We start from the raw sequence: 57,671 nt of genomic DNA, 5'->3' as shown, positions 1-57,671 counted from the left end.
GCCCGGATCTTGCCGCGCTCGCTGATGTAGGTCCGCAGCAGCGCGGTGTCCTTGTAATCGATGTTCTGGTCCTTCTTGGCGCAGAAGACGCACTTGCGCGACTTGACCGGCTTCTCCGGAGCCGGGCGCCGCTTGCTGGACTTGGCCATGAGTGTCTTTTCTTTCCGTTCTTACTGGTCTTGAAGTGTGAAATCAGAAGGGCGGTTCGTCGTCGCCGCCGCCGAAGGAGCCCGACGCCGGGGCGCTGCCCCAGGGGTCGTCACCGGATCCGCCGCTCGGCTGCGCAGCCGGGGCCTGACGGGATCCGCCGCCGCCACCGAAGCCACCGCCTCCGCCCCCAGCGCCGCTGCGGCTGGCCTTGTTCACCTTGGCCGTCGCATACCGAAGCGAGGGTCCGATCTCGTCGACCTCTACCTCGACCACAGTGCGCTTCTCGCCCTCACGGGTTTCGAAGGAACGCTGCTTGAGCCGGCCGGTTACGATCACCCGCGCTCCACGGGTGAGGCTCTCAGCCACGTTCTCGGCGGCCTCGCGCCAGATGTTGCAGCGCAGGAACAACGCCTCGCCGTCTTTCCACTCCCCGCTTTGGCGGTCGTAGATCCGGGGCGTCGAGGCCACGGTGAAATTCGCGACGGCCGCACCCGAGGGAGTGAACCTCAGTTCGGGATCCGCGGTCAGGTTTCCGACGACGGTAATAGTGGTGTCACCAGCCACAAGTTCCTCCTGGGTCCGCCTGATAAAGGATTAGGGATTATCTCCGGCGAGCCTACGCAGCAGCGCCGACAGCGGACAGTCAGTGCTTGTCGGTGCGCATCACCTTGGTGCGCAACACCGACTCGTTCAGGCTCAGCTGGCGGTCGAGCTCGGACACTGTCGCCGGCTCGGCCTTCAGGTCGACGACGACGTAGATGCCTTCGGCGTGCTTGGCGATCTCGTAAGCCAGCCGGCGCTTACCCCAGATGTCGACCTTCTCGACCTTTCCGCCGTCCTTGCGGACGACGTTGAGAAACGTCTCCAACGACGGGGCGACGGTGCGTTCGTCAAGGGTGGGGTCAAGGATGACCATGATTTCGTATGGACGCATAGGGACCTCATCACCTCCTCTGGTCTGTGCGGCCACGGTCTTTCCGTGGCAGGAGGGTCGCCTGCGTCGGCAACCGCCCCAGGCTACCGGACGTGGCCTGGCCAGGGAAATCCGGGGAAACCGGGCAATGTGCAGGGTGCACTAATTCGACTGTTATCTGCCCAAAGTGCACAGTGCCATGCGCATTTTCTTTCGGTTACCGTCCCATGTCGAACAGCCGTAAGAGACGGGTGTCACTACCTAAAGGAATTGCAGCATGACTATCTTGCTCGAGAAGCCGCAAACCGATGTCGGCAACGTGATTGCCGAGGCGTTTGGATCAGCTAGCCCCGCGTCCATCATCTCTGCTTTCGCCGAAGGCCGAGAGACGCTTCCTGGCAATCACCTTCGTTCAGGTGCGGTAAAGCCGGCATCCTTCTTCCTACTCTCATCCGATCTCGAGTTGTCTCGATAACCAAGTCGATCTTTGGAGGGTGCCGACGGAGTGCTGCTGCGATGCAATGGGTAATGAAGACTACAAAGCTGTGCAATCTGCGCTGTAAATATTGCTATGAGTGGGAGCACCTGTCGGACCCGACAAGGATGTCGGAGGCCGTATGGCGACACGCGTTGGTCGCCATACGCGACTACGCCGAACTCGCGAGCCGGCGCAGCGGATACGACCTGCCCGTGGACGTCATTTGGCACGGTGGTGAGCCGACGCTGTTGCCCCGTGCGTACTTCGAGGCCGTGTTCGCACTCCAACGGGAGATCTTTCCCGGCGAATGGATTGAAGGCCGCAGAGTGCGCAATTACCTGCAAACAAATCTTTACTCAGTGCGCGATGAGCATCTCGATGTCTTCGGAGAGCACGGAATCACTCTTGGCGTCTCGGTCGACTTCGCCGCGGGCGTGCGATTGACCGCAGGAGGCCGCGCGACGGAGTCGGCGGTTCTGGCGAATATAAGCCGGCTACAGGACAGGGGTGTGCCGTTCAGCATCATCTCGGTGCTGGCCGGGCACACGGTGAGCCAGATCCAGCAGCTATTCGACGAGATCACTCGAATCGACAAGCCGGCGCGGTTGCTTCCGTTGTTCGGCGGTCCGCCGACGCGTTCGATGGAAGGCGTCACCGTTGGCCTGGCAGACATTCTCGATGCGATCATGGTGTTCTTCCAGTTGTGGCTCTCCGCCGGCATGCGGCCGCGGGTCGATCCACTCAATCAGTGCATGCAAACGGTAATCCTCAAGCGATTGAACTTAGAACGCCCCCGGCAAGACCGGGCGCTACTGGGCAACGACGTCCTTGTTATCGACCGTGACGGCACGCTGGCCTGCGACACGTATCGCGAGCACGGGATCCTTGGAAATATCACCGAGACACCCATCGAGGACATCGTCGACGGCCTCACCTACCGCAACTTGATCGTCGAAGAGACCCGCCTCAAGGAGTCGATCTGCACCCAGTGCCCATTCCTGGGCGCCTGCGACACCAGCCCCATCGCCCGCCACTTCGATAGCCACGTCCTGCAAGACTGCCCTCTGGAGAGGTATCTGCTGCCTCGGATCGAGGCCCACCTCGAAAATAGGGGCTTCTTCGACGACGAATTCGACAGCAAAGCCCGTGAAATCGCCGCGGCGCATCTGGCGGAGTCACTAGAAGCGACGGCTTCGTATGGATCGTGAGGTCGCGTCTCTCCGCGACACATAAACGTCGTACACGACTCGCCGAAAAGCGTGTACGCACGTTATATCTCGCGGCAACCAGAGCCCGTCCGCAGATCGGCAGCCTTACTTTCGGGCCTGCAGGAATTCGTGTGCCCTGGCCTTCGTCGCCTCGTCGGCCTTGGTCAGCGAACCAGAGTCGAACGGCGGCTGCGGGTCGTATTCGATGAGCAACTGGGCGGCCTGCGCGGCCTCGCGATCGACCAGCAACTCAACCAGCCGCAAGGCCATATCGATCCCGCTGGAAACCCCGGCGGCGGTGATGATTCGCTGCGGCAGATGCTCGACGACACGATCGGGTACGTACCGTGCACCCAGTCGGTTCAGCTCTTCGGCGGCGCGCCAATGCGTCGTCGCAGTAAGGCCATCCAGCAGACCCGCTGCGCCGAGCAACAGCGCACCGGTACACACCGACGTGGTGAACTTGGTACCCGGATGCACCGCTTGCAGCCAGTCGCTGATGACTTCGTCGCCAACCAGCACCCGAGTCCCGATACCGCCGGGGAATACCACCACATCCGGTGCGCCGATTTCGTCGAAGGTGGCGTCGCAGTTGACGCCAAGCATGCCGTTCTCCGTGCGCAGTTCACCGCGCCGATGCCCGACGAACACCACGTCGATCGACGGAATGCGTTGCAGCACTTCGTAAGGCCCGACGGCGTCCAGCGCGGTGAATCGCGGGAACAGCGGAATGGCGACCTGCATCATGCCTCCTGACCGGCCACGGCGATTCGCTGACGCCGCGGGACGGGACGCAGCCAGGCCGGCAGCCAACCCGGCGGCGCGTCCGGGGCACGGTCATAGACTCCGCCCGCCGGGTCGTCGACCCGCCCCTGCCAGCGCACCAGATCTTCATTGGGACAGTAGATCTGCCGAATCACCAATGCGCACAACGCCATAACGGCAATGTCGCGCAGCAGCACGGTCGCGGTGAACCACTGTTCCGGCAGCGAACGATTCGGGTTGCCGTAGAGGTAATACATCCGCGGCACCCACACCAGCGCGTCAATCGTCATCCAAGCCAATAGAATCCGCCGGTGCGGAAGGGCGAGCACGGCCAGTGGTACCAGCCATAGCGAAAACTGCGGGCTCCATACCTTGTTGGTCAGCAAGAACCCCGCCACCACCAGGAAGGCCAGCTGCGCCAGCCGTGGTCGCTGCGGCGCCGTCAGCGCGATGTAAGCGATTGCTGCACAAGCCAATACGAACAGCACCAGGACAACGGTGTTCAGCACCACCGGTGGCTCCCAGAAGCCCAATTTCGGATCGAAGCCGCGCCAGCCGGTGAACGATTTCACCACGTTGTACAGCGAGTCCATATCGTCGCCGCGGCGGGTGTTGAGCCGGAAGAACTCCGACCAGCCCCGCGGATAGAAGACCAGCACCGGCAAATTGACCGACAACCAGGTGAGCACCGTAGCCAGCGTGGTACGGCCGAAATCACGCAACCGGCCCGCGCGGAGTCCCAGTACCAGCAGCGGACCCAGAAACAACAGTGGATACAGCTTGGCCGCGGCGCCAAGCCCGATCAGCACGCCGGCCAGCACCGGTCTTCGCCGTGCCCACGCCAGCAGACTGCCCATCGCGAAAGCCGTTGCCAGGGCATCGAAGTTGGTGAATATCTGAAAGATCACCAATGGCGACGCGGCAACCAGCGCGGCATCCCACACGCGGCGCCCGGCCAGGCCCGCGGTAGCCCAGACGGTAGCCAGCCAAGCCAGTGCCAACCCGAAGGCGGCGACATCGAAGAACATCACCACCTCGGCGACCACCGGGAAAAGGCGCAGCTTGCTCAGTGCGGTGTAGGTCTTGGCCACTGCCATCGAGACGTACTGGTAGACGCCGGTCAGCACCGGATACTCCATGTAACGCACCGCGGGCTGGCCGTCGTAGCGGATCTGCGGTGTGCCGTTGCCGTCGGTCTCGATCCAGCTCGACTTGTACGGAAACTTGCCCTGGCTCAACAACTCCGCGCCGTAGAGCGGCACGGTGTCGGAGTAACACAGCTCGTAGTAGGCGCGCTGGTTGTCCCAGTTGGCCACCCGCTGATCGCCCGGCCCGGTCCCGGTGCTCTGCAAACAGGCGGCCTTCGTCGACCAGCCCAGCGCCAGGAACACCAATCCGATCACGAACATCACCCGCAGTGGGGTGAAGAACCGGGTGCGGCCGATCAGCGCGTGGCGGCCCACCGGCCCACCCACCACCTCGGCCAGAGCAGCGCCCAGCACATCGTTACGGCTGGGGCAATCACGGTTGTCTGCGCTACGGCGATCGGCGGCCAACGGCATGGGTGAGGTGCTGGCGCGCTGCTTCTGTGCGCCCGTCACGGTGGCGGCGTGGGGTTCTCAGGAGGTGGAGGCGCCGAAGGCCCCCCGGGCGGTACGGCGGGTCCGAGGGTGATGGTGGTGGGCGGACCGACCGGCACGGTGATGCCGGGTGCGATCTCCACCGTCGGCTGAATCACGGTCTCCGAGGGTGGCGCCGGTGGTGGTGGGGGCGGCGCGGGCACACCCGCATAGCCACCGATCTCGGTCGGTTTTGGGAAGGTCTCGTTCTGGGTGCCCTTGAGGGCGCCATCCATAGTCGATTTCCAGATGTCCGACGGCAGGCCCGAGCCGTAAACCGCTCCGCCCGAGGCCGTTACCAGTGGCTGATCGCCCTTGACGGTGCCCACCCAGACCGCGGTGGACAGCGACGGCGTATAGCCCACCATCCAGGCGTCCTTGTTGGAAGTGGTGTCACCCAACTGCGTGGTGCCCGTCTTGGCCGCCGACTGCCGCCCGCCGGCCAGGTTGTGCCCACGCGAATAGCCGGCGATCGGCTGCATCGCGGCGGTGACGTTATCGGCTACGGCCTTGGGGATCCGCTGCTCGCCGCTAGTGTCGGCAGTACTCGCGTCGAACAGGACCTGCCCTTCCGCGTTGACCACTTTCTGCACGAAATGCGGACGGTGGTAGATTCCGGAGTCGGCAAGTGTGGCGTAGGCCGTTGCCATATCGATCACCCGGGTTTGGTACTGCCCCAACACGATTCCGTTGTTGGGCGGACCACCTTTGCCGTCCTCGGAAAGCGTGTGCGAGACGCCGGGGAAACTTTCGGCGATGCCGGCTTGGTGCGCGGCGTCGGCGACGGCCTGCGGCCCGCCCTTGAGCTTGAGCATCAGCCGGTAATAAGAAGTGTTCAGCGACATCTTGAGCGCTTCGGCCAGGTTGCAGGTGCCACAACTTTCGCCTTCGACGTTGGTGATCTTGATGCCGTCGACGGTCAACGGGGAACTGTCCACCTGGTAGCCCAGACCGATGCCCTGCTCCAGCGCGGCAACGAGGGCGAACACCTTGAACGATGAACCGGTCTGCAATCCCGCTTGGGCGAAATCGAAGCCTTGAGCATTGGATCCGCCGTAGTAGGCGCGCACCGCCCCGTTGTGCGGATCGATCGACACCACCGCCGCTCGCATGTCCGGGTCTTGGCCGTCAAGGTATTTCGACACCGCTTTTTCCGCGGCGGCCTGCGCCTGCGGATCGATCGTGGTGGTGACCTGTAGACCCTGGGTGTTCAGCGTCTGCTCGTCGATGTTGAACAGCTCGAGCAGTTCCTTGGTCACCTGCCGCTCGATCAGGCCGTTGGGTCCGCTGGTCTGGTTCTGTGCGCGCGCCTGATCCGGCGGCACGGTCTTGGGAAACACCTGCGCGGCACGGTCATTGGCGGACAGCGCCTTGGTCTCCACCATCCCGTCCAGCACCCAGTTCCACCGCGCCAGCGCACCATCGGGATCGACCGCGGGGTCCAACGTGGAGGGCCGCCTGATCAGCGCGGCCAGCAGTGCGCCTTCGGCGACGGTGAGCTGCTCGACGGGCTTGTCGAAGTAGGCCTTGGCGGCCGCCGAGATCCCGTAGGCGCCGCGACCGAAGTAGATGATGTTCAGATAAGCCTGCAGCACATCGTCTTTGGACCACTCCCCCGACATCTTGGTCGCGATCACCAACTCCTTGGCCTTGCGCAGCAATCCACTCCACCCGTGCTGCGCTGAGCCGACCAATGCGTTCTTGACGTACTGCTGGGTGATCGTCGAGCCGCCCTGCAGGTCACCGCCGAAGAGATTGTTCTTCACCGCGCGCGCGAAGCCGCTGAAGGAAAAGCCCGGATTGGAATAGAAATTGCGGTCCTCAGCGGCGATGACCGCCTGGCGTACGTGTACCGGCACTTGGTTGAGATTGACGTCGACCCGATTACCCTCGGGCGGAACGATTTTGGCGATCTCGGAGCCGTCGCTGGCCAGGATGGTAGAGACCTGGTTGGTGCGAATGTCGCCCGGCTTGGGGACGTCGACGATGAAGTAGGCCATCGTGAAGGTGACGATCGGCAGCAACACCATTGCCACCACCGTGATGATCAGCGAGCGCTTTACCCATTTCCAGTTGATCTGCTGTAGCCAACTCACGTCCACCTTCGGCCGTGAGCCCCGGCCACCGGGGCGCCCGGGCGGACCCGGCGGCCCTCCCGGCGGCCCGCCCGGTGGACCTCCTCCTGGGGGGGTGCCGCCGCCGCGGCGATGGCGCCGCAAGGGTGGCGCATCGAGGGCGGCCTTGACCTGATCCAGCGGTGCGGCCTGCACCTGGTCGAACGGGTCGCGCTGCTGTGCCGCCGACCCGGGGCTGTCCAGCGCGGCCTTGACCTCCTCGATGGGGTCGGCGTGCCGGGCTGCCCGATCGTCGGTCACGGCGGGGATGATCGCGGTCAATCTGTCGTCGGGCGGAACCTGACGGCGCTGGCCGGGCGCCGGGCGCGGATCGCCCTCGTCGCCGCCGGACTGCTGACCCACGCCTTCACTCGCCGACCCGCCTGGTGCGTTACTGGACGACTGGTGATGGCGCCCTTCGTTATTCACTGGCCGTGCGGGCGCCGTTGCGCGCCGTCCGCCTGCCAGATCCCTTAGGCGGACGCGCCGCACCCAGGACGTAGGACTTGACCAGGTGGTTCCAGCTGCAGGTGCGGCAGACCTCCACCACGTGCACGGCGAACTCCGAGAACCGGGTTGCCAGCAGCACCAGCTCCTCGGCGGTGCGCGCCGAACCCGACACCGCACCCAGATGCTCGCCGAACACCCACGACACCAGCGTGAGTTGCTCCTTGCGGCAGATCGGGCACATCACCTGGCTTTGTTTCCCGTGAAACTTCGCGGCGCGCAGCAGATAGGGATTTGCATCGCACACCTCGGTCACGCCGGTGCGCCCCGAGTACACCTCGGCCAGCAGTGAGCGCCGCCGAAGCGCGTAGTCGACTACCTGTCGCTGCAATCGCACGCTGACCAGAGTACGTGGCCTCGCCCACCACCGATATGCAACCGACGGTGTTGTCGCGCGTGTGCTGGGGGTATCGCGTGGTCACTCCGCAGCGGACTTCTACCATCGTCCCCGTGGCGAAATGGTCGGGACCGACGTCAACGCGTGCAAAGGACAGCGACCGGCAAGAAGCGTGCCGGATTCTCGACAACGCCCTCAACGACGGCGAGATCTCGTCAGAGGAGCATCGCGAACGCGTCAGCTCGGCCACCAAGGCCGTGACGCTCGGCGAGCTGCAGCACCTGCTTACCGACCTGCAATCCGAGGGCGCCCACCAGCAGACCCCGGCGGTCAAGATACGTCCCAGACCAAATGGGCTCGGTATCACGATCGCCGTCTTCGTGGTGACGGTGCTGCTGGGCATCGGCATCGGGTGGGGTCTCTACGGCAACACCAGTTCGCCGCTGGACTTCACCTCCGACCCCGGAGCCAAGCCCGACGGCGTCGCGGCCGTGGTGCTGACGCCGCCTAAGCAGCTGCAATCCCTGGGCGGGCTGACCGGGCTGATCGAACAGACCCGCAAACGGTTCGGCGACACCATGGGCTACCGGCTGGTGGTCTATCCCACCTACGCGTCGCTTGATCGCCAGGACCCGAAAGACGAGCGCCGCGTGCTGAACTACACCTACCGCGGCGGCTGGGGAGATCCGAGCAGCTCCGCCAAGTCCAGCGTCGACGCCACCGTGGTTGACCTGAGCAAATTCGACGTGAAGACGGCGGTGGGCATCCTGCGCGGCGCCCCGGAAACCGTCGGCATCAAGGGGTCCGACGTCAAGTCCACCTATTTGATCGTCGAGCCCGCCACCGACCCGACCGCCCCCGGTGCACTATCGCTCACGGTGTACGTCTCCAGCGATTACGGCAGTGGCTACATCGAGTTCGCCGGCGACGGCACCGTCAAGCAGGTGAACTACCCGTCCTGATCGCGGTGCCTTAAAGGTGTAGATCCGCTGACGCCGGTCAACCCTGTTCGGAATGTGTGACGAACAGCGCACTAACATCTGGTGGTGTTGTCGCTAATATATCGGAGCGATAGGATGACACGAGGTGTTGGACGGTCGTAACCGGTCGCTGTAATCAGTCAACGTAACAGCCAGCGTAACGACGCCGCTTAACCAGCCAGGCCAGAGGGAGGTGACTCGATGCTGGAGCTCGCTATTTTGGGCCTCCTGATCGAGTCGCCGATGCACGGCTATGAGCTGCGCAAACGCTTGACCGGCTTGCTCGGCGCGTTTCGGGCGTTTTCCTACGGCTCGCTGTATCCCGCGCTGCGCCGCATGCAGGCCGAGGGATTGATCGCCGAGAACGCCGCCCCCGCCGGCACTCCGGTGCGGCGGGCCCGCCGGGTTTACCAGCTGACCGACGAGGGACGGCGGCGCTTTGGCGAGCTGGTCGCCGACACCGGGCCGCACAACTACACCGACGACGGCTTTGGCGTGCACCTCGCGTTTTTCAACCGCACGCCGGCTGAAGCGCGGATGCGCATCCTGGAAGGCCGTCGCCGTCAGGTCGAAGAGCGGCGGGAAGGGCTGCGCGAGGCGATCGCACGGGCCAGCAATTCGCTGGACCGCTACACGCGCCAACTGCATCAGCTTGGGCTGGAGTCCAGTGAACGCGAGGTCAAGTGGCTCAACGAGCTCATCGCCGCCGAACGGGCCGCGCCGCACGCGGAACAGACGTAAAACCCCTGCACGAGACGGAATACCGGGACACCCCAGAAGTTATGAGGTTAGGAGAACGCCCTAATGAGTAAGTACAACGAGCCGCAGGCATCGACCGAGGTACGTGTCGCCATCGTCGGCGTCGGTAACTGCGCGTCCTCGCTGGTCCAGGGCGTCGAGTACTACTACAACGCCGACGACACCTCGAACGTGCCAGGCCTTATGCACGTGCGGTTCGGGCCGTACCACGTCCGCGACGTCAAGTTCGTCGCCGCGTTCGACGTGGACGCCAAGAAGGTCGGCTTCGACCTCTCCGACGCGATTTACGCCTCGGAGAACAACACCATCAAGATCGCCGACGTGCCGCCGACCAACGTGGTGGTGCAGCGCGGCCCGACGCTCGATGGCATCGGGAAGTACTACGCCGACACCATTGAGTTGTCCGACGACGAGCCGGTCGACGTTGTGCAGGTCCTCAAGGACAACAAGGTCGACGTGCTGGTGTCCTACCTTCCCGTGGGTTCGGAAGAGGCCGATAAGTTCTACGCCCAGTGCGCCATCGACGCCGGGGTCGCGTTCGTGAACGCGCTGCCGGTGTTCATCGCATCCGACCCGGTATGGGCCAAGAAGTTCAAGGACGCCGGCGTGCCGATCATCGGCGACGACATCAAGAGCCAGGTTGGCGCGACCATCACCCACCGGGTGATGGCCAAGCTGTTCGAGGACCGCGGTGTCACGCTGGACCGCACCTACCAGCTGAACGTCGGCGGCAACATGGACTTCAAGAACATGCTGGAGCGCGAGCGGCTGGAGTCCAAGAAGGTCTCCAAGACCCAGGCCGTGACGTCCAACCTCACCGGCTCGCTCGCCGGCAAGATCGAGGACAAGAACGTCCACATCGGCCCGTCCGACCACGTCGCGTGGCTTGACGACCGCAAGTGGGCCTACGTACGCCTGGAAGGTCGCGCCTTCGGTGACGTGCCACTGAACCTGGAGTACAAGCTCGAGGTGTGGGACTCGCCGAACTCCGCCGGCATCATCATCGACGCGGTGCGCGCGGCCAAGATCGCCAAGGACCGCGGCATCGGTGGTCCGGTGCTCCCGGCGTCGGCCTACTTGATGAAGAGCCCGCCCGAGCAGCTGCCCGACGACGTTGCGCGCGCCCAGCTCGAGGAGTTCATCATCGGGGCCGACTAGAGTCGCCCAACCCTTGTTCGTAGTGTCGGAGTGGTGACGGAAATCTCCGACGACGAACTAACCGGTCTCGACGAGTTCGCCCTGTTGGCTGAAAATGCCGAGCAGGCCGGGGTTGCTGGTCCATTGCCCGAGGTCGAGCGGCTGCACGCAGGTGGCATCAGCGCGCTGCGCTGGGGCGGCGCGGAGCCGCGGGTGATCTTTCTGCACGGTGGCGGACAGAACGCGCACACCTGGGACACCGTCATCGTTGGACTCGGTGAGCCCGCGCTGGCGGTGGACCTACCGGGCCACGGTCATTCCACCTGGCGCGAGGACGGCGACTATTCACCACAGCACAATGCCGACGCCTTGGCGCCGGTGTTGCGTGAGCTGGCGCCGCGCGCCGAATTCGTCGTCGGGATGTCGCTGGGCGGGCTGACCGCGATACGCCTGGGTGCGACGGCACCCGACCTGGTCGACGAACTCGTCCTCATCGACGTCACCCCGTCGGCGCTGCAGCGGCACTCCGAAATGACCAAAGAGCAGCACGGCACCGTCGCGCTGATGCACGGTGAACGGGAATTCCCGAGCTTCCAGGCCATGCTGGACCTGACGATCGCGGCCGCACCGCATCGTGAGGTAAAAGCGTTGCTACGCGGTGTTTTTCACAATTCCCGCAAGCTCGACAACGGCAACTGGACGTGGCGATACGATGCCATTCGCAAGTTCCCCGACTTCGCGACTCTGTGGGACGACGTCGACGCCCTGGCTGCCCCTGTCACCCTGGTGCGCGGCGGCACGTCGGGCTTCGTCAACGACGATGACGTAGCCGAATTGAGCCGTCGGGCAAAGCATTTCCGCGCCGCTCATGTCGTCGAGAATTCGGGTCACTCAGTCCAAAGCGACCAGCCGCGAGCGTTGATCGAGCTGGTACGCGGAGTTGTCGGCGCGCGCTGAGGGTGAATTGCGGATGACCGCTGACGATGGCCCCGGCCGGCCAGCCGGGCGACCGCGCGACGCATCGATTGACGAACGGGTGTTATCGGTGACGCGCGAGCTGCTGATGGAGGTGGGCTGGGACGAGCTGAGTCTGCGCCTGGTCGCGGCGCGGGCCGGGGTCGGACGGGCCAGCCTGAGCCGGCGCTGGTCCTCGAAGGCGGAGTTGGTGTTGCACGCCATATTGGGTGAAACCCCGGATCTGGCACCGTTTTCCGGCACCGATCTGACCGGCTGGATTGACTGGGTGGTGCGGGGCAGTCACGAGCTCTATCGCAGGCCCGACGTGCAGGCAGCGGTGCCGGGGCTGTTGCTGGCGTTGCGCGAAAACGACGAACTGCGCCGCGCGCTGTGGTCAGGGTTCAGCGGCCCCGCTGTGGAGTTGTTCGCAGAGCGAGTCAATGCCGGCACGGATGCCGAACGCCGGCGTGCCGATCTCGACGCGCGGGCAACGCTGGCGATGGCGGCCGGCGCCGCGTTGTTCGTTACCACGATCGCGCTCGAAGACGACACCGACGCCCTGCGCAGCCGGATCGCGCAGTTGCTGACCACGGCTATCGGCAAAGCCCACTGAGTTCGGAAGGCATACCCATGGGTACTTACGCAGTCACCGGCTCGGCGTCGGGAATGGGCGCCGCGACTGCGCGGCGGCTGCGCGCCGACGGCCACACCGTCATCGGGGTCGACATCCGGGAAGCCGAAGTCGTCGCGGACTTGTCGACGCGGGCGGGCCGCGCGCAGGCGGCAACCGACGTCCTCGCCGCGGCTGAGGGCCGTCTCGACGGCGCCGTGCTGGCGGCGGGCCTCGGCCCCGGCCCGGGCGCCCAGCGACTGCGTCGCATCGCCGAAGTGAACTATCTGGGAGTGGTCGAGCTCCTCGATCGGTGGCGACCGGGCCTGGCCGCCACGGACGGAGCGAAAGTCGTTGTGTTGTCCAGCAATTCGACGACCACCACTCCCCTGGTCCCTCGCCGGGTGGTGCGGGCGCTGATCGCCGGTGATGTCGACAAGGCACTGCGCGGCATCCGGGTGTTCGGGCCCGCGCGACCTGCGATCATCTATGCAGCCTCCAAGATCGCGGTCAGTAGATGGGTACGGCGACATGCCGTGCGACCGGAGTGGGCCGGCGCCGGGATCCGGCTCAATGCCCTGGCTCCGGGTGCGGTGCGCACGCCCTTGCTCGAGGAGCAGCTGGCCAGCCCCCGGCAGGGTAAAGCGGTGCGTCGCTTCCCCGTTCCGGTCGGCGGCTTCGGAGACGCCGACCAACTCGCCCAATGGGTGTGCTTCATGTTGTCTGATGCAGCCGATTTCCTTTGCGGCAGTGTAATTTTCGTCGACGGCGGCACCGACGCCCACTTCCGCACCGACGACTGGCCCCGCCCGGTACCGGCTCGCCGGCTGGTGGGCTACTTGCGGAAGTTTCTAGCTACGCAGTGACTCGACGATGGCCGCCTTGGGACACCGCCACGTCATGCCCAGGTCTTGCAGCGTCCTGCTGTCGTCGGTGGGCGTCGCGGCGGTGAGCAACATTGCCGCCTCGTAAGTAAGGCCGTCGCCCAACGCAACGTAGCGGCCGGCGATATCCCCCAGACGGCCCGCGGCACACAACAACCGCGGCGATACGGCCACCCGCCGCACCCGGCGCCCCAATCCCTGTTCGACCGCGTCGATCATTTCGTCGAACGTCAGCAGCTGTCCACCGCAAACGTAGCGGCGTGGGCCGCGACCGGCTTGCATGATGCGCGCGTGCACGTCGGCGACGTCGCGCACGTCGATCATCTGCATGCCGCCGCGCACCCGCGGGGCCACCGCCCAGCGCACAATCGGCGCCCATCCCCGCTCGGTGACTCCCGCAGCGGTGCCGAATGCCGGCCCGACCACACTCGACGGATAGGTCACCACGACCGGCGCGCCGGCGTCCTGCAGCCGCCGGGCGACCCGGTCCGCGTAGCCCTTGGTCTTGGCATATGCGCTACGGCCGGCGGATGTCGGCGAATCCGGCGAGATGATGCCGTCTGGCGGCGGGAAGAGCGCGCTATAACTACTCACCGACACCACCGGATCAAGCCCCAGCTCAACCGCACGAGTCAGGATCGCCTCTGTCGCATAGGCGTTGACCTCCCACATCAGCCGGGCCCGGCGTTCGTCGGTGCCCACGATGCCGGCGGCATGCAACACGGCGTCAGCTCCGGTCAGGAGTTCCTCAATGGTCGCGGTTGCGCGCACGTCACCGATCCGCACGGTCAATGACCCGAGCTCCCGGAAGCGCTCGATAACCGGGGCGGAATCGGTCGGTGCCACCAGCAGCGTCACGTGATGACCGGCCTGCAGCAAGGCGCGCACCACATGCGCGCCCAGGTAGCCGGTTCCCCCCGTCACTGCAATGCGCATCGACTGCCTCCTCGCCAGTGGCACCGAGAAACTGTTATATTACGGTACCAATGGCACCGAAACTCGCTTTTACTCCACTGCAGCTGGGTCCGCTGTCGTTGAAGAACCGATTCATCAAGGCCGCAACGTTCGAGGGCGTGATGCCGCGCGGTCAGGTCAGCGACGCGCTCATCGACTTCCACACCGAGGTGGCCCGCGGCGGAGCCGCCATGACGACGGTGGCCTACTGCGCTGTCTCCCCCGGCGGACGCGTGCATCGCGACACGATCGTGCTCGACAGCGACCGCGCGACACAGTTGGGCCGCCTGACCGAGGCGGTGCATGCCGAGGGTGCCCTGGTCTGTGCGCAGATCGGGCATGCCGGGTTGGTGGCCAACACCCGGTCGAACCGGACTCCCACGCTCGCGCCCTCCACGCGGCTCAGCGCACCGGCGATGGGATTGGTCAAGGCCGCCACCGCCGAGCAACTCGATGCGGTGATCGACGACTTCGGCACGGCCGCCGCCAACGCGGTCGAAGCCGGGTTCGATGCGATCGAAATCCACATGGGCCACGGCTACCTGCTCAGCTCGTTCTTCAGCCCGAAGTTGAACAAGCGGTCCGACAGCTTCGGCGGCGACACCGTGCGCCGCGCGGAACTGGCCCGCCGGGTCGCCGAACGCGTGCGTCTGACCGTCGGTCAATCAGTTGCCGTCACCGCGAAGTTCAACATGGACGACGGCGTGCCCGGCGGCTTCTGGCTGACCGACAGCCTGCCCACCGCGCGACTACTGCAGTCCGACGGGCACCTCGACGCGTTGCAATTGACCGGCGGCAGCTCGCTGCAGAACCCGATGTACTACTTCCGCGGCGATGTCCCGCTCGCGGAGTTCATCGCGTCCCAGCCCCGGGCGGTCGGGTTGGGGCTGCGCGTTATCGGGCGACGGTTGTTCCGCAGCTATCCATTTGAAGAGGCCTTCTTCTTGCCTCTGGCCCGTCAATTCCGGTCGGCCCTGTCGATGCCACTGATGCTGCTCGGCGGCATCAACCGCCTCGATACCGCCGAGAACGCACTGGCCGAAGGCTTCGAATTGGTGGCCATGGGCCGCGCGCTGCTGCGAGATCCCAACCTGGTCAACCACTTTCGCGAGGAAACCGCGACCGAAGGCTTGTGCATCCACTGCATGAAATGCATGCCGACGGTCTACAGCGGGACGCACTGTGTGCTTCGGCCTACGGTGGTCTAATGACCTCTGACCTTGCCGTTCGAATCGGCGTCCAATTACAGCCACAGCACGCCCCGCAGTACGGCCAGATGCGCGACGCCGTGCGCCGCTGCGAAGACATCGGCGTCGACATCGTCTTCAACTGGGACCACTTCTTTCCGCTCTACGGCGATCCCGACGGCGCGCATTTCGAATGCTGGACCATGCTCGGGGCCTGGGCGGAGCAGACCTCGCGGATCCAGATCGGCGCCCTGGTGACCTGCAACTCCTACCGCAATCCGGAGCTGCTGGCCGACATGGCACGCACCGTCGACCACATTTGCGACGGCCGGCTGATCCTGGGCATCGGTTCGGGCTGGAAACGAAAGGACTACGACGAGTACGGCTACGAGTTCGGCACCGCGGGCAGCCGCCTCGACGACCTGGCCGGCGCACTCCCCCGGATCAAGTCGCGGCTGGGCAAACTCAACCCGGCACCCACCCGCGACATCCCGGTGCTGATCGGCGGTGGCGGCGAACGCAAAACCCTGCGGCTGGTCGCCGAATACGCCGACATCTGGCACAGCTTCACCAGCATCGACGAGTACCCGGCGAAATCCGCCGTGCTCGAGCGGCACTGCGCCGACGTTGGCAGGGATCCGACGGGCATCCAGCACTCGGCCGCCGTCGAAAGCGCGGGCGGTCTGACCGCCAACGCGGACGCTCTGGTCGGCCTCGGTGTCACGTTGCTGACGGTCGGTTGCGACGGCCCGGACTACGACCTGAGCGCCGCCGAAGCGCTCTGTAAGTGGCGTGACGGGCGTTAGCTCACTTCTGCGAAACATCTGACCGTATGGCGTCAGTCATGAGAAACTTGCGCACGCCAATTGCCGCTCGGGAGGCTGAAAGAGGCTCAACACGCCGATGCCGAAAAAATATGGGATCAAGGAAAAGGATCAGGTTGTCTCGCACATCCTGAACCTGGTCTTGACGGGCAAGCTACGCAGCGGCGACCGCGTCGACCGCAACGAAATCGCGCAGGGTCTGGGCGTCAGCCGGGTCCCCATCCAAGAAGCGCTGGTTCAGCTCGAACATGACGGCATCGTGTCCACCCGCTATCACCGCGGCGCGTTCGTGGAACGCTTCGACGAATCCACGGTCCTCGAGCACCACGAACTCGACGGCCTGCTCAACGGGATCGCGTCGGCGCGGGCAGCGGCCAATCCCACGCCGCGCATCCTGGGGCAACTCGATGCGCTGATGCGCTCGCTGCGGGCGTGCAAGGATCCGCGAAGTTTCGCCGAGATCGCGTGCGAATACCGCCGCACGGTCAACGAGGAATATGCCGGCCCGCGGTTGCACGCCACCATCCGGGCCTCGGACAACCTCATTCCCCGCGCTTTCTGGATGGTCTGCCAGAGCAGTCGCGACGAGCTGCTGCCGTACTACGAAGAAGAAACGTCGGCGATTCACCGGCGCGACCCCGAGGCCGCCAGGGCCGCGTGCGTCAGCCGCGCCGATCTGATGGCGCAGCGGATGCTGACCGAATTGGTTCGGCGCCGAGTGTTCATCCCGGCCGATGGGCCCTGTTTGGACCCGCTTCCGCTGCACGCCACGGCCGACGCGGGAGCTTCGTTCGCTTTCTAGCGCTCTGAACGGCGCGGGGTGCAGGTCTGCGGTTACGGTGACGGTGATGAGTTGCTGGGGCCGGCGGGCTAGGCGTGGCGCAAAGGTGCTCGGATTGGCCGCGACAATCCTGATCGTCGGCGGTTTGGCGGTGGCCCCGACCGCTGCGGCTGACCGCAATCAATGCGCGCCCGCCGGGGTGGAAAGTGCCACCGCACTGCCGACGGGCCTGACCGGCACCCCGAATGCGGGCCAGGATGACACCGACACCACCGCCGGTGTCGAGCCGCTGACCTCGGTGAACGGGGCCGCGCTGGGTCTCGGTACGCCGGGCGTGCTGACCGTCGGCACGCTCTCGGATGCCCCGCCGAACGCCTGCATCAACTCCACCGGCCGATTCACCGGTTTCGACAACCAGTTGCTGCGTGCGATCGCCGACAAGCTGGGCCTCAAGGTGCGCTTCGTCGGCACCGATTTCTCCGGGCTGCTCGCCCAGGTGGCATCGCGGCGATTCGATGTCGGCTCGGCCGCGGTGAAGGCCACCGACGCGCGGCGCCATACGGTGGCGTTCACCAACGGCTACGACTTCGGCTACGACACGCTCGTCGTGCCACCTGGTTCGCCGATCAAGGGATTCGCGGATCTCGAGGCCGGACAGCGGATCGGCGTCGTGCAGGGGACGGTGCAAGAGGCCTATGTCGTTGAGACGTTAGGGCTGCAGCCGGTGGAGTTTCCCGACTTCAACACGGTGTATGCCAGCCTGAAAACCCGCCAGATCGACGCCTGGGTAGCGCCGATCAACCTCGCCTCGGCGGTGATGCGGTCAGGTGACCCGGCCGTCGCGGTGGCGACCACCTTCAGCCTCGGCGACTTCGTGGCCTATGCCGTCGCCCGGGAGAACCGGCCGCTGATCGATGCGCTCAACTCCGGGCTGGACGCCGTCATCGCCGACGGGACGTGGTCGCGGTTGTACAGCGACTGGGTGCCGCGCGCACTGCCGCCGGGCTGGAAACCGGGATCCAAGGCCGCACCCAGCCCGCACCTGCCGGACTTCGCCGCCATTGCGGCTCGCCACCAGCGGTCCCAGACCGCACCCGTTGCCCCTAAGTCCACCCTCACCCAGCTGCGCGAATCCCTGCTGGACTGGGACCTGTACCGCCAGGCCATCCCCGCGCTGCTCACCACCGGGCTGCCCAACACCCTGATCCTGACCGGCAGCGCCAGCGTCGTGGGCCTGACGCTCGGCATGGGGCTGGCGGTCGCGGGAATGTCGAGTAAACGCTGGCTGCGCTGGCCGGCGCGGGTGTACACCGACGTCTTCCGAGGGCTGCCCGAGGTGGTGATCATTCTGATCATCGGGCTGGGTGTGGGTCCGCTGGTTGGCGGCCTGACCAACAACAACCCGTACCCCCTCGGCATTGCCGCGTTGGGGTTGATGGCCGCCGCCTACGTCGGCGAGATCCTGCGCTCGGGAATACAGAGCGTCGACCCCGGACAGCTGGAGGCCTCGCGTGCGCTGGGCTTCAGCTATCCGGCCGCGATGCGGTTGGTGGTAGTGCCGCAGGGCATCCGGCGGGTATTGCCGGCTTTGGTCAATCAGTTCATCGCGCTGCTGAAAGCGTCTGCGCTGGTGTACTTCCTCGGGCTGGTTGCCAAGCAGCGCGAGCTGTTTCAGGTCGGTCGTGACCTCAACGCGCAGACCGGCAACTTGTCGCCGCTGGTGGCCGCGGGGATCTTCTACCTGATATTGACTGTGCCGTTAACGCATCTGGTGAACTACATCGACAATCGGCTGCGCCGCGGCCGGGCCAAACTCGAACCCGAGGACCCTCCGGATGTGGTCTCCTCCACCCTCGGCCAGGAGATGGTATGACGACCGGTGACGTGCGACGCGAGCCAGTCTCATTGGTAGCCAAAGGCATTCACCAGATGCTTGGCGGCGTTGCGGTATTGCGCGGCGTGGACATCGACGTGCCAGCGGGCAGTACCACCGCGGTGATCGGCCCGTCCGGCTCGGGCAAATCGACATTGCTTCGTACCCTGAATCGGTTGCACGAGCCCGATAGTGGGGACATCTTGCTGGACGGCCGATCGGTGTTGCGCGACGACCCCAACGAATTACGGCAGCGCATCGGCATGGTGTTCCAGCATTTCAATCTGTTCCCGCACCGCAGCGTGCTGGATAACGTCGCGCTGGCGCCGCGCAAACTGCGCCGATTGCCCGCCGACGCGGCCCGTGAACTCGCGCTGAGCCAGCTGGGCCGAGTTGGCCTGAAACACAAGGCCGGTGCCCGTCCGGACACCCTGTCCGGAGGCCAACAGCAACGCGTCGCGATCGCGCGCGCGCTGGCCATGTCCCCACAGGTGATGTTCTTCGACGAAGCGACCTCGGCGCTGGATCCCGAAATGGTCAAAGGCATCCTGAAACTGATTGCAGACCTTGGTGCCGGCGGGATGACCATGGTGGTCGTCACCCACGAAATGGGCTTCGCCCGCTCGGCATCGGATGCCGTCGCATTCATGGATCATGGCAAAGTGGTGGAATCCGGCCCTCCGGAGCAGATTTTCGAGGCAGCAGAGACCGAACGACTGCAACGGTTCCTCTCCCAGGTGCTTTAGGTCGGACGCATGTTCTATTCCGGGTCTCCCGTCGCGGTTGTGTCGGGTTAGACTGCCGACTTATGGCGGACAGCGAACCCACAGCCCCGGAGGTGACGGAGCTGGCGGAGGGGCTGCATCGGGCGCTGTCCAAGCTGTTCTCGATACTGCGCCGAGGCGATCCCAACGGCGTGGTCGCAGGTGAATTGACGCTTGCGCAGCTGTCAATTTTGGTCACCTTGCTCGACCGTGGCCCCATCCGGATGACCGACCTGGCCGCGCATGAACGGGTACGTACGCCCACCACCACCGTGGCCATTCGCCGGCTGGAGAAGATCGGACTGGTGAAACGCTCGCGTGATCCGTCGGATCTGCGGGCCGTCCTGGTCGACATCACCCCCCAGGGCCGGGCAGTTCATGCCGAATCGCTGGCCAACCGGCACGCCGCGCTGGCCGCGATGCTCAGCCAACTTCCCCCATCAGACCTGGAGACCCTGCTGAAGGCACTGGCCCCGCTGGACCGGCTGGCAGCGGGTGAGCCGGCTGGCAGCTCGGACTGCCCTAATCGCTCGCAGGCCTGAAAGTGTTTGACTGCCAAGGTCATTGGTAACCGGTCAAGTCATGCCCACTGCACTGATCACCGGCGCCGGCGGCGGCATCGGCGCGGCCATCGCCACGGCGTTGGCGCCCACCCATACCCTGCTGCTGGCCGGCCGGCCATCGGCGCGGCTCGACGCCGTCGCGAATCGGCTCGGCGCCACCACCTTTCTGTTGGACCTCACCGACACCGATTCGATCGAAGCCAGCTGCGAAGTCATCGACGAATTGGATGTGCTGGTACACAACGCGGGGGTGTCCATCCCGGGCCGGTTCGCGGAATCACATGTCGACGAGTGGCGAGCTACGTTCAGCGTCAACGTTTTTGGCGTGGTGGCGCTCACTTTGGCACTGCTGCCTGCGCTGCGGCAGGCCGGTGGTCAGGTGCTGTTCATCAACTCCGGTTCCGGGCGCAATGTTTCACCGGGTATGGCCTCCTATTCGGCCAGCAAGTTCGCCTTGCGCGCCATTGCCGATTCGCTGCGGCAGGACGAGCCGGCGCTGCGGGTGACGTCGATCCATCCCGGTCGCGTCGATACCGACATGCAGCGCGAACTCGTCGCATACGAAGGCGGCGAGTATGACCCGGCGAAGTTCATCCGGCCGGAAACGGTGGGCCAGGTGGTCGCCAATGTGGTGGCGACGCCGCCCGACGGCCACATGCACGAGGTCGTGATCCGGCCGCGCTGATGCCTAGATGACGAGGTTGACCAGTCGGCCGGGGACCACGATCACCTTGCGCGGAGTTGCGCCGGCCAGAAACGCCCGCACCTTTTCGTCATCCAGGGCAGCGGCCTGCACCGTGTCGTTGTCGGCGTCGGCGGCCACCACCACGCGGCCACGCACCTTGCCGTTGACCTGTACCGGGTATTCGACGGTGTCGTCGACTAGATAGGCCGGATCGGCCTGCGGGAAGGGACCGTGCGCCAGCGAGGTGGTGTTGCCCAGCCGCAGCCACATCTCCTCACCCAGATGCGGGGCCAACGGCGCCAGCATCAGCACCAGCGGCTCGACCGCCGCCCGCGGTACTGCGTCACGGTGTCGCTTGGTGAGGTGGTTGGTGTACTCGATCAGCTTGGCGGCCGCGGTGTTATTGCGCAGTGCCGCATAGTCTTCGGAGACTCCGGCGATGGTGCGGTGCAGAGCGCGCAAGGTGTCGGTGTCCAGCTCGGCGTCGACCACCCGGGTCTCGCCGGTCTCCTCGTCGACCACCAGCCGCCAGACTCGCTGCAGGAAACGGTAGGCACCGACGACATCCTTGGTGGCCCATGGCCGGGATGCTTCCAGCGGCCCCATCGACATCTCGTAGACGCGCAACGTATCGGCGCCGTAGTCGTCGCAGATATCGTCGGGCGATATCGAATTCTTCAGGCTCTTACCGATTTTGCCGAATTCCTGAAACACCTCCGTCTCGGGGCCGTCGGACCCTTCCGGCCCAAGCAGGAAGAACCGGCCATCGCGCTCGACGACCTGCTCGGCGGGCACATATGATCCGCGGGCATCGGTGTAGGCGAACGCCTGAATGTAGCCCTGGTTGACCAGTCTGCGGAACGGCTCGCGTGAGCTGACGTGACCGAGATCGTATAAAACCTTGTGCCAGAACCTGGAATACAACAGGTGCAGCACGGCATGTTCGGCACCGCCGACATACAGGTCGACGCCGCCGGGGTCGTCAGGACCGTGTTCAGCCGGACGTGGACCCATCCAGTAGGCCTCGTTTTCCCTGGCGCAGAACCGCTCTGAGTTATGCGGGTCGGTGTAGCGCAGTTCGTACCAGGAGCTGGCCGCCCACTGCGGCATCACGTTGGTGTCGCGGGTGTAGGGCTTCAGGCCGTCGCCGAGGTCGAGTTCGACATGCACCCATTGCGTCGCCTTGGCCAACGGCGGCGACGGTTCGCTGTCAGCATCGTCGGGATCGAAAAGCACCGGCGAATAGTCGGGCACGTCGGGAAGTTCGACGGGCAGCGCTGCCTCGTCGAGGGCGTGCGCGCGGCCCTCACTGTCATAGACAATCGGGAACGGCTCTCCCCAGTACCGTTGCCGCGCGAAAAGCCAGTCCCGCAGCTTGAATTCGATACGCGCGCGACCGCGGCCGTCGGATTCCAGCCGTTGCGTGATGGCCTGTTTGGCGTCGGTCACGTTCATGCCGTTGAGGTAGCCGGAGTTGACCAGCACTCCGTCGCCGGCATAGGCGGCCTCCGAAATATCGCCGCCGGCAATGACTTCGACGATCGGCAGACCGAGGGCGCGGGCGAAGTCCCAGTCGCGTTGGTCGTGTCCCGGCACGGCCATGATCGCGCCGGTGCCGTACCCGATCAGCACGTAGTCGGCGATGAAGATGGGCACCTGTTCACCGTTGGCGGGATTGGTTGCGTAGCCGCCCAAGAAGACACCGGTCTTCTCCCGGCTCTCCTGGCGCTCCAAGTCGGATTTGGCCGCGATCGCGCGACGGTAGGCGGCGACGGCCTCGCCGGGCGTGGCACTGTCGTAGGTCCATGACGGGTTCACCCCGTCCGGCCAGGTCGCGGCGACGAGCTCGTCAACCAGCTCATGCTCGGGCGCCAGCACCAGATAGGTGGCGCCGAACAAGGTGTCCGGGCGGGTGGTGAATACCTCGATCTCGGCTGCCGAGCCGCCGGTGGTGGCGGCCGAGAACAGCGCCGAGGCTCCGGTCGAGCGACCGATCCAGTTGCGCTGCATGGTCTTGACCTTTTCCGGCCAGTCCAGCACATCGAGGTCGTCGAGCAACCGGTCGGAGTACGCGGTGATCCGCATCATCCACTGCCGCAACCGTTTCCGGAACACCGGAAAATTGCCGCGGTCACTGCGGCCGTCCGCAGTGACCTCCTCGTTGGCCAGCACGGTGCCCAGTCCCGGACACCAGTTCACCAGCGAGTCGGCCCGGTAGACGAGCCGGAAGCCGTCGATCACGTCGGCCCGCTCCCCCGCCGACAGCACCGCCCAGTCCCGGCCGTCATCGAGAGTCCTTGCACCAGAATCGAATTCGTTGACCAGCTCCGAGATCGGGCGCGCCTTATTGGCCGTCGTGTCGAACCAGGCGTGGTAGATCTGCAGGAAGATCCACTGCGTCCACTTGTAGAACTCGACGTCGGTGGTGGAGAAGCTGCGGCGACTGTCATGGCCCAGCCCCAGCCGGCCCAGCTGCCGGCGGAAGTTCACCACGTTCGCCTCGGTCCGGGTCCGCGGGTGGGTGCCGGTCTGCACCGCGTACTGCTCGGCGGGCAGCCCGAAGGAATCGAAGCCCAATGCGTGCAACACGTTCCGGCCGATCATCCGGAAGTAGCGCGCATAGACGTCGGTGGCGATGTAGCCCAGTGGGTGACCGACGTGCAATCCTTCGCCCGACGGGTAGGGGAACATGTCCTGGACGAAGAGCTTGTCCTGTGGCACAGCGCCGTCGGCGGGAGCCAGTGAGCCGACCGGGTTGGGCACGTTGAACGTCCCCGACCGGGCCCAATTCTCTTGCCAGGTTCGTTCCAGCGTCGCCGCCAACTCAGCTGTGTAGCGGTACCGCGGCGCGTCGGAGTCCGCGTCGTTGACACCGGGCGTACTGCCAGGTGCTGCGGTCGGCGATTCGGTCACGCCCAACAGGGTATAAGGGCGGCCCCGGCGCGCCCGGCGCCTATCCGCTGGCCACGGGTTGATCTCGGTTGCATTGCACCCCGATCAGAGGTTCATCCCAGCTGTATTTCAAGCCTGGTCGCCGCCGTTGAGCACTGGTTACATTCAGCCTCGATGGACGGGCACTGGCGCCCGAGTTACTCGGAGGGACCGACGAACCATGACTCACGTCGCGCGTAACTGGCGGGTATTCGCAGGAGGTATGGCCGCCGGTTTTCTCGGCGTGATGCTCATTGCGGGCGGTCGGGCATCGGCAGATCCGGCATTCCCCATGCCGCCGGTCCCCGCGCCCAGTCAAGCACCAGCAGCCGCCCCGCCCATCCAGAACCTGACACTGCCCGGCGGCGTCAACAGCAACAGATTCGCCCCCGCGCCGGCCCAGGCGCCCGTCCCCGCACAGGCACCGGCCGCGGTCGCGTCGCCGCTACCACCTGCCGCCCCCGGAATGACACCCGCCGCCGTAGCCCCAGTGCCGCCGGCCCAGACTGCGGCCGTCACCGGAACACTGCGCGACTACTTCAATGCCAAGGGTGTCAAGCTCGAGGCGCAGCGGCCGCAAGGGTTCAAGGCGCTCGACATCACCATGCCGATGCCGCCGCGCTGGACCCACGTGCCCGACCCGAACGTGCCCGACGCGTTCGCGGTGTTCGCCGACCGCGTCGGCGGCAACAGCATCTACACCTCGAACGCGCAATTGGTGGTATACAAGCTGGTCGGTGATTTCGATCCGGCCGAAGCCATCACCCACGGCTATGTCGACAGTCAGCAGCTCCTCGCCTGGCGGACGACGAACGCATCGATGACCAATCTGGGCAGCTTCCCGTCGTCGGTCATTGAGGGGACTTACCGCGAAAACGACATGACGCTCAACACCTCGCGGCGCCACGTGATCGCCAGCTCCGGACCCGATCGATACCTGCTGTCGTTGAAGGTGACCACAGCGGCGTCCCAGGCCGTGGCCGACGCGCCAGCCACCAACGCCATCATCAACGGGTTCCGGGTGGCGCCTCCCGGGTCCACCACACCCGCCCAAGCGCCCAGCCCGGCGCCCGCTCAGGCACCCGCTCGGGTGGCACCGACGGCACCGGTTCAGGCGCCGGTGGCACCGAGCCGACCCGCGCCTCTCGCCGTTCCCGGGCAGCAGCCCGCGCCCGGCCTCAGTCCTCTCACGCCGAGCATGGCGGCCGCCCAGCCGCCGCAGACGATGGTGACGCCCGGTCAGCCACCCCTGCTGACCGTGACACCGGTGCCTGGGCGCTGACCGCAACTCGCGCAGCCAGCCCGGCAAGCGCGTTCGCCGGTGAGCTCGTATTGTGAGCGCATGTTTATCGCCGGCGTGCTGTGCATGTGTGCGGCGGTGGCCTCAGCCGCGTTCGGTGTCTGGTCATTGGCCCACCAACCGGCCGCCGATAGCACCCAGCTGGCGCTGCGCGCCGTAGCGCCCACCCAACTCGCCGCCGCGATCATGCTGGCGGCCGGGGGAGTGGTGGCACTGGCCACCTCCCCGCACGCCGCCGTGGTGGTGGTGATCGTCTGTGTCGCCGGCGCGCTAGGCACGCTGGCCACCGGCTCCTGGCAAAGCGCGCGATACGTGCTGCGCCGTGCGGCGACCGGCTCCGGAGGAGCCGAATGTGGCGGCAGCTGCACGAGCTGCACCCTGTCCTGTCACTAATCTGCAGGTCCAGGCGTCGTGTGGCAGCGGCTGAAAGCGATCCCCCTCGATAGCTTTCTGTTGGCCTTGGCCGCAACGCTGGCCGTCGCCGCGCTGCTGCCGGCGCGTGGCAGCACAGCAGAGCTCATGTCGGTGATTGCCCGGATAGCCATCGCATCGCTGTTTTTCCTATACGGCGTTCGGCTGTCGCCGCAGCAGGCCTGGCACGGGATGCGCCAGTGGCGGCTGCACGTGTTGGTTCTGACGAGCACTTTCGTCGTCTTCCCGATGCTCGGGCTGGCCGCTGAGGTGCTGGTACCTGCGGTGCTCACCCCTGACTTGTACAACGGGGTGCTCTTCTTGTGTCTGGTGCCCTCGACCATGCAGTCCTCGGTCGCGTTCACCTCGATGGCGCGCGGCCACGTTTCGGCCGCGATCGTCAGCGCGTCGTTGTCCAGCATCCTCGGCATGGTTCTCACTCCGCTGCTGGTAGTCCTGCTGATGGACACCGGTGCCGGGTTCCGCGTCAACAGCGGCACGATCGCCGAAATAGTGCTGCAGCTGCTGCTGCCATTCGGTCTCGGCCAGCTGCTGCGGCCCTGGCTCGCTCCAGTGGTGGCCCGGCGAGCGGCGCTGGTCAAAGTCTTCGATCGCGGGTCTGTTCTGCTGGTGGTCTACACCGCCTTCTCGATGGGTATGGCCGACCGAATCTGGTCCAGAGTCGATCCATGGCGATTGGTCTGGATCGCCCTTGTCGCCGCCGCGCTGCTGGCGGTGGTGCTGGCCGGCACCACGGCTATGGGCCGGCTGGCCCGCCTCGACCGCGGTGACGCGATCGTGCTGCTCTTCTGCGGTTCGAAGAAGAGCCTGGCAGCCGGTCTTCCGATCGCGTGGGTGATTTTCGACGCGGCCACGGTGGGGCTGATCATGTTGCCGCTGATGCTCTTTCACCAGATCCAACTGGTGGTGTGCTCGGTGATCGCCGGCAGATTGGCGCGCGCGGCGCCCGAGGAAGCCGGGGTCTGACGCCGGAGCCGACGATTCGGATGCGCCGGTATTGTTTGCGCATGTTCATGCCGAGGATCACCAGATACCGCGGGGTCCGTGTGTGCTGAAGTGGCTGAACAAGAGCCCGATCGATGCGTTTCTGCTGGCGGTGGGCGCGGCGCTGGCCCTTGCCGCGCTGCTGCCGGCGCGCGGTTCCGCCGCAGCGGTCATGTCGGTGATCGCCAGGGCCGCCATCGCGATGCTGTTCTTCCTCTACGGCCTGCGATTGTCGCCGCAGCAGACCTGGCAGGGCGTACGTCAATGGCGGCTGCATCTGTTGGTGCTGGGTACCACATTTGTCATTTTTCCGGTGCTGGGGCTGGCGGCTCGGGTGCTCGTACCGTCGGTGCTGACCCCCGAGCTGTATGAGGGTCTGCTGTTCTTGTGTCTGGTGCCGTCGACCATGCAGTCCGCCGTCGCGTTCACCTCGATAGCGCGCGGCCATGTTTCGGCCGCTATCGTCGGTGCTTCGTTGTCCAATCTTCTCGGCCTGGTTCTGACGCCACTGTTGGCCGTGTTGCTGATGAATACCGGCGCTGGGTTTCACATCAATGGCGGCGCGATCGTCGAAATCGTGTTGCAACTGTTGGTGCCATTCGGGCTGGGACAGCTGGTGCAGTCCCTGCTTGCACCGGTCGTGGCCCGGCGTGCGGCGATGATCAAAATTCTGGAACGCGGGTTCATTCTGCTGGTGGTCTATGCGGCCTATTCGATGGGTATGGCCGAGCGAATCTGGGCCCGGGTCGACCCCTGGCAGTTGGTCTCGGTGGCCGTCGTGGCCGCAGTGCTACTGGGGCTGGTGCTGACCTGCACCACCGTGCTGGGCCGGCTGGTACGGCTCGACCGTGGCGACTCGATCGCGCTGCTGTTCTGCGGTTCGATGAAGAGCCTGGCCTCAGGGCTTCCGATCGCGTGGGTGTTTTTCGACGCCGCGACGGTCGGGCTGGTCATGTTGCCGGTGATGCTGTTTCACCAGATCCAATTGCTGGTCTGTTCATTGATTGCCACCAAGTTGGGGCGCGAGGCTGCTTCTGCTGAGACCGCGTCCGACGAGGCCAACGTCTGACGCCGACGTCCCGAATATGCCGATGGGCTCGTATTGTGGGCGCATGCTTATCGCCGGCGTCGTGTGCCTTGGCGTGGCGGTGGCGTCGGGCATTTTCGGCGTCTGGTCATTGGTGCGCAAGCCCAGCGGCGACACCAACCAGTTGGCGCTGCGCGCAATGGCGCCCACTCAAGTTGCCGCGGCGGTGATGCTGACGGTCGGGGGAGTGGTTGCGCTGGGCGCGTCTGGACACCTCGCTCTGGTGGTGCTGATCGTCTGCGTGGCCGGCGCGCTCGGCACGCTGGCCACGGGCTCGTGGCAGAGCGCGCGATACGCGCTGCGTCAGACTGCCCCTTCTGTGACGGCCGACTGCGGCGGCAGCTGCGCCGGATGCACCTTGTCCTGCAAGTAAGTTGCTAGCGCTGCCTAATTCCGGCTGACGTCGATCGGGTGGGTGGCCAGCATGGAAAGCGGCAACGGCTGGCGGCGCAACACCTGTCCCCACAGGTCTTCGCGCGGCCCGACCAACACGTCAGAGGGCAACGCCGACAGCACAATCCAATCGTCACGCTCGATTTCGCCTTCAAGCTGACCGATGGTCCAGCCGGAATACCCGGCGAAGATCCGCACACCTTCCACCAACGGCGCGATAATGTCGGGTTCGGCGTCCAGATCGACCATCACCATCCGGCCGGCAACATGGCGCAGGCCCAGCACGCCCTCCGGATCCGCGCCCACCCGCAACACCGCAAGGCACAGCGCCGCATCACGTTTCACCGGGCCTCCGATGAACATTGTTTTGGGCTTGGCCGAGAGTTTGGCCCACTGCGGCAACACGTTGTACACAGCGGTCTCGCTGGGCCGGTTGAGCACCACACCCAGGGTGCCGCCGTCGTTGTGCTCGACGATATAGATCACGCTGCGCCGAAACGTCGGTTCCAGCAGATCGGTGTTGGCTAACAGCAAGGTCCCCGCTCGCACACGTTGCGCGGCGGGCACCACATAGTCGTCGGAATCCTCGTGTGGCGCCACCCGAACATCATCGCACTCACTGCAACTGCGCCCGGGACAAACGAGCATGGCCCATACATATTTGTAATGTTGACGTGGCGGCGTAGAGCGCAGCGCGCCTTGCCTGCCCCGATTTTGGAAGTGGGTTCTGTGGTTCAAACCCCGGTGCACGCCAGGGCACCCGTCAGACTCTGGCGGTCGGTGCGCAGCATGCCCGACTTCTGGCGACTACTGCAGGTACGTATCGCGAGTCAGTTCGGCGACGGCCTCTTCCAGGCGGGTTTGGCCGGGGCGCTGCTTTTCAACCCGGACCGGGCCGCGGATCCGATGGCGATCGCGCGGGCCTTCGCAGTTTTGTTTCTGCCGTATTCATTGCTGGGGCCGTTCGCCGGCGCCTTGATGGATCGCTGGGATCGGCGGCTGGTGCTGGTAGGCGCCAACATAGGCCGGCTGGGTTTCATCGCCGCGATCGGCACGATATTGGCGATGCGCGCCGGTGATCTGCTGCTGCTGTGTGTTGCATTGTTGGCCAACGGTTTATCCCGCTTCGTTGCCTCCGGTCTGTCCGCGGCGTTGCCCCACGTGGTGCCGCGCGAAAAGGTGGTCACGATGAACTCGGTCGCCACCGCCTCGGGTGCCGTCGCGGCCTTTCTGGGCGCCAACTTCATGCTGCTGCCGCGCTGGCTTGCCGGCGGCGGCGACCGGGGTGCTGCGGCGGTCATTTTCACCTCCGCCGTTCCGGTTGCGCTCTCACTGCTGCTGGCGCTGCGGTTCGCACCCCGGGCGCTCGGCCCGGACGACACCAAGCGGGCGATTCACGGATCGGCCGTGTACGCGGTGGTTACCGGTTGGCTCCACGGCGTACGCACGGTCGCCCAGCTTCCGACCGTCGCCGCCGCGCTGTCGGGATTGGCCGCACACCGGATGGTGGTCGGCATCAACTCGCTGATCGTCTTGCTGCTGGTGCACCACATGACCGACCCGGACGTCAAAGGGTTGGGTACCGCCCTGGTGTTCTTCGCGGCTACCGGTCTGGGCGCTTTCCTGGCCAATGTGCTGACGCCGTCGTTGATCCGGCGGTGGGGACGCTATGCCACGGCCAACGGTGCGCTGGTGGCGGCCGCCGTCATCCAGACCGCGGGCGCCGGGCTACAGGTAGCCGTCATGGCGGTATGCGGCTTCATGCTGGGTGTCGCCGGTCAAGTGGTCAAGCTGTGCGCCGATTCGGCGATGCAGATCGACGTCGATGATGCGTTGCGCGGCCACGTGTTCGCGGTGCAGGACGCGCTGTTCTGGGTGTCCTACATCGCGTCGGTCACCGTTGCTGCGATGTTGATACCCGCCGATGGGCACGCGCCTGCATTTGTGTTGTTCGGGTCAGTGCTCTACTTGTTCGGGCTCGTCGTGCACAGCTTCGTCGGTCGCCGCGGTCAACCCGCGAACAAGCGTTAAGGAGGTTCCTTCATGGCCGGTCCCGGTCCGATCGTCGCCGATCTGCGAGCCGAAAGCGACGACCTCGACGCGTTAGTGGCGCCGCTTCCCGCGGATCGCTGGGCTTTGTCGACGCCGGCGCCGGGCTGGACCATCGCCCACCAAATCGGTCATCTGTTGTGGACCGACCGTGTCGCGCTCACCGCAGTCACCGACGAGGCCGGATTCGCCGAGCTGCTGTCCGCGGCTGCCGCCGACCCCAGCGGATTCGTCGATGCGGGCGCCGAGGAGCTGGCGGCACGGCCGCCGGCAGAGTTGCTCGACGATTGGCGGGATACCCGCGGGCGGCTGCATTCGGAGTTGCTGACGGTTGCCGACGGCCGCAAGTTGCCGTGGTTCGGGCCGCCGATGAGCGCGGCGTCGATGGCAACTGCGCGGTTGATGGAGACCTGGGCACATGGTCTGGATGTCGCCGACGCGCTCGGCGTCACCCGGCCCGCGACCGACCGGCTGCGCTCGATCGCCCACCTCGGCGTGCGGACCCGTGATTACGCGTTTTTGGTGAACAATCTGACACCGCCGGCCGAGCCGTTCCTGGTCGAACTGCGGAGCCCCGGCGGCGACACCTGGTCGTGGGGACCCTCGGATGCGGTCCAGCGGGTCACCGGCACGGCGGAAGCGTTCTGCTATCTGGTCACTCAGCGGCGGGCGCTGCGCGCCCTTGACCTGACGGCGGTAGGGGAAGACGCGCAGAAGTGGTTGTCGATAGCGCAGGCCTTCGCGGGCCCGCCCGGCGTCGGGCGATGAGCGCGCGCAGCGCGCGAAGAGAGCCGGCGCCATTCAGCTCACACGTCGGGCGATGAGCGCGCGCTGAGTGGGCTTGTCACATCCGCCACAGTGGCCCCGAGCTGGAGTGGCCAGTCTTTTGCCCGCCTCTGAGCGACAGCTTTTCGTGTCGCTCGGAGGCGGGCAAACAGGCATCCGAACAGGTAAGAGGCACACGTGCCGGTTGGGGCTAATGTGACGACGGACTACCGCGAGTCGATCGGGTCGCCCTCGACCACCACACGCGCGCGTGTCACGGGCTCTTTGTCGCCAGCTGCGCCGTTGGCGCGGCCCAGCATGCCCGCCGGCGACATCGGCATTGCAGAACCACCCATCCCGGCCGAGGCAGTGGGACCCCGGACCTCGGCGGCATTGAGCACACCGGCTCGCAGGCTGGTCGGCCGGCCACCCGGTTCGAAGCTGCTGGTGGGCCGCGTATAGCTGGTCAGTCCAGCGCCCGGGAAGGCGCCGCCCCCGCCACCGCCTGCAGCGCCGCCTGCGGTACCGCCGACAGCGGCGACCGGTTCCGCGACGGCGGTCGCGGCACCCGAAGCCCCGCTGCCCGTCGGAAACATTCCGCCCATCGCCTGCATCATGCTCTGCGGCAGACTGCTGAAGCCCTGCATCGCTTGCATCGGCATTTGGGCTAACTGTTTCAGCGGCTCGGTGGCACTCGACAGCATCTGCATGGGTTGCTGCATCAAGGAACTGAGCTGCCCCGTCGCATCGGCGGGAGAGGATGCCGTCTGCCCTGCGGTCTGCGCGGCTTGACCCGTGGCTTGCACGGCGTTGTTCATGCCGGACTGTGCCGCCGATTGGGCCACCGTTTCGGCCGCAGCCGCCGGGGCGGCCGGCGACGCGCCCATCGGCGCAACCGGGGGCGGGACCGTCAACGCCGCGATCAGGGCGCTCAGCGCTCCCGAATAGGCCCAGCCGATACTCGAGTTGTGCGGCCAATGCTCGCCGAAGTACTCACCCTCACGCTCGGCGATTGCCGGGGTATTGATGCCGAGGAAGTTGGTGGCATTCAACACCGCCGTTTCGGCGCGGTTTGTCGTCGAGACCACCGACGGGATCACCGAAGACCTCGCTATGGTGAAGGCCTCCACGGCCGCTTGGGTGATACCGATCTTTTCCGCGGTCCACCCCACCAGCGTCTGCAGACCGGCGTTGAGTCCCGTAGCGGTCACCATCGAGGCGACCGCGCCCACGCCCTGCCACTGCGTGGCCATGGCCAAGCTGGTCACCGTGGACAGGCCCGCTGACAGTTCCTTATTGGCGGTCTCGGCGACCCATACGACGTTGTTGGCGATCACCGAGGCGGGGGAGCCGGCCTCGAAGATCGTCGCGACGAGTTCGGGTGGGCCGGTCCAACGTGGATCGGGCATGAAGTACGCCTACTAAAGCGCGCTGGCCGCTGCGCGAGCCGCCTCGGCGGCCAGAGTCGTTGCCGACGCCAGGCCTTGTGCACCTGAGAACGCTGCCCGCTGCCCGACGTGCTCGCCGGCGCTGGCCAGATAGGCGGCTCCGGCGGCGTTGAGCGCGGCCGCAAACTCCATCGAATCAGCGTCAGGCGCCATCGGCATCACCCCGGTGAGCGCGGCTGCGCCGGCAGCTGTGGTGGCCGCCATCTCCTCGCTGATTCCGGCCTCCGCGGCCGCCGACATATCAACGGCGCCCGGAACCATCCCGAACAGGCCACCCATACTCGCCTCCATATCCAATCGCACAAATCGCCCGCCCTAGCAGAGCGGTCTGAGTTTAAATTCGGTCCCGCCGGCTGTCGATTCAGGTTTACGGGTCTCCTACCAGCACCCCTTCCATCACCCCGTCTGTGGTGACCAGCAGACCACGCCCGGGCGGCAGCTGCTGGGCGCTGGTCCTACCGAACACCTTGACCGCCGCGGGGTCGTTGTCCATGAACAAAGTCGGCGCTCGAGAGCCCGTCATCTTCTGCAGGAACGGGTTGGTTACCGACACGCCCGCCCAGTTGCCGGGCAGGCGCGAAGCGATTACGTGCAGACCGATCTCGCGCCCGCGCTCGATCAGGCCCCACAGCGGCGCCGTAGCCGCACCCTTGCCGACCACACCATGTGGTCGCAGCTCTTGTTCGTCGTCAATCAGGATGAAATGGTGCGGGCCCTCCCAGTTGCTACGGTTGAGCAGCTCTTCCTGGCTCAGGCCCGAAGGAGGAAGGCGATCACGCAGGATCTGGGCCAATTCTCCGATTACCGTGTCGATGTCGTCGGCGGTGTAGGCGTAGGCCCGCACGTGATCGCCCTGAATCTTGCCGATCAGCGAAGTCTTGGGATCGATGATGGTGACCTGGGCCTGTTCGGGGGTGAACCGGCTGACGATCGCCTGGCCGAAAACAGCCAAAGTCGTTGTCTTACCGCACAATTGGCGGCCGACGATCAACATGTTCGGCGCCACTCGGGTCGGCAGCACCGCGGGTTGCAGCGCGGTTTCGCCGATCCCGAAGGGTAGGTTCAACGGGTCGGCGGCCTCGGCGGTGCCCGCGAACGCGCTCATCACCTCGCTGAGCGGAACCCGCCCCGGCAACCGGGCCAGGCTTTCCACCCGTCCGGCGCCGGTCAGTCCGGCGATTCGCGGACCGACGTCACGCGTCGCCACTCGTTCACCAGCCACGTCGATGATCTCGGGCACCCCGACCAGCAGCTCGAAGCCGTCCCGGGTAACGCCGAAACCGGGCCGGTCCAGCGTGTTGCGGGCGGCCTTCTTACGCTCGAAACCTTCACCCATCTGCGTTTCGTCGGGGTTGCTCAACCTCAGCTGGATCCGGGCGTTGGACACGTTGACCAGTTGCTGCTTCTGGCCCACCAACCAGGCGGTGGCACTGGTCATGATGTGCACTCCATATGACAGGCCCTGGCGGGCGATCGCGATGGCCCGCTCGCCCATCGCGGCGTCCTTGTCGTAGAGGTCACTGAAGTTGTCGATGACCAGGAAGACATCGCCGAACTTGTCATCGGGGTCGGTGCCCGCAGGCCGGTCCACACCATCGCCACCGAACCGTCGCTCCCGAAATTCGGAGATGTCGATTTGGTACCTCTTGAATGAGGCCTCACGCGCCAGGATCAATCCCTCGATCGAGGCGATGGTTCGGGACACTCCCTCGCTGTCGGTCGGGCTCACCACCGAGGCCACGTGCGGCAGTCCTTCAACCGGATACAACGACGCCCCAATACAAAAGAACGTCACCCGTTCGGGCCGGTACATCAATGCCGCAGCGGTCATCAACGTCATCAGCGTGGTGGACTTGCCGCGCTGCGCGGTGGCAACCACCATGATGTTGTCCATCTCGGCGTCAAGCGCGTGCACTCGCTGGGTGTGTTCCTCGGGAATGTCTACGATCCCAACCGGAAGAACGAGGCCCGGGTTGTTGCCGTAGTCGACGTTCCATTGTTTGCCACGCCAGCGCGCCACCAACGTGTCGATCGGCTCCCTGACTTCCAAAGGAGGAAGCCAGATTTGGTGCGGCGGTCGCGCGGGGTGTGAGAGCAGCGAGTCCCGGATGACGTCGACGAGCTTCTTCTTGCGAAAGCCGTCGGAATGGAAGAGGAATTCATCGGGCTCTTCGGGTTCGTCAGCCGTGGCCAACGCCGCGCTGTCAGCCTCACTCAGCGGCTGGTAGGCCCAGGTGTAGGCGCGCGGCTGGGAAAAGCTCACGGCCACAGTCTTATTCACATCGACCACCCGCTTCGGCACGACGAACGGTGCCGAGACGTAGAAGCAGCGGAACTGATCCAGATCGCGGGGACCAACCTTCAGCAGCCCGTAGCCGTTCTCCTTCGACGGCAGATGCAGAGCGGCGTCGCTGCCGATGACATCACGGGAGTCTTCTGCGGTCTCGGCCCGCAGCGCCACCCGAAAAGCGATGTTGCTCTTCGCCTTACTCAGCGAAGACAAATCCAGTCGCTGGCCGCCGAGGGTGAAGAAGACGTTGCAGCCGCGACCCTCCTGCCCGATGTGGATCACCAGATCGATCCACTCCGGGTGGTGGATGAACAACTCGAGATACTCATCGATGATCACCAGTAGGATGGGCACCGGCTCCAGGTCGCGCCCGGCCAGCCGCATCTCCTCGTATTCGTTGGCGTCCCGGGCTCCGGCATTCTTGAAAAGCCGATATCGCCTGGCGATCTCGCCGTTGATGGCTTTGCGCATCCGTTCGGCGAGGTGACGGTCGTCTTTGCCGAGGTTGGACAGGGAGCCCGCGACATGCGGGAAACCCTGCAGATCCTGTGCGGCCGACTCGAACTTCATGTCGACGAAGATCACGATGAAGGTCTCCGGCGAATGCGTCAGCGCGATGCCGCTGCACAACGACAAGAAGTACTCGGATTTACCGGAACCAGACGTACCGATCACCACGGAGTGGAATCCGTAACCACCAAAATCCTTGGCGCGCAGAATAATATACTGGAGTTCGCCGCCTTGCCTGACGCCGACGGGGACCATCGCCCATTTCGGATCACCCCGGCCGCGGCTTTCCCCCCACAGCCTGTCGACATCGAGCTCCCGAGGATCGGCGATGCCCAGCGCCCGCAGCAATTCCCCGCCCTGGCTGTCGGTTTCGGACAACTCTCCGGCGCTCATCGGCGACCAGCGGGCCAGCGCCCGCGCGTAGCGGTTGGCGGTGCTGTCGGCGAGCATATCGGCCACCGCGTAGAACGTGTCGCGATGCATCAATCGGCCTTCGCGCAGCGTGAAACACTCGGTTTCGTCAGCGAACCCGACGCCAACGCCGACGCGAGTTGCCAACCGCAACACCGTGATACCGGTCATGCCTTTCTGTCCAGTCACGCCTTCCCATTGCTCGGGCGTACCCACGTTGTCGTCGACGATGACCCAGTGCGGGCCCAGCACTAGCCCGGTGGACGTCTCGATCGGCGACGGCATCGATGTGGGACTGGCCCCGACCGGCGGCGTCCACGGGCCGCGGCCCTTGCGGTGCAGTTCAGCGTCGAGCGCGTCCTCCAGCTCCGTGGGGGAGGCGAACACCAGCCGGCGCAGCCCGCACGCATCGAACATCTCGTCGTGCTGGTTGTGCGGCAACCACACCAGCCACGACCAGAGCTCCGGATGGCGGGTGACGACCATCAGCTTTACGTCGTTGGGGCTGTGATACACCGCGAGCGAACACAGGACCGAACGGACCAGGGCATGCAGTTCGCCGGGATCCTCGCCGATGAAACTGAAGCCGGGTTTGGACCGCAGACTGAGCACCTTGCCGATCCCGCGAATCTTGCTCTGCTCGATGATGAAATCCCGCAGCGCGCCACCGGTTACCGGTTCGAGCTCTTCACCGACCGGAACGTCAGGCCACTGCAAGGTGACCGCGGACTCGCTGGCCTGCTGCACCCCGATGCCGAGGCGGACGTCGAGAAAGTCCGAATCCGTCGCGCGCCGTTCCCACATTCGCGGGCCCCCGATCACGGTGTCAAGCTGCTGCGGATCACCGTGCACGTACAACTGGCTGCGTCGCTGTTCCTGGGCGGCGCGCTGGACATCGTCGCGGTCCTCATCGAGCTGGCGCAGATAACTGCGGCGTTGCTTTTCCTGTTCGCCCCAACTGATCCGGCGCCCACGACCGAACCGGCCGCCGAACATCAACGTCCCGAAACCGACCAGGCCGACCATCGGAAAAAACCCCGACTGCAGCGACCGGATACCCGATGCGTACATCACCACCAGGGTGCCGACGATCCCGATCAGCAGCGCCGGAAGAGCGATCATCAGCATGATGTTTCGCGGTTCCCGCTCCGGCAATGCCAGCGGCGCAGGGACCGCCACGCGCACCGGCGGAACGTCCGACGCCAGCTTGCGCTTGCCGCGAACGAAGCCACGTTTCGACATGTCTAGCCCCCGCCGTTGGTCTGGTTGGAATCGGGAATGGGCGCGACCACGCCGCCCGCCGGGACGACGTCGCGCGCGACCAGAGCGGCGTCGCGGCTGATGGCGGGGCCGGGTGCGAAGGTACGCACGATCGGCCACGGCGCTTGGACCGCGAAACGCGGATCCAGTCCAAGTGCCCGCAGTGTCGGCTGGTCCGACTGAATGCCGTACCGAACGCCTTGCGGCGAAAGCCAATACAAACTTTCCCGGCTCTGGGCGGTGGCCACACCGCTCGTCGTCGCTATGAAATTAGCCGCTCCGGGCAAGACCAGGGTCTGGTGGGCTTCGGCGGAGTCGGGATTGCGGTCGTCCCGAACCAGTTGCACCAACCTCGAATCCATGCCGATCGGAACCGGCAGGCCGCGGCCGGTGAAAACGGTGATCCGGGCCTGGGGGTCGCTGGACTGCTTCTCCCAGCCCACGCAGGTCACCGGATTGGCTGCCGTATCAACAAATTCCAGCTTGCCGGATGGATAGTAGTCAACGTCGATCACGTCGACGACCGGTATCTGAATGAGCTTGTCCGGAGCTATCAGCGTTGGCGTTGTCGACCCCTGAGAATCGCCGGTACGCAACAGGTCTGCGACAAAGCTGCTGATCTTCTGCATTCCACCGGGCAGCAACACGTAGAAGCCGTTGACGGCGCCATTGGCATCGCGGGACTCGAGCACACTACCCACCTTGGCGCCGGGCAGCCATTGCGATGGTGTGCCGGACTCCGGAATTGCCGGCAGCACAATGGGTTCGGTGGAGGGCATCGCGTCGAACAGCGCGTTGGAGATTTCGACCGGGTAGGTCAGCCCGGGATCGAGGCCAAGATTGAACGTCACCGAACGGTCGGTCGGGTCGATGCGGGACCGTTGCCCGCCCCAGATCACATACGTTGCGCCTCTGTGGGTGACCAGAATTGCTTGCTTGGGGCCCAGCGCCACAGCCCGGCCCAGCGGCGAGAGTTGGCCCGCGATCGCGGTTACCACCGGAGTGGTTCCGCCGCTGCGGGTGGCTCCCCCGGTTTGCGCGGTGTCGCAAACCGACCATGCCGATACGGTGCCGGCGGTAACCGGCAGACTGTCCGGCACCCCGGGGATGCCGACGATCGGGCCGGTCGGGTACTTCGCGATTTCGCCGGCCGTCACCCAGGTCGGGGTTGCGGCACTGCCCACTGCCAGTCGCGCCGAGGTGAGATTGAGCGCGGGATAAAGGCGCCCGTTGATTCTTGCGTACATGGCGCCGGTGTCACGGTTTCCGATGATGTTCGACTGCCCGATCAAGCCGGCGGGCTTCATCACGTGCAGCAGGGCCATCCAGCCGACGCCAATCACGACGATGACGATTGAAAGCGCTACCGCCGCTTGCTGTTTGCGGTCGTCGTGCTTCATCCGTACCGAAAACCGAGTGATCGCAGCGCGTAGCCGCCGGTTGTAGAACAGGTGCCCCGAATTCTGATCTCGGTTGGACAGATTGAGTGGCACAGGCATTCTCCTTCCGGCGCCGATACGAATCCGTCTGTCGTACCGGCACCGATGTCACTGCAAACGGCCGCCGTACCGTGCCTGGTTCTCGGCCTCTGCCTCTTCTCGCAGCGCTGCGATCGCGAGGTTCAATCTGTCGGCCAGCTCGCTATGGGCGTAGCCGGTCATCACGTCCGGATGCAGCGTCAACTCGAGCAACCGGCCGTCGGAATTTGCTACAGCGTGAATATCACCCAAGTCCACGCTGTAAGTGACGGTCTCGGCCTGCGCGACAAGTGCTTCCCACTTGTCAGCCGCTTCGCTCAGTTCACGAAGAACCGATTCGACGAGGTCCCGGTCGCTGAGGTCGCTCAATTCCTGGCGACCCGACCCCGACACCATGACAGTATGTCGACGCCCCCCACCAGCGTCAATTCATCCACAGGACGTACTCAGCGACCGAGTTTGGTGAACCAGGAGAAGTGGTAGTTCGCCGCTATCGCGTCATTGCTGACGCTGCCAGCGGTTGCGGCGAGCAACATACAGTTGAGCAACTGCGCAGCATCGACATCGGGATACTGGGCCAGCAGCTGGTAGCGAGAGGTATCCAGGTGCACGCGCAGGAGATCGACTTCCTCTTCCACCACACCGGTTCCGGCGGCCGCGACCTTAGCCATCGTGTGCACCATCTTGGGCAGCCCGTCACGCCGATGCGTGGCCGCACCCAGCTCCTGACCCAGTCCCTCGACCATGGGCAACTCGAAGGGCTGCGCTGACGGTTTGGTCGCGACGACATCAGCGGGCCATCGTGCTGGCGCGCCTGGACTGTAGGTTGCGCAGCGCGTCGCGGCGCCGATCCACGCCGCGGCGCGACCGGTGCGCTGCCCGGGCGCCAACAACCGCACACCTTCGGGAAGCGCGATGCCCGGCGGGATCCAGCCGTGGGCCAGGTCGGTAGCCAGGACGGTGGTGCCGTCGGTGCAGTCGCCGACGACCCAGTTCAGCCGGGGTTCTTGACGCGCCACGAACACCAGCAGCCGCAGCAGCCGCTCGTCGTCTGATTCCGGTTCAGGTTGCGGCGGCTCGGGGACTTCCGCATCCCGGATGGCCGGCATCACCTGAGTCTTATCCAGGTCGGCGCGATGTCCCCGAGACGTCTCGGGGCTCCTGGTGCCATTCGGTGCCAGTTCGGCAGGGTCCAGGCCAGGCGTCACCTGAGGAGTGCAATCCGGGCGAGAGCTGAAGGTCGGAATCAGCAGTGATTCTCGGGTCGCCCTCCGAAGGCGCTGCCGCGCCCTCCTCCGACCGAAGATCGCCACCGGCACAGCGTACCGGCCCGTTATCGGGTGCGCAGACGGTGAATTGTGTGGCTGATACGTCCTGGGTAGCGTGAGCACATGGCCGATTCTGCGCTGCAGCAGCAACTCGACGAAGTACGCGCGCTGCTGTTGCGGGCGCGAGACCTGTTCGGCGCCAACCCGATCGAGCCGCCCTCCGACATCGCACCCGACCCAGAGACCGCCAAGAGCTGGCTGCTCTAGTTCCTCTCTAGTTCCTCAGCGCTCGCGTCGACGCAGTTGGTGCGCCAGCAGCCGTTCGATAGCCGTGTCGAGATCGTTGGCCGTGGGAACTTCCGCCGATGGCGTGTGTCCTGCTGCCACGATCTCGTCGCGCACTTCCAGCAGTGCCTTCAGGCAGGACACGTCAGCCGTCAGCAAGATGCCTTCCGCCAGGATGTCGGCGTCGGTATCCATCGCCGCTTCGCTCAACGCGACGCTGTGCATATATCCACCCCGGCAGGACCGGACCAGGATGTGGCCGCTGGGATGAACCGTGTCGAATGCGGGATTGGCCTCGGTCATGAAATCCCGCGACCCGTCATGCCCGTCATCGCCGTCATAGGTCCTGGTTTCGGAGGCTTCCGAGGATGCGCGATGCGTCTTCCTCGTTCTGCTCCCACATTGTTGCCGACGTCCTAAGACTCTGCGCGATGTCGGCGTGGTCGTCGGCCTGCTGTTCGTAGCACTGCCGTCGGAGTTCGAGCAGTTCACGGCCGGCGTCACGTAACTCGCTGAAAATGGGGCCCAGTGAGTCCAGACTTTCCTGGATCGCCGGGTGCGCTGACGGGACCGTGCGCAACTGCTCGGCCGTCTGCTGATGGTGAGCAGCGGCCTCACGCAAGTGCGCGGGCACCACGTGGATGCGGTCTGCCATCCGCTGTCTCCTCTCCGTGCGCCGGTCGTGCGGCCGGCGGCCTCACTATTACCAGGTGGTCGGCGTCGCCGCCGGACGGGTTGGCGTCGGTGCTCCGGTTGTGGCCGGCGCGGTCGCGGTCGCGGTCGCGGGCGGATGCTCCCAGCCTAGAAAGCTGGGTCCAGTCACCGCGGAGATGTGTTGGATCTGCCCGTCCAGGAGGGCTTTGCTCGCGCCGAGGGCAAGCGCATGACGTTCGGTGAAGATGCCGATGTCGCCTGGGGCCACGCGGGACGGGTCGATGGGTTGGGGGACCGGCGTGCCCGGCGGGGGGATGGCAATTCCCTGTTGCTGGAAGGCTTCTGCGATCGGCACTCCACCGGCCGCCGCCTTGATCGCCGCGGCCAGCTGAGGGCTTGCGGCAGTTACCGTTTCGCCGGTGGGCAAGGTCACCGTCGTCGGACCGGCCGGTGGTGATTCGGGTTTCGCGTCGGGTTCTTCTTCGTGGTCGGGGTCGTGGTCGTCCGCCTCGTCGGCCTGCTCGTGGTCGGTCGGCTGGACATCCTCGAAGTCGCCGTCTTCACGGTCGGGCAATCCGGAATCGCCTTCGGCGCCTGGCGCCAACCCCGATAGCGGTAGTCCGCCCGGCGCACCCCAGCCCGAGCCGGGGATCGCTCCGGCGCCCGGCATCGGCAGGGCCCCGAAGCCGGGCATCGCCGCCGCAGTGGGCGGGGTGCTCGGCGGTGCCGGTGACGCCTCGGCCAGCAGCCCAGGATCGTCAAGCGGGAGCGAATCGAAGTAGGAATCGTCAGGCAATCCCGCCGGATCGGCGGCGGTCTCGCGCGCTGACGCGCCGACGGGCCGCGTGGACACCTGGTGGTCACCGGGTTCGCCTTTCGACGCGCTGTACAACGACGTCCACGCCGCCATGAGGGCCGATTTCGACGTGTCGTCAAGGCTGGCGTTCGCGACAACTTCACGGATATCGCGCAGCTTGCCGATCAGGAATCGTTGGAAATCCCGGGCACCGGCAGGAGTGTCAAGATCCGATCGCGTGCGTACCGCGGCTTCCGTCTCCTGCTGAAGCTTGTTCAGCGCATCGCGACCCTCGACTGTCTTGAGGTGAGCATTCAAAATGGCCGAGATCACCTGCAGGTCGAGTTGCGAACTAGCCGAATTCTGGTGTGCCAGAGAAGCTTCGGCCTCAGCAATGGCCTTGGCGGCTTCGCCTTCCTGCCGTTGGGGCGGGGCGCCGGGTGGCGGCGGAGCGGATCCGGCCGCCGGGTTGAAGAGGCGCGAATGTTGTTGGCGGATCTTCGCCAGAATCGCGTCCAGTTGTTCCGAGCGGGTGGCGGGGGTCATCACGGCGGCCACCTCGCGCGGTGTCAGCCCGGCTTGCCACGCATTCGGGTCGCCCGTGGCATCGCGCACCGATTTGATGGCCGCCAGTAGCTCCGTATACGTCGACATCGGCTAGCCGGCCCGTAGCGGGCAACCTTGCGACCCCTCCATGCCGGGCGACAGTACTCAGGCGGCGAGCTGCCGGCAATTCACCTTCGCTTAGCCGGCCGGAGTCTCGTATTGCGACCGCAGGCTGTGCAGCACAGCACTTTTCGACTGACCCAGTTCCCGGGCTTGGGTGATGACCGCGGCGATCTCCCGCTGTTTGGCCAAGAGAAATCGCTGAAACTCGCGCGCCCCCAACGACGTATCGACGGCCAGCTCCGCATGGTATGCCGCAGCACGGTCGATCTCGGCTGCGATCGCGTCGAGCCGGCGCACGCTTTCCCGCATCGCCGCATGTGCGTCGGCCAGGGCCTCGGTCAGCACACGGTCGGCCTCGGCGAGTGCGCCGTGCTGCCTGGCCAAAATTGCCTGCCGCTCCGCAATCGCGGCTAGCGAAGACCCGGTTTGGTCCGACATGGGTACAACCTTCTCATCCGGCCCATCTGAGCTGGGCGACTATCCGTTATCCGAACGGTTCTCAATAGGGACGCCGTATTTGCACGTTGTTGCCCAACTGGCTGATCCGCACGGAGGCACCCGAATAGGGCGCCTCGACAACCAGGTTGTTGCCGATCGCCATCTGCACATGCCCCGCGTGCGGAAAAACCAGATCACCCGGGCGCACCTGCGAGTGCGGCACCACAATCCCGTCGTTGATCTGTTCGTAGGTAGTGCGGTGCAGGTGCAGGCCCGCCTGTGCATACGACCACTGGACCAGCCCGGAACAGTCGAATTGGTTGGGCCCGGTGGCCCCCCAGACATAAGGACGGCCCAATCGCGATAGCGCGGCTCGCACCGCGATGCCAGCCCGCCCGCTCGCCGCGGGCATCCGGCGTGACCCAGGATGGTGCGCCATTCGATAACGCAGCGCACGCAGCGCCGCCACGTGCCGTCGTGCCTGCCGACGTGCCGATATGACATGCGCATGTTGCGCACGCAGCCGTGCGACGCGGCGGCGCATCGCCTCACGCTGAGCCAACGGCGTCGGCTGATCGCACGCGGCATCGGCGCGGGCCTCGTCCACGACGCGCCCGGTGAGCTCCCTTGCGGCGGCCCGGCCCCGGTGCGCCCCGGCGATGACGGCCGCGGCCGCCGCATCGGTTCGCGCCGCCGATAGCAGCGTCGCCCGGCTGCGCCGCGCCGCCTGTTGGTAATTCCCTTGTGCTACAACAGTTTTTAGTTGAGGCAGGCTGGATATCCCCGCGTCGAGTGCTGAAAGCCGAGCGTCACCGGTGAAAAGCTGGTGTGCACGGCCCAATGCCTCGACTTCGCTGCGCGTCATCGATCCCCCTCGGCTGGCTCGAGTTGCTCTGGCGCCTCGACCGCATCGGCGAAGGCACGGACGCGGGGCAGCGCGCCCGGGGGGATGGCGCCGCGATTGCGGATATCCCACACTTCGTCGGTACCGATGCCGATGAGTGCCGCGATGACCGGTTCCGGTAGTGACGACTGCGCACACGCCCGGTCGAAGCGGGCGGTCAAGCTGGCCGGCATGCGCTTGAGGAGGGCAGCGCGGGTCGCTTCGAGAGCCCGCAGATGTTCCATCAGCCGACCGGTCGATTCGGCACCGGCGTTCACCGCCACCCGCCACGAGCTGGCGGCCAGCATCTCCGCCTTCACACACTGTGCGATCACGGAGAGAATATACGTCTCATATTCGTTTGATGTCGTCGCAGGCAATCTATCGATGACTGAACGCAGCGCATCGAGCTGCGCTTCGGCGTATCCCTCGAGGACATCGGTGTCACTGTGGCGATCGACGACGACGGCCCCGGCCCGTGGCGAAGACGTTGGCTTGGGTGGCTGCGCCGCGATCAATCGGGCTAGCTCGGCCTCGGGATCACCGGCGACCAGCAACCGCGAATAGGTCCCCGGTGGCAAGCCCAGTCCATTTTCGACCTTTTGAACTGTGCTTTTATGCGGCTTTCGGGCACCGCGCTCCAGGTAGCTAAGGCCCATGATGCTGATGCCGGTCGCGGCCGCAAGATCGGCCAGCGACCAGTCGCGCGATTCGCGCAGGGCGCGGATGGCCGCGCCGGCCGACTCACGGCTCACCGCGGGCTCCGGCCATGAACGAATAGTACACAGCGGCAACGGCAGCCTTGCCGATATACGTTTTCATCGCCTTTCTATTGCGGCGGCCGGCCGTTTGCATATACGCTTCCACCTACGTTTCACCGAATGAAGGAGGCGCTCACATGGCGGCCATGGCGAACCCTTGCACTGCCAACCCGGAACTGTGGTTCGGCTACCCCGACGACGACGCTGGCGACGGCGCGGCCAAAGCCCGCGCCTACGAACGGTCGGCCACCGAGGCACGCATCCAGTGCCTGCGCCGCTGCCCACTCGCCCAGCAGCGGCTGTGCGCGCAACGCGCCATCGAGCACCGCGAGGAATACGGGGTATGGGCGGGGATAAAACTTCCCGGCGGCCAGTACCGGAAGCGCGAGCAGCTGGCGATGGCGCACGAGGTGCTGCGCCGGATTGCCGCCGGTGAGATCAACGCCCGGCAACTACCGGAGAACGCGGCATTGTTGGCGCGCCGCGAGGACGGCGCGGTCCCGGTCCCGGCGGTCGTCTTGCATCTTCCGTTGGCGCAGCTGGGTCCGCGCTCGGCCGCATGACGGCTTCGGGCCGGCCGGCAGTTTGCTGACCCAGCCGACGGGGTAGTCGCAGCCGCAGGGACGGAGAAGTCGACCCAAAGGCGCATCATGACGTTTGACTTGACACCAACCGCGGCTCAGCACGATTTGGCCCGGCGGACCCACGAGTTCGCCGAAGAAGTTGTCCGTCCGGTCGCACTCGACTACGACCAGCGACAGGAGTTTCCCTGGCCGGTGCTGGAGGAGGCGGCCCGGCGCGGGTTTTACAGTCCACTGTTCTACCGCGATTTGATCGGCGACCCAACCGGGCTATCGCTGCCGATGTTCATGGAGGAACTGTTTTGGGGTTGCGCCGGCATTGGCTTGGCGATCGTCATGCCCGCGTTGGCGCTGTCGGCGATCGGCCAGGCCGCCTCACCGGAGCAAATGCTGCATTGGGCCCCCGAATGTTTCGGCACACCAGGTGATCTCAAGTTGGCCGCGCTGGCGATTTCCGAACCCGAGGGCGGCAGTGACGTCCGCAATCTGCGCACCCGCGCTCGCCGCGAAGGTGACGACTGGATCATCGACGGCCACAAGATGTGGATCGGTAACGGCGGCATCGCCAACGTGCACGTGGTGAACGCGGTGGTCGACGAGGAACTGGGCCACCGCGGTCAGGCGCTGTTCGTGGTGCCCGGCGGCACCCCCGGCCTGGAGCTGGTGCGCAAACTCGACAAGTTGGGTTGCCGGGCGTCGCACACCGCCGAACTACGATTCGACGGCGTCCGGGTTCCGGCTGACAACCTGCTCGGTGGGCACGAGAAACTCGAACACAAGCTGGCCAAGGCCCGCGAAGCGGTCGCGGGTGGAAAGCGCTCCGGCTCAGCGACATTGGGAACATTCGAACAGACCCGCCCGATGGTCGCCGCCCAGGCAATCGGAATCGCCCGCGCCGCATTGGAATACGCGACGGCGTACGCGACCGAGCGGGAGGCGTTCGGCGGTCCGATCATCGACAACCAGGGCATAGCGTTTCCGCTGGCCGAGCTGGCGACTCAAATCGACGCCGCCCGGCTGCTGACCTGGCGGGCATCCTGGATGGCGGCGAACAACGTTGCGTTCCAGCGCGGCGAAGGATCGATGTCGAAGCTCGCCGCCAGCGAGGTCGCCGTCAAAGCCACCGAGCGCGCCATTCAAACGATGGGCGGCTGGGGATACATCACCGACCATCCGGTGGAGAAGTGGTACCGAGATGCCAAGCTGTACACCATCTTTGAAGGCACCAGCGAGATTCAGCGGATGGTCATCGCGAACGCCCTGGGGGCCGACGTCGATACCCCGCCACTACACGTGCGGATCGAGCCCTCCGGCGGGCCGCTGAACCGGATGTTCGGTCGCGGGACGCCACTGCGCTCCCGCGCTGCCGATGCCGCGTTAGCGATGAAAGACAGGATTCCGCAACCGATCATGCGGGTCGCCATGCAAGCGCTGCGGCCGCCGGGTCGATGACGCTTTCTATGCCGAGGGCACCCTATTCCGCTTGCGCAACTCATGGCGCAATTTCGACCAGGTGAATTGCAGGCTTTCGCCGTCATAGAAGAAGCGCATGGTTCGAAATGGGAAATACAGCAGCATAAGCACCACCTTGGCAGTGCGTGCCGACGAGCTGCTAATGCCGTGCACCTTTGTCGTGCGGCTATAACGTCCGGCATACCGGTAATAGTCACGCAGTGAACAATTCACCCGGCGCCCCGACATGCCCGCCACCATGGTTGGGGCATACAAGATCTCGTGATCGTTTTCGAACAGCGTCAGAGCGAGGTCGACATCTTCATGCAGGCGATCTTCCAAGTCCAGTTGGGTGAGATGGCGGACCGCCTTCCAGGCCGAGCTGCGGATAGCCATATTTGCCCCCAGCAGAAACCGCTCATTCGTCGCCTTTCGCTGCGCCCTGCTGCGTAGCCGCGCGTCCAGCCAGAAAGTGAAGCTGCGCAGCGGCATGTCATAGAAGACGACAGGGCCAGTGGCCGCGTCGACACCTCCGTCGCAAAAACAGCTGCGCACCGTCTGCACCCAGTCGTTCGCGATAATGGAATCGGCGTCGATCCTGCCGATGACTTCGCTCTGGGCATTATCGAAGCCACAGTTTCGGGTGGGTGCGATGCCCTGATATTCATTCTGTTCCAGCAGCCGTATGTTCACGTGCGGGTTGTTTTCCTGATACCTGCGCACGACCGAAACGGTGTCGTCGGTCGACTTGTTGTTGACGACGATGATCTCTTCGGGCGTCGAGGTTTGGTCGAGGCACGAGTCCAGGCACTTGGCGATGAAACGTTCCTCGTTATAGGCGGGAATTACGATGGCGACGGTGGGCAGTTGCGACATCGAATTGACCTCCGGCGCCCGAATATTTGACCATGCGCCCCCGACCGGGCGGCTGCATTGATCCTAAACACATTAGCTCGCGCCAGGTTCGGCATTCAATATGTTCGCAAACAAAAGCAAGGATCCTTCAGCGGGTTAATTCGCGGGGACTGCACGGTGAATCCGCCGCCGCGGAACTGATCTTGATAATCGACTCCCCAAGCGTGGGCCACCGTACTAACGTGTTGGTGCGCTTCCATTCATACCGGTGGCGCGTCAACCGGACACTATTCAGGGGAGGCCGCAGCGGTGGCATCGGAAGTGGCACATCGGACTGGCTCGGGGACTGGCCGCACGGACGGCCCGGTTTCCGGAGGGCTACGACACCGGATTCGTGTGGTGGTGGGCCAGATCCGCGCCATTATCGGCGTCCTTTCGGCATTTCCGCTCGCAGCGGCCGCGGTGGTACTGGGTCTGCTGACCTGGAATCGCCGCCGCGGGCTGAACCTTTTCACCTCCACCTGGCCGGGGCTGGTGGTTAAAGCCGGCGGCGTACGGCTCAATGTCGTCGGCGCGCAGAACCTCACAGCGCAGCGCCCGGCGATTTTTCTCTACAACCACCGCAGCCGATTCGACCCGTTTGTCGCCTCGGCACTGATGGGGGACAACTGGATCAAAGTCGCCAAGAAGGAGCTGGCGCGCGACCCGATCGTCGGCACGATTCTCAAATGCGTCGACGCAGCATTCCTCGACCGCGATGACACCGCAGCGTCGGTAAATACCTTGCGCGAAATCGAAGAACGGACGAAAAAAGGCATATCGGTGTTGATCGCACCCGAGGGCTCTCGCCAAGACGGGGCCGGGGTCGGGTCGTTCAAGAAGGGTGCGTTCCGCATGGCGATGGCCGCGGGTGTACCGATTGTGCCGATCGTGATCCGCAACGTGGCCGACGTCGCCCCCCGCGAATCCTTCACGATCACTCCTGGGACCGTGGATATTGCGGTGTTGCCGCCGATTTCGGTCGACGGCTGGACACCCGACTCGTTGCCCGAACACATTGCGCAAATCCGCCAGCTGTATATCGACACGCTTGCCGATTGGCCGCAGGCCGTCGGGAAAACGCCCTAGTGCACGCGGTGCCGGGCGGTTGCGCTGGTGCCGGCGTAGGGCTGGGTTGATCGAGTCGCCATCCAATCGTCGATGCTGATGGTGCTGCGCCAATTGACCGGCAGCGCATCCAGCGCGTCTTCAATGCAATCCCACACCGACTCCAGCGGGGGCGCACCCGGGGCAACTGCGGCGATCTTGCGCTCCAGGGGCAGGTTCGGCTCGTGCGGCGCGTCGCTGAATGGGGCCAGGGCATTGATGGCGTCGATGACATGTCGGCGACGGTGCGCGTAACCCAATGCCCGCAGCTCGTCAGGCATGATCGGCTGGCCGAAGATATAGTCTTGCGCAGCTTGGCGATAGGGCACTTCGAGCTTTGGATCCACGGGTTCCTCGGGCAAGCCGCCGGCGAAGAACAGCGGCACGATCGGCATCGACATTTCCAGCGCCATGTCCAGCAGGGTGGATGTAAGCCTTTCGACCCGCTGACCCGACCGGAAATATCGAGTGCCGTCTGGATGCACCAACGTCGACACCCCGTGGGCGGCGGTGTCCGATTTGATGTCTTCGATCAGTCCGAAGAACTGCTCGGGCGTTTGTTGATCGAAGTACCGCATGATGCCCAAGTCGCGTCCCGCCTGGGCGTCCGCGAAGCGGGTTAGCTTTCCAATCCAATTGTTTTGAAGTTTGATGCCGGCGATCGGGACCACTTTCGTGTCGGTCACCCACGAAGCGATCACCATGGCCAAGAGGGACTCGATCATCACCTGGTGGTTGCCGAGCAGCAACACGGGACGGCCGCGAACCGCCGCCATCGCATCGGGATCGGTGACGATGACGTGTCTGGCGTAACGAGAGAGCAAGGCCCACTTGAGCAGATCGCCGAACCAGCCCGGTGGCATGTCCAGTTTGTCGGTCCACCAGGTGCGAACTGCCTGCCAGTCGGTCTGCAGCGAGGCTTCCGCACGAAACGCGCCCTGGCGTACTTGGTGGACCTCGAGAGCAATGCGCTCCAGCGGCAACGCCGGACACGACACCCGACCCACGGAGGTGTGAACCTGCGAGGGATGGATGGCGTCATGGGCGGCATACGCGACGGCCTCCTTGGCCGCCACGTCCGAAATCAAGTTATTGCCAATGCTTTCGGTGCAATACACCGCTTGCAGAGTGCCCTTGAGCCAGCTCATCGTCGCCACCCGGTCAGCATCGAGCATGACGACACCGGGCTCCAGCCGTTCACTCAACGACATCGCGGGCACCGCACGGCGGTGACCGAGGAAGGCCCGCTGCTGAAGTCCGCCGGCCTGGCCGAGAGGTCCTTTGGGCAGCAGTATCCCGACGACACGGATGCAGGCCCAGGGGTTGCCGCCTGCGCTGAGCCAAAGTTCGATCATGGGCATGCGGCTCTCGGCATCGTCGAAACCGACGCAGCGGATCTCCACATCCACCTCCCCATCCCGGGGGGTGTCGCTGTAGAAACGGGCCCACTGCACCCGATGCGGCAACGCCACGGTCGAGTCTTTGGCCTCCACATAGGATTCGACATCGACATCATCGTTGGTCCACACACTCCACGCGCCGAGTGGCACGAGGTGCATTGCGCCGTCGAGCAGTCCCGGGTGCAGCCGGCCTACCGGAACTTTGCACCGGTTGATGGCAAGCCTCCCCGACGAGCCGTTGCGGCCGATCCGGGCGCCGTCCAGCACAGTGGAGAACGCGGGTCCGTGGAATATGGCGCCCGTCTCGTAGGGGTTGGCGAATGGCACCGTGTCGTGCAACGGCGGCGGATCGGCTGGGCCGCTGGGGTATTGGTTCGCGGTGACCAGTGTGGCGTGTGCATGTGTTTCCCAGCGCGACATCACCGGTCTCGGCGCGTCGCGCCATACTTCCAGGCGGGCGTCGCAGCGTCCCGGCGCCATCGGCTCGATAACCACCCGCAGTCGTTTCGGAGAGTCGACGACGATCCAGCGCACCACCCGCAGATCGGTGACTTCGACCACTTTGGCGGCGCCGTAAGCCTGGCCGGCCGCCTGTGCGAACAGATCCATCACCGACATCATCGGCAGGGTCGGGATGGTGTACGTCGGGCAGTGATCGGCAATCCAAAGGTCGCGGGCAGGATCGATCGTGGTCTCCATCGTGGCGCCCTGAAGCGCGGCGGGAATCTCGGTCGGCAACGGCGACCGCCTAAGTGGCACTTGACCTTTGATACGCATGGCAAGATTGGTCACGCTATAGATTCGCCGTCCGTCAACCCACAGTGAGCCTTCGGCTGTGGCGAGGATACCGTCGTCGTCGCGAGTGATTCGGGTGATCTCCACCAGCGATGTGATCAGCTTGGTCGCCGGCAGCACCTGACCGCGATACCGCCAGGTGATCGGCTCGTGCAGCGCCACCGGTTCGAAATGCGCTGCCGCCCCCGCTTCTTCGCCCAAGCCGAGGTCGAGCATGGCGAACTGTAACAGCTGCAACAATGCCTCGATACCCAATGACCCGGGTTGTACGGGGTCGCGGTAGAAATGCGCCTTGAAGAACCACTCGGTGGGATCGACGTCCTTGACGGCACGCCACCGCCCCAGACCGGCGCTGCCGCCGTCGGGCCAGCGACCCGTCACCCGGTCGATCATCACCAGCATGGACTCGGCCAGTCGCGGTCCCGGTGCGGAGCGCCGGCCTGGGGCTGTCAGGTCGACAACCGTTGCCTCACAGGGAAGTTCGAGCGCCGCCCGCTGCTCGCCGGTGGCAGGGAGGCCCACCTGCTGCTCCAGTGCGTCGCGCCGGAAGAAGCCGAATACCGTGTCGATGGTGTAAGCCAATTCATTGTCGGCGTATGTCTCGGCGTCGAAGCTCACCAGAATGGTGTCGGAGGCTTGCGCAATGCTTTTCAGGATCACCTTGGTTCGCAACGTCGTAGTCGCTGGGGTGATTTCGCGGTGCTGTACACCGGTTCCGTCGAGATTACGGAAGTAGAGGTCTAAATCGGTGCTCAGTGGACACCCGACGTAGGCTGCCAGCCAGCCGCACGGCTGTAATGCGACCTCCATCAGGACCGCATTGGGCATGGTTAGCCGGCCGTTGGCAGCGAAATACCAGGCGTCGCAGGGAACGTCGTACTCGACGACGACCACGGCTCCCGACGTCATCGCCCCCATGTCGCCGGCCACATCGCTGACTCGGGAGATGAAGTTGTAGGGCGGCCCAGGCAGTCGGATCAGTTTTCGATGGTTGTCGAATTCCTGGTAGCGGGGCCCGAATGCCAGGGAGGGCTTTCCGCCAGCCCAGGCCAGCATCGCGTCCTCATCGAAGCTGAACCCGTCTGCTTCGGCGACCGCTCTGGATTGTCCAGAAGCTTTCAGCTCGCTACCGCCCATATCCATTGGCCAGCCGGGCGAGAGCCGCAGGCCCATCCGGCGACAGTGGAACGTCGGCAATCCATCGACCGTGCAAAGCAGATCGGCAAACAGGGTGGGCTCCGGACCGGCGATGACCTCTCGCACGAATACCTCGTAGACCAGCTCGCGCGAGTGCGGCGTGACCTGCCCCCGGTAGCGCAATTTGTAGGTCTCGAAGGGCACCGGCTCAAAGCGCCACCCGTCGCACTCCAGGGTCATGCCGAGGCCGGTCATGTACACGGCCATGGCCTGCATTGCGCCCTCATACATCAGTGGGCCCGGCATATATGGGTCGTCCTGAGTCCCGGCGAAGAACCAGCTGTCGACATTCACGTGCTCTACCGCACGCAGATAGCCACGGCCCCAGGGTCCGCCGGTGAAATCGATTTCGGTGACCTCGTCGACGAACAGCATGTCGCTGCCCGGGACGGATGGCGTGCGGGTGTGGCTGGCGGCGCGCTCGAACCCGGTGCCGAGCGTCTGCCACACCCGGCCGGCGCCCAATGCTTCCAGCTCGGCGCGATCGAGCGAGGTGCGCGATGTCTGCGATGGTGTGAATTCCATTGGGCCGGTGACTGTCTCGTCCTCCGGTCGCCACAGAATGCCCCTGGGCGAGGCCAACTGCTCGGCGGAGAACAAACCGGCCTGGCCGCTTCTGACCTGCAACCGCTCTTTACCGTCGATAGTGCAGTCGCAGTGGAAGAAGAGCAGCGGGATGTCGGCCAGGCGGGCATGACCGTCTACCTGGACATCGAACCGTAGGGTGTCGCCGATCTCGGGCAGTCCACCGAGAAATGTCACTTCACAGCCAAGCAGCCGATAAATCCGATCACCCTGGTCGGCGTTCTCCGCACCCGTCCACGAGACCGGCATGCAGTCGATCAGACCGCTGTCGAGCATGAAGCCGGCCGGCATGCGGCCGCGGTGTAGCCAACGACTTTCGGCGGTGACATCGGTTTCGCTCCACAGCGTTCCGGTACGGGTTTGTTCGCGGACGCCGCCTTGCGTCGCCCGGGCGGCTGCGGGGCTGACCTTGCCGTAGTCGTGACGGATCGTCAGAGGTTCGGGCGGTAGCTGCAGGTCCAGTGCCGCGCCCAGCGGCACCCGCGCGAATGCCTCTTCAACCTTGGGTAACGGCGGCGGAACCGGGAGGGGTGTCGGGAGGAGTGTTGTCATAGATTGCTCCGGTTCATGCGTGGCGACAGCGGCAGTCGGCATCCGCACCGTGGGCGAATGAGCGGGTAGGTGCAGCCAGGTTGTTGTGTTCTGGCGGGGTCGGGGGGCCGGCAACAATGATCTGGCCGACGCGTCGGTGTGGTGGTTCATCGGCGGTGGTGTCAGGACGAGTTGTTGGTCCTGGCCGGCCAATCCGGTGAGCGCCACCACGACCGAATTGCCCTGGGATTTCCACTGAGTACCGTCGGGCCGTACGCCCAATAGTCCGCAGAGTGCGCCGACGGCAACCGCGACCAGTCCAGAAGATGCGTGCGCGTGACCGAGGGCCGGCGAGAGATCCAGCGCCCCGGGAGCGTTTCCCAGCCTTAGGGATTCACCGCGCGGCTGTTGATCTGCGGGCAGGATGGCCAGAATCGTGTCCTGGTCACGCCGTGCGTCGGTAGCCCGCTTGAGGACCAGCACGACGGCGGCGTCGCCGGGGAGCTGCTCGTCCGTTCCGAGCAACTCACGGGCGGCCGCTTCGTGTACGGGTTCGCAGCTCATATCCACCGCGCCGACGACCGCTGCATCGATTTCGCCGCGACGTAACGCTCCCGCGGCCAGCTCCAGCGCCGTAGTACCCGACAGTTGTGCTCGCGATACGCTGAAACTCGGTCCGCGTAAGTCGAATTGGCAGTTCAATCGGTTTGCCACGATGTTGGGCATCGTTCCCACCACGGCCGCGGCGGTCAGGCTCGGCGCGACACCGTCGCGTGCCAGTGTCAACTCGGCGGAGTCCTCGACCGCATCGGCCAACCGCCAGCGCAGTTCGAATCGAGTGACCTCGGTATCGCAGCCCATTCCGGCGAACACGCTCGTTGTGTCGGCTGGCAGCCGGTGGATCAGCTCGTCGATGTTGAGCGCTGCGCTGAGAATTGCCAGCTGTTGGGGTAATGCCTCTTTGAGATCGGCAGGGGGGAAGCAGGTTTGGCTGAAGTCGATGCTGATGCTGTCCATCTGGGCTCGCCGGCCGCCGCTGCCATCATCGCGCAGCAGTGCTTGACCCGTAATCAGATGGTCTGCGACTGCGGCGGTTTCATGGCCGTCACCCAAAAGGAGGCTGAGTCCCACGATTGCGATGTCACCGTCAGCTCGGGGTTGACCCGCTGGTCGCTTCGGCGCGGTGCCATAGTGCCCGACCGGACCGATCCATTCTTCGAGCAGAAGATGCGCGTTGTTTCCACCGAAGCCGAAATTGTTGACCGCGGCCCGACGCGGTCCGTCGGCAGTCCAGGGCTCGTTTTGGGTAAGTAGCCGAAAGGGTGACTCGGCAATGTAGGAGAGCGGATCCTCAGCGTGCAGCGTTGCCGGACGTATCCCGGCCTGAATCGCATTGATCACCTTGATGATCGCGGCGGCTCCAGACGCCGACAAGGTGTGGCCGATGTTCGACTTCATCGATCCGATGGGCACGTCCGTCGTGCCGTCGAAGATGCGCGCCATCGTCAGAAGTTCGGTCAGGTCGCCACGTGAAGTACCCGTGGCGTGGCACTCGACAAGGGAAATGTCCTGTGGCTCAAGGCCAGCCATGTCGTAGGCCAGTCGCATCGCGCGCTCTTGCCCTTCCTGCCACGGCGCCAGCAGCCCTTGCCCTCTTCCGTTGTTGGTGAGACCGATGCCGCGGATGACGCCAAGTATGTTGCTGCCGTCGGCGATCGCGTCTTCCAGCCTCCTGAGCACCAGAATGGCCGCGCCCTCGGCGGGGACCAGGCCGTCGGCATCGCGGTGAAACGGCCGCGACCTTCCCGATTGGCTCAGTGCCTGCAGGGCGCTGAAGCCGACGTGGATGAACAGATCGCTGGCCCCATTGGCACCACCGGCCAGCATCACGTCCGCGGTGCCGTCGTGCAGGCGATCGCAAGCCAGCTTGACGGCATACAACGAAGAGGCACAGGCGGCGTCGATAGCGGCAGCGCCACCGGTCAAGCCCAATGCATTTGCGATCAGATGCGCCGGCAGTCCGGCTATGAAACGGTTGCGCCAGTCGATGCCATGTTGCTCACCGCGCCAGACCTTTTCGGCAAGATCTGTCATCGTCTTGGTCGGGTAGACCAAGTTGCCGAGTATCACCCCGGCAGAGCCGGGAACTTCACCGGCCCGCCAGCCGGCGCTTTCGATCGCTTGCCTGGCCGCCTCGATGGTCCACAGGTAAAGCGGGTCAAGCCCGTCGAGTTCCTTAGGGTCGAGCAGCAAGGTGCGGGGATCGAACATTTCGGTGAAGCCGCGCACATATCCGCCGCGCTCCGACCAGGTGTGGTCAAACGAGGGTCCGCCCTTGTGGTCCCGGAGCATGCGCACCGGGGATACGCCCCAGTACTCCGGGTCCGGTGAACCGAGGACGTCTCGGCCCTGCCGAACCGTGATCCATAACTCGTCACAGTTCAGCGCCCCCGGAAGAATGCACCCCTGACCGACAATCGCGATGGGGTCAAATTTCACAACCGGACTCCGCGACATCATCGGCCCGCTCAGCTGCCATAGGTGTACAGCTCGAGGCGTTTGACGCCCGCGATCAAACGGTTTTCGGCGTCGACGAGGTCTATGTCGCAGATCGCCCGGTTGCTCCGCGCGTCACCGTTGGACAGCACACACCGAAGCCCGGCCCCCAGCGCACCGGCTCGGTAGCGCACGACTTCGCCCAGCCGTAGCGGCAGGGTCTTGTGACCGAGTTGTTCAAAACTCCACACCGTCGCCAGCTGCAGACACCCGTCGAGCGCCGCTGGATCGGTAGCCCAACCGTCGTCTCGCCAGCCCGCAGCGGCCAGGCCGTGCAGCGACCCGGTGGCGGTCGAGCTCTGGCAATCCACACCGTCGAGTACCTGAAATGCCGGACCGTGGAAGAGCGCGCCGTCGCTCTCGTAGTGGACGCCCTCATGCGGCAGACGACATCCGCCCGCTGCCTGCGCGCCCGCCGGTACTTGTGCTGTGCCCGAACCGATTTCGACCATCGCGGAGTAGTAGGCGGTTGACTCTGAAAAGTCGGACAGCGTGCATAGCAGTCGATTCGGCTGGTCTTCTACGGGCGCGCAGCGCACCAGCAATCGGTCACCGTGTCGTTCGAAGTCGTGCAACACGACGCCGCGAAGCACCTTGACGTCGAGCAGCCGGGCCACGCGGTGTCCGGGCCGGCATGCCTCGGCCATCCGCACAAACCACTCCAGCGCTTGTACGACCGGCAGCACGACGTTGCCCTTGATGCGGTGATCGAGCACGTGTGGCTGCCGGGCCGCATTGGCCACCACGAACGCGGCCCGGCCTGCGGCAGGAATGGGTTGCGTTGGCGGACCGGCCGACACGCCGCCGCCCAACAGCACTTCGGGATGGTCTGTCCGTCCGTCCAGCACCTCGGAAACGAAAGCCTTTGCGCCGTCGGTACGTTCGACCAACGTGATGCCGCGGGACTCGAACATCGACTTGAGTGCCGGGGTGACCATGCCGGAGTCCCACGGACCCCAGCCCAGCGCGCGGACGAGGCAACCCCGACCGCGGCGGGCTTGCTCGGCCAGGGCCACCTTGTTCAGGATCTCGTTGGCCATCGCATAGTCGCTTTGGCCCGTGTTGCCGGTGCGCGCGGCCACCGAGGAGAACAGGCAGATGAGCTTCAACGAATCGGCGGCCGTCGCGTCCAGCAGCGCGCATAGCCCGCCGACTTTCGTGTCGAAGACCCGATCGAATCCTTCCAGGTTTTTCTTCTGCAAAGGCGCATCGGCCAGCACGCCCGCACCGTGGACCAACCCGGTGATGGGCCCGAAATCGGTCCGCACGCTGTCGAGTAACGCGTTGAGTTGCGCAGTATCACAGACGTCTACCGAGGCATAGCGGACCCGGGCGCCGGCGCCCTGCACCGCGTTCAGGGTGGCGCGCACCTCGCGGTCGGCCAGGATCCGCTGGACTTCGAAGTCCAGTTGCCGGGGTGTGAGCTTGCGCCCTTGTTGGGTGGCCCAGCTCAGCACTGCCCGCTTGAGCTCAGCATCGGTGGTCAGCCCACGGGTGACCGCAGGCTCCTCGCCGAGTTCGGTACGCCCGATGAGGACGAAGCCGGCCTTCGTCTGCTCTGCCAGGGCGACCACCGAGGCGGCTGTGACCCCGCGCCCACCACCTGACACCACGATCACGTCCTGGGGGCCAATGCGATTCGCGCGCGTGGCGACCTGCTTCTCGTCGGCGACGATGGCGATTCGGCCGTGCGGGCTGCCTAGCCCGACTTCCAATTCGGCGCCGCCGGCCATGACCTCCTGCGCGAGACATTCGGCGACGGCAACCGGTGACAGGCTGCCGACCGCGAGGTCGATGGCCTTGACTTGGGCGGCCGGCCATTCCTGTGCCGCGGTCTTGGCCAGGCCGGCTATGCCGGCAGCCCAGGCGCGTTGGCCGGGATCGCCGAGCAGGCCGAAACTGCCACCGGTGTCCTGGACGGTGACGAAAGTTCCACCGCGCTCCTGGAACTTTGCGGCGACGCGTTGGGCGTCGGCGAATACCATCCGGTTGAGTGCCAGCGTTTCGGACCGGGTTGCTGTCTTTGCAAGTCCGCCAAGATGTATGACAGCTTCGGCGTCGGGGGTGGTGTGGGCCACGACCGTGGCACGGATTCCTTGGTTGCGAAGAGTCGCTGCCAATGCGTTGGCATTCGCATCTTGGGCATCTGGGCCGCCGACGATTTCGACGTTGGCGACGCGGTGGAGGCCTGGCATTCCCATTCCGCTAGCCGGAACTGCGACCGCACGCACCGCGTAGCGGGGAATCGCAGCTCCGGCTAACTCAAAAGGGCGGTGGTCTCCGCCCGGGGCGCTGTATGTCGGCGTGAGCAGACCCTGGAAATAGTCGGCGATTTCGTTTAGCGTGCCCAGCCCAGCCATGGCCGCCGTCTCCACCTCAGGCAACCCCGGCACCCGCTGCTGCACCGCCGACAAAATCTCCACCCGCTTGAT

At 65.3% G+C, this 57,671-nt stretch carries 51 protein-coding genes (1 of these 51 running past the window's edge); 26 read left to right on the top strand and 25 right to left on the bottom strand.

Annotation, left to right across the window (positions count from 1 at the left end):
* From rpsR to rpsF, 3 genes are all read right to left on the bottom strand, one after another.
* Positions 1–149: the 5' portion of a 30S ribosomal protein S18 gene (gene rpsR / locus AWC27_RS21515; RefSeq protein WP_083112644.1), read on the bottom strand. The gene continues 106 nt to the left of window position 1, outside the view; 149 of the gene's 255 nt are visible here — the first part of the coding sequence; it begins with the start codon at positions 147–149; its stop codon lies off the left edge, out of view.
* 43 nt (positions 150–192) lie between these two features.
* A complete protein-coding gene (locus AWC27_RS21510; protein WP_085672345.1) occupies positions 193–714 on the bottom strand; it encodes a single-stranded DNA-binding protein in 522 nt (173 codons plus the stop codon).
* Between the two features lie 79 nt (positions 715–793).
* Complete coding sequence (rpsF, locus tag AWC27_RS21505) at positions 794–1,084, bottom strand: 30S ribosomal protein S6 (protein ID WP_083112642.1); 291 nt, start codon at positions 1,082–1,084, stop codon at positions 794–796.
* Positions 1,085–1,340: 256 nt separating this feature from the next.
* Here rpsF and AWC27_RS30390 point away from each other — a divergent pair, with 256 nt between their 5' ends.
* Together AWC27_RS30390 and AWC27_RS21500 are read left to right on the top strand one after the other, a co-directional pair.
* Positions 1,341–1,538 carry a hypothetical protein gene (locus AWC27_RS30390; RefSeq protein WP_139837138.1) on the top strand — a complete coding sequence of 66 codons (198 nt, stop codon included), beginning with the start codon at positions 1,341–1,343 and terminating at the stop codon, positions 1,536–1,538.
* A 41-nt stretch (positions 1,539–1,579) separates the two neighbouring features.
* Complete coding sequence (locus AWC27_RS21500; protein WP_085672344.1) at positions 1,580–2,749, top strand: radical SAM protein; 1,170 nt, start codon at positions 1,580–1,582, stop codon at positions 2,747–2,749.
* Between the two features lie 105 nt (positions 2,750–2,854).
* Here AWC27_RS21500 and AWC27_RS21495 read toward each other — a convergent pair whose 3' ends face one another.
* From AWC27_RS21495 to AWC27_RS21480, 4 genes are read right to left on the bottom strand one after another with little or no spacing between them, the layout of a single operon-like run.
* Complete coding sequence (locus AWC27_RS21495) at positions 2,855–3,496, bottom strand: DJ-1/PfpI family protein (protein WP_211281683.1); 642 nt, start codon at positions 3,494–3,496, stop codon at positions 2,855–2,857.
* Positions 3,493–5,115, bottom strand: a complete 1,623-nt coding sequence (locus tag AWC27_RS21490) for a glycosyltransferase family 87 protein (RefSeq protein ID WP_085672343.1) — start codon at positions 5,113–5,115, stop codon at positions 3,493–3,495. The genes AWC27_RS21495 and AWC27_RS21490 overlap by 4 nt, the downstream gene beginning before the upstream one ends.
* Entirely contained in the window at positions 5,112–7,676 is a 2,565-nt protein-coding gene (locus AWC27_RS21485) for a transglycosylase domain-containing protein (RefSeq protein WP_085672342.1), read from the bottom strand. Before AWC27_RS21485 ends, AWC27_RS21490 begins: the two co-directional genes overlap by 4 nt.
* Positions 7,669–8,091, bottom strand: coding sequence for a DUF5318 family protein (locus AWC27_RS21480; RefSeq protein WP_083112637.1), 423 nt, complete (start codon positions 8,089–8,091; stop codon positions 7,669–7,671). The genes AWC27_RS21485 and AWC27_RS21480 overlap by 8 nt, the downstream gene beginning before the upstream one ends.
* 113 nt (positions 8,092–8,204) lie before the next feature.
* Here AWC27_RS21480 and AWC27_RS21475 point away from each other — a divergent pair, with 113 nt between their 5' ends.
* The 6 genes from AWC27_RS21475 (at position 8,205) to AWC27_RS21450 (ending at position 13,400) form a co-directional block, all read left to right on the top strand.
* Positions 8,205–9,053, top strand: coding sequence for a DUF1707 SHOCT-like domain-containing protein (locus tag AWC27_RS21475; RefSeq protein ID WP_308207107.1), 849 nt, complete (start codon positions 8,205–8,207; stop codon positions 9,051–9,053).
* Between the two features lie 219 nt (positions 9,054–9,272).
* Entirely contained in the window at positions 9,273–9,812 is a 540-nt protein-coding gene (locus tag AWC27_RS21470) for a PadR family transcriptional regulator (RefSeq protein ID WP_085672341.1), read from the top strand.
* A 63-nt stretch (positions 9,813–9,875) separates the two neighbouring features.
* A complete protein-coding gene (locus AWC27_RS21465; protein ID WP_085672340.1) occupies positions 9,876–10,988 on the top strand; it encodes an inositol-3-phosphate synthase in 1,113 nt (370 codons plus the stop codon).
* Positions 10,989–11,021: 33 nt separating this feature from the next.
* On the top strand, positions 11,022–11,924 hold the full coding sequence (locus AWC27_RS21460) for an alpha/beta fold hydrolase (protein WP_085672360.1): 903 nt from the start codon (positions 11,022–11,024) through the stop codon (positions 11,922–11,924).
* A 13-nt stretch (positions 11,925–11,937) separates the two neighbouring features.
* Complete coding sequence (locus tag AWC27_RS21455) at positions 11,938–12,537, top strand: TetR/AcrR family transcriptional regulator (protein ID WP_085672359.1); 600 nt, start codon at positions 11,938–11,940, stop codon at positions 12,535–12,537.
* A gap of 17 nt (positions 12,538–12,554) precedes the next feature.
* The gene (locus AWC27_RS21450; RefSeq protein ID WP_085672339.1) at positions 12,555–13,400 is read left to right on the top strand and encodes an SDR family oxidoreductase; all 846 of its coding nucleotides are present in this window, start codon (positions 12,555–12,557) and stop codon (positions 13,398–13,400) included.
* Here the strand turns inward: AWC27_RS21450 and AWC27_RS21445 are convergent.
* Positions 13,386–14,354 carry an NAD-dependent epimerase/dehydratase family protein gene (locus AWC27_RS21445; RefSeq protein ID WP_085672338.1) on the bottom strand — a complete coding sequence of 323 codons (969 nt, stop codon included), beginning with the start codon at positions 14,352–14,354 and terminating at the stop codon, positions 13,386–13,388. The genes AWC27_RS21450 and AWC27_RS21445 overlap by 15 nt on opposite strands.
* Positions 14,355–14,404: 50 nt before the next feature.
* Here AWC27_RS21445 and AWC27_RS21440 point away from each other — a divergent pair, with 50 nt between their 5' ends.
* The 7 genes from AWC27_RS21440 (at position 14,405) to AWC27_RS21410 (ending at position 21,049) form a co-directional block, all read left to right on the top strand.
* On the top strand, positions 14,405–15,580 hold the full coding sequence (locus AWC27_RS21440) for an NADH:flavin oxidoreductase (protein ID WP_085672337.1): 1,176 nt from the start codon (positions 14,405–14,407) through the stop codon (positions 15,578–15,580).
* Positions 15,580–16,365 (top strand): LLM class F420-dependent oxidoreductase, encoded by a 786-nt coding sequence (locus AWC27_RS21435; protein ID WP_085672336.1) that lies wholly within the window; start codon positions 15,580–15,582, stop codon positions 16,363–16,365. The genes AWC27_RS21440 and AWC27_RS21435 overlap by 1 nt, the downstream gene beginning before the upstream one ends.
* A 97-nt stretch (positions 16,366–16,462) precedes the next feature.
* Positions 16,463–17,185 carry a GntR family transcriptional regulator gene (locus AWC27_RS21430; RefSeq protein WP_085672335.1) on the top strand — a complete coding sequence of 241 codons (723 nt, stop codon included), beginning with the start codon at positions 16,463–16,465 and terminating at the stop codon, positions 17,183–17,185.
* Between the two features lie 46 nt (positions 17,186–17,231).
* Positions 17,232–19,037 (top strand): ABC transporter substrate-binding protein/permease, encoded by a 1,806-nt coding sequence (locus AWC27_RS21425; RefSeq protein WP_211281682.1) that lies wholly within the window; start codon positions 17,232–17,234, stop codon positions 19,035–19,037.
* Positions 19,034–19,783, top strand: a complete 750-nt coding sequence (locus tag AWC27_RS21420; RefSeq protein ID WP_085672333.1) for an amino acid ABC transporter ATP-binding protein — start codon at positions 19,034–19,036, stop codon at positions 19,781–19,783. Before AWC27_RS21425 ends, AWC27_RS21420 begins: the two co-directional genes overlap by 4 nt.
* A 62-nt stretch (positions 19,784–19,845) precedes the next feature.
* The gene (locus AWC27_RS21415; RefSeq protein ID WP_085672332.1) at positions 19,846–20,343 is read left to right on the top strand and encodes a MarR family winged helix-turn-helix transcriptional regulator; all 498 of its coding nucleotides are present in this window, start codon (positions 19,846–19,848) and stop codon (positions 20,341–20,343) included.
* Between the two features lie 40 nt (positions 20,344–20,383).
* A complete protein-coding gene (locus AWC27_RS21410; protein WP_085672331.1) occupies positions 20,384–21,049 on the top strand; it encodes an SDR family oxidoreductase in 666 nt (221 codons plus the stop codon).
* Positions 21,050–21,052: 3 nt separating this feature from the next.
* Here AWC27_RS21410 and leuS read toward each other — a convergent pair whose 3' ends face one another.
* A complete protein-coding gene (leuS, locus tag AWC27_RS21405) occupies positions 21,053–23,962 on the bottom strand; it encodes a leucine--tRNA ligase (RefSeq protein WP_085672330.1) in 2,910 nt (969 codons plus the stop codon).
* 199 nt (positions 23,963–24,161) lie between these two features.
* Between leuS and AWC27_RS21400 the strand changes: the two genes are divergently transcribed.
* The 5 genes from AWC27_RS21400 to AWC27_RS21380 all read left to right on the top strand — a co-directional run bounded on the left by AWC27_RS21400 (position 24,162) and on the right by AWC27_RS21380 (position 28,156).
* On the top strand, positions 24,162–25,262 hold the full coding sequence (locus AWC27_RS21400) for an LpqN/LpqT family lipoprotein (RefSeq protein ID WP_085672329.1): 1,101 nt from the start codon (positions 24,162–24,164) through the stop codon (positions 25,260–25,262).
* Positions 25,263–25,322: 60 nt separating this feature from the next.
* Complete coding sequence (locus AWC27_RS21395) at positions 25,323–25,673, top strand: hypothetical protein (protein ID WP_085672328.1); 351 nt, start codon at positions 25,323–25,325, stop codon at positions 25,671–25,673.
* An 18-nt stretch (positions 25,674–25,691) separates the two neighbouring features.
* The gene (locus AWC27_RS21390) at positions 25,692–26,678 is read left to right on the top strand and encodes a bile acid:sodium symporter family protein (RefSeq protein ID WP_085672327.1); all 987 of its coding nucleotides are present in this window, start codon (positions 25,692–25,694) and stop codon (positions 26,676–26,678) included.
* Positions 26,679–26,760: 82 nt separating this feature from the next.
* Positions 26,761–27,765 (top strand): bile acid:sodium symporter family protein, encoded by a 1,005-nt coding sequence (locus tag AWC27_RS21385; RefSeq protein WP_308207109.1) that lies wholly within the window; start codon positions 26,761–26,763, stop codon positions 27,763–27,765.
* Positions 27,766–27,808: 43 nt separating this feature from the next.
* The gene (locus AWC27_RS21380) at positions 27,809–28,156 is read left to right on the top strand and encodes a hypothetical protein (protein WP_085672326.1); all 348 of its coding nucleotides are present in this window, start codon (positions 27,809–27,811) and stop codon (positions 28,154–28,156) included.
* A gap of 14 nt (positions 28,157–28,170) precedes the next feature.
* Here the strand turns inward: AWC27_RS21380 and AWC27_RS21375 are convergent, their stop codons facing one another.
* Entirely contained in the window at positions 28,171–28,824 is a 654-nt protein-coding gene (locus AWC27_RS21375; protein ID WP_085672325.1) for a YqgE/AlgH family protein, read from the bottom strand.
* An 18-nt stretch (positions 28,825–28,842) separates the two neighbouring features.
* Between AWC27_RS21375 and AWC27_RS21370 the strand changes: the two genes are divergently transcribed.
* Together AWC27_RS21370 and AWC27_RS21365 are read left to right on the top strand one after the other, a co-directional pair.
* Entirely contained in the window at positions 28,843–30,207 is a 1,365-nt protein-coding gene (locus AWC27_RS21370) for an MFS transporter (RefSeq protein WP_085672324.1), read from the top strand.
* 12 nt (positions 30,208–30,219) lie between these two features.
* On the top strand, positions 30,220–30,993 hold the full coding sequence (locus AWC27_RS21365; RefSeq protein WP_085672323.1) for a TIGR03084 family metal-binding protein: 774 nt from the start codon (positions 30,220–30,222) through the stop codon (positions 30,991–30,993).
* A gap of 224 nt (positions 30,994–31,217) precedes the next feature.
* On the opposite strand, the gene AWC27_RS21360 is transcribed toward AWC27_RS21365, so the two are convergent.
* The 6 genes from AWC27_RS21360 to AWC27_RS21335 all read right to left on the bottom strand — a co-directional run bounded on the left by AWC27_RS21360 (position 31,218) and on the right by AWC27_RS21335 (position 39,700).
* Positions 31,218–32,399, bottom strand: a complete 1,182-nt coding sequence (locus tag AWC27_RS21360; protein WP_085672322.1) for a PPE domain-containing protein — start codon at positions 32,397–32,399, stop codon at positions 31,218–31,220.
* A 12-nt stretch (positions 32,400–32,411) separates the two neighbouring features.
* Positions 32,412–32,717: a PE family protein gene (locus tag AWC27_RS21355; RefSeq protein WP_245847374.1), complete on the bottom strand. Its 306-nt coding sequence runs from the start codon at positions 32,715–32,717 to the stop codon at positions 32,412–32,414.
* A gap of 88 nt (positions 32,718–32,805) precedes the next feature.
* Positions 32,806–36,891, bottom strand: a complete 4,086-nt coding sequence (gene eccCa, locus AWC27_RS21350; RefSeq protein WP_085672321.1) for a type VII secretion protein EccCa — start codon at positions 36,889–36,891, stop codon at positions 32,806–32,808.
* Between the two features lie 2 nt (positions 36,892–36,893).
* The gene (gene eccB / locus AWC27_RS21345; RefSeq protein WP_085672320.1) at positions 36,894–38,402 is read right to left on the bottom strand and encodes a type VII secretion protein EccB; all 1,509 of its coding nucleotides are present in this window, start codon (positions 38,400–38,402) and stop codon (positions 36,894–36,896) included.
* Positions 38,403–38,456: 54 nt separating this feature from the next.
* Complete coding sequence (locus AWC27_RS21340) at positions 38,457–38,783, bottom strand: DUF2710 family protein (RefSeq protein WP_085672319.1); 327 nt, start codon at positions 38,781–38,783, stop codon at positions 38,457–38,459.
* 50 nt (positions 38,784–38,833) lie between these two features.
* Positions 38,834–39,700: a DUF5631 domain-containing protein gene (locus AWC27_RS21335; protein WP_085672356.1), complete on the bottom strand. Its 867-nt coding sequence runs from the start codon at positions 39,698–39,700 to the stop codon at positions 38,834–38,836.
* A gap of 78 nt (positions 39,701–39,778) precedes the next feature.
* Between AWC27_RS21335 and AWC27_RS31295 the strand changes: the two genes are divergently transcribed.
* Positions 39,779–39,922, top strand: a complete 144-nt coding sequence (locus AWC27_RS31295; protein WP_169726831.1) for a hypothetical protein — start codon at positions 39,779–39,781, stop codon at positions 39,920–39,922.
* 15 nt (positions 39,923–39,937) lie between these two features.
* Here the strand turns inward: AWC27_RS31295 and AWC27_RS21330 are convergent, their stop codons facing one another.
* The 6 genes from AWC27_RS21330 to AWC27_RS21305 form a co-directional block, all read right to left on the bottom strand.
* Positions 39,938–40,243 (bottom strand): DUF2694 family protein, encoded by a 306-nt coding sequence (locus tag AWC27_RS21330; RefSeq protein WP_085672318.1) that lies wholly within the window; start codon positions 40,241–40,243, stop codon positions 39,938–39,940.
* 34 nt (positions 40,244–40,277) lie between these two features.
* A complete protein-coding gene (locus AWC27_RS21325; RefSeq protein ID WP_085672317.1) occupies positions 40,278–40,595 on the bottom strand; it encodes an ESX-1 secretion-associated protein in 318 nt (105 codons plus the stop codon).
* Positions 40,596–40,643: 48 nt separating this feature from the next.
* Positions 40,644–42,044, bottom strand: coding sequence for a DUF4226 domain-containing protein (locus tag AWC27_RS21320; RefSeq protein ID WP_085672316.1), 1,401 nt, complete (start codon positions 42,042–42,044; stop codon positions 40,644–40,646).
* Positions 42,045–42,134: 90 nt separating this feature from the next.
* On the bottom strand, positions 42,135–42,497 hold the full coding sequence (locus AWC27_RS21315; RefSeq protein ID WP_085672315.1) for a DUF4226 domain-containing protein: 363 nt from the start codon (positions 42,495–42,497) through the stop codon (positions 42,135–42,137).
* 61 nt (positions 42,498–42,558) lie between these two features.
* Positions 42,559–43,362 (bottom strand): C40 family peptidase, encoded by an 804-nt coding sequence (locus AWC27_RS21310; RefSeq protein WP_085672314.1) that lies wholly within the window; start codon positions 43,360–43,362, stop codon positions 42,559–42,561.
* Positions 43,359–44,135 (bottom strand): helix-turn-helix domain-containing protein, encoded by a 777-nt coding sequence (locus AWC27_RS21305; RefSeq protein ID WP_085672313.1) that lies wholly within the window; start codon positions 44,133–44,135, stop codon positions 43,359–43,361. The genes AWC27_RS21310 and AWC27_RS21305 overlap by 4 nt, the downstream gene beginning before the upstream one ends.
* 152 nt (positions 44,136–44,287) lie before the next feature.
* Here AWC27_RS21305 and AWC27_RS21300 point away from each other — a divergent pair, with 152 nt between their 5' ends.
* Together AWC27_RS21300 and AWC27_RS21295 are read left to right on the top strand one after the other, a co-directional pair.
* The gene (locus AWC27_RS21300) at positions 44,288–44,704 is read left to right on the top strand and encodes a WhiB family transcriptional regulator (RefSeq protein WP_085672355.1); all 417 of its coding nucleotides are present in this window, start codon (positions 44,288–44,290) and stop codon (positions 44,702–44,704) included.
* 87 nt (positions 44,705–44,791) lie between these two features.
* Positions 44,792–46,174 carry an acyl-CoA dehydrogenase family protein gene (locus AWC27_RS21295; protein ID WP_085672312.1) on the top strand — a complete coding sequence of 461 codons (1,383 nt, stop codon included), beginning with the start codon at positions 44,792–44,794 and terminating at the stop codon, positions 46,172–46,174.
* Between the two features lie 6 nt (positions 46,175–46,180).
* Here the strand turns inward: AWC27_RS21295 and AWC27_RS21290 are convergent, their stop codons facing one another.
* Positions 46,181–47,050: a glycosyltransferase family 2 protein gene (locus AWC27_RS21290; RefSeq protein WP_085672311.1), complete on the bottom strand. Its 870-nt coding sequence runs from the start codon at positions 47,048–47,050 to the stop codon at positions 46,181–46,183.
* A 378-nt stretch (positions 47,051–47,428) separates the two neighbouring features.
* Between AWC27_RS21290 and AWC27_RS21285 the strand changes: the two genes are divergently transcribed.
* The gene (locus AWC27_RS21285; protein WP_245847372.1) at positions 47,429–48,157 is read left to right on the top strand and encodes a lysophospholipid acyltransferase family protein; all 729 of its coding nucleotides are present in this window, start codon (positions 47,429–47,431) and stop codon (positions 48,155–48,157) included.
* On the opposite strand, the gene AWC27_RS21280 is transcribed toward AWC27_RS21285, so the two are convergent.
* Positions 48,154–55,182, bottom strand: a complete 7,029-nt coding sequence (locus AWC27_RS21280) for a beta-ketoacyl synthase N-terminal-like domain-containing protein (protein ID WP_169726830.1) — start codon at positions 55,180–55,182, stop codon at positions 48,154–48,156. The genes AWC27_RS21285 and AWC27_RS21280 overlap by 4 nt on opposite strands.
* A gap of 29 nt (positions 55,183–55,211) precedes the next feature.
* A partial coding sequence (locus AWC27_RS21275) for an SDR family NAD(P)-dependent oxidoreductase (protein ID WP_139837137.1) occupies positions 55,212–57,671 on the bottom strand: 2,460 nt, incomplete at its 5' end.

This window comes from Mycobacterium szulgai (genome assembly GCF_002116635.1).
Lineage (GTDB): Bacteria > Actinomycetota > Actinomycetes > Mycobacteriales > Mycobacteriaceae > Mycobacterium > Mycobacterium szulgai.
The sequence above is the reverse complement of the archived record's forward strand: the minus strand, read 5'-3'. Positions and strand labels throughout refer to the sequence as shown.

Bases quoted from the DNA above. Each gene is read 5' to 3' on its own strand.
- AWC27_RS31295 (WP_169726831.1), top strand. From the start codon at position 39,779: ATGGCCGATTCTGCGCTGCAGCAGCAACTCGACGAAGTACGCGCGCTG.
- AWC27_RS21295 (WP_085672312.1), top strand. From the start codon at position 44,792: ATGACGTTTGACTTGACACCAACCGCGGCTCAGCACGATTTGGCCCGG.
- AWC27_RS21365 (WP_085672323.1), top strand. From the start codon at position 30,220: ATGGCCGGTCCCGGTCCGATCGTCGCCGATCTGCGAGCCGAAAGCGAC.
- AWC27_RS21360 (WP_085672322.1), bottom strand. From the start codon at position 32,399: ATGCCCGATCCACGTTGGACCGGCCCACCCGAACTCGTCGCGACGATC.
- AWC27_RS21450 (WP_085672339.1), top strand. From the start codon at position 12,555: ATGGGTACTTACGCAGTCACCGGCTCGGCGTCGGGAATGGGCGCCGCG.
- eccCa (WP_085672321.1), bottom strand. From the start codon at position 36,891: ATGTCGAAACGTGGCTTCGTTCGCGGCAAGCGCAAGCTGGCGTCGGAC.
- AWC27_RS21410 (WP_085672331.1), top strand. From the start codon at position 20,384: ATGCCCACTGCACTGATCACCGGCGCCGGCGGCGGCATCGGCGCGGCC.
- AWC27_RS21470 (WP_085672341.1), top strand. From the start codon at position 9,273: ATGCTGGAGCTCGCTATTTTGGGCCTCCTGATCGAGTCGCCGATGCAC.
- AWC27_RS21395 (WP_085672328.1), top strand. From the start codon at position 25,323: ATGTTTATCGCCGGCGTGCTGTGCATGTGTGCGGCGGTGGCCTCAGCC.
- AWC27_RS21455 (WP_085672359.1), top strand. From the start codon at position 11,938: ATGACCGCTGACGATGGCCCCGGCCGGCCAGCCGGGCGACCGCGCGAC.
- AWC27_RS21400 (WP_085672329.1), top strand. From the start codon at position 24,162: ATGACTCACGTCGCGCGTAACTGGCGGGTATTCGCAGGAGGTATGGCC.
- AWC27_RS21435 (WP_085672336.1), top strand. From the start codon at position 15,580: ATGACCTCTGACCTTGCCGTTCGAATCGGCGTCCAATTACAGCCACAG.
- AWC27_RS21425 (WP_211281682.1), top strand. From the start codon at position 17,232: ATGAGTTGCTGGGGCCGGCGGGCTAGGCGTGGCGCAAAGGTGCTCGGA.
- AWC27_RS21375 (WP_085672325.1), bottom strand. From the start codon at position 28,824: ATGCTCGTTTGTCCCGGGCGCAGTTGCAGTGAGTGCGATGATGTTCGG.
- AWC27_RS21370 (WP_085672324.1), top strand. From the start codon at position 28,843: ATGTTGACGTGGCGGCGTAGAGCGCAGCGCGCCTTGCCTGCCCCGATT.
- AWC27_RS21465 (WP_085672340.1), top strand. From the start codon at position 9,876: ATGAGTAAGTACAACGAGCCGCAGGCATCGACCGAGGTACGTGTCGCC.
- AWC27_RS21440 (WP_085672337.1), top strand. From the start codon at position 14,405: ATGGCACCGAAACTCGCTTTTACTCCACTGCAGCTGGGTCCGCTGTCG.
- AWC27_RS21420 (WP_085672333.1), top strand. From the start codon at position 19,034: ATGACGACCGGTGACGTGCGACGCGAGCCAGTCTCATTGGTAGCCAAA.
- AWC27_RS21445 (WP_085672338.1), bottom strand. From the start codon at position 14,354: ATGCGCATTGCAGTGACGGGGGGAACCGGCTACCTGGGCGCGCATGTG.
- AWC27_RS21415 (WP_085672332.1), top strand. From the start codon at position 19,846: ATGGCGGACAGCGAACCCACAGCCCCGGAGGTGACGGAGCTGGCGGAG.
- AWC27_RS30390 (WP_139837138.1), top strand. From the start codon at position 1,341: ATGACTATCTTGCTCGAGAAGCCGCAAACCGATGTCGGCAACGTGATT.
- AWC27_RS21430 (WP_085672335.1), top strand. From the start codon at position 16,463: ATGCCGAAAAAATATGGGATCAAGGAAAAGGATCAGGTTGTCTCGCAC.
- AWC27_RS21380 (WP_085672326.1), top strand. From the start codon at position 27,809: ATGCTTATCGCCGGCGTCGTGTGCCTTGGCGTGGCGGTGGCGTCGGGC.
- AWC27_RS21355 (WP_245847374.1), bottom strand. From the start codon at position 32,717: ATGGGTGGCCTGTTCGGGATGGTTCCGGGCGCCGTTGATATGTCGGCG.
- AWC27_RS21500 (WP_085672344.1), top strand. From the start codon at position 1,580: ATGCAATGGGTAATGAAGACTACAAAGCTGTGCAATCTGCGCTGTAAA.
- AWC27_RS21310 (WP_085672314.1), bottom strand. From the start codon at position 43,362: ATGACGCGCAGCGAAGTCGAGGCATTGGGCCGTGCACACCAGCTTTTC.
- AWC27_RS21320 (WP_085672316.1), bottom strand. From the start codon at position 42,044: ATGTCGACGTATACGGAGCTACTGGCGGCCATCAAATCGGTGCGCGAT.
- AWC27_RS21300 (WP_085672355.1), top strand. From the start codon at position 44,288: ATGGCGAACCCTTGCACTGCCAACCCGGAACTGTGGTTCGGCTACCCC.
- AWC27_RS21315 (WP_085672315.1), bottom strand. From the start codon at position 42,497: ATGTCGGACCAAACCGGGTCTTCGCTAGCCGCGATTGCGGAGCGGCAG.
- rpsF (WP_083112642.1), bottom strand. From the start codon at position 1,084: ATGCGTCCATACGAAATCATGGTCATCCTTGACCCCACCCTTGACGAA.
- AWC27_RS21325 (WP_085672317.1), bottom strand. From the start codon at position 40,595: ATGGCAGACCGCATCCACGTGGTGCCCGCGCACTTGCGTGAGGCCGCT.
- AWC27_RS21330 (WP_085672318.1), bottom strand. From the start codon at position 40,243: ATGACCGAGGCCAATCCCGCATTCGACACGGTTCATCCCAGCGGCCAC.
- AWC27_RS21340 (WP_085672319.1), bottom strand. From the start codon at position 38,783: ATGGTGTCGGGGTCGGGTCGCCAGGAATTGAGCGACCTCAGCGACCGG.
- AWC27_RS21495 (WP_211281683.1), bottom strand. From the start codon at position 3,496: ATGATGCAGGTCGCCATTCCGCTGTTCCCGCGATTCACCGCGCTGGAC.
- AWC27_RS21290 (WP_085672311.1), bottom strand. From the start codon at position 47,050: ATGTCGCAACTGCCCACCGTCGCCATCGTAATTCCCGCCTATAACGAG.